Below are 57,671 nucleotides of genomic sequence, written 5' to 3'. Positions count from 1 at the left end.
AATTCTAATCCATTAATATTTATAGATCCACTCAAACTTTTTAGAGAAATATTGTTTTTATAAGTTTTGGATATATAAATATTTAAATGAAAATTTGAATTTCTCAAAGCAGTGTTAGTTAGGATGTTCACATCATTATCAGTAATATCAAATCTACTTAATCCTTTTGTATAATTGTTATTATCATCAAAATGCCCATCAATGTTAACTTTAATTGTTGACCCATCGTATGACTGTATTGATAAATTATGTGAAATTGATTCTATATTTATATTTTGTACAGTAGGAGAAAAATCTTTTTCTACAGTACCTGAGGAGTTGTAGTGATTATTCCAACCAAAATTCCATCTGAAATCTGAGTCCCAATCAGAGAAATAAGAAGAAAGAGAGTAACCGCTGTTGAATAATACTATTGCTGCTGAAAGGTAACTACATAAAGATATAATTGCTAATATAATTAAAGAAATTTTCACTTTAGTGGGCACAAATTTTTTCATCGGTTATCCTCCTTACTAGAAAATTTGTTTATAAGTTTTCGTATTGCTAAAATTATAAGTTTTAAAACATATATAAGTACTATTATAGAAAAAATAGTAAAAGCCAATGAACCTATAGTGACTAATATAACTACGCTCAATGGAAGATCAGCTAAAAAGGCAGGTATACTAACACCTAAGATACCTAATCCAAGTTTCCCAAGTAGTAGACCTATGCACCCTATTAATAATGAAAACGGTAGAATTATAATAGTTAAAAGGATGCCTAGACCAGCACCTGTAGCTCCTAGAATAAATGAGTTGAAGAGAATAAAAGCTAATATTACTATTGCAATTTTTAATATAGTATTAGATGAATTCGAATTGTTGGAAGTATTCTTAGTAGAGTTGGAAGAATTAGATTCATTATAAGTAGATTTTGGAATACCTTGAACATATCCGCTTCTATATTGATTAACTATCACATATGGATCGCCAAGTTCTTTAATTATTTCTTCGTCTGATTTACCATCGGCCTTGGCGTTTGAAAAATGTTCTTCATAGTCATATAAGATGTCTTGAAGTTCTTTTTCAGGAAAATCATTAAGACCTTCTTTCAGAATTTTGAAAAATTCATTTTTATTCACGATCATAACCTCCTAGTATAATGTTATTAACTGAATTTTGAAAACTTAGCCACTCTTTTTCTAGCTTATTTTTTGTTTCGTAGCCTAATTCAGTAAGTCTGTAATATTTTCTTGGAGGGCCTTCCTGGGATTCTTGTAGATAAGTAGTAAAGTACCCTTCAGTAGTAAGTCTTCTAAGTATAGGATAAATTGTTCCATCAGAAATAAGAATATTCTTAGAAATTTCGCTTACTAATTCATAGCCATAGCAGTCTTTTTTTGATAGAACTGATAAAACACACAATTCAAGAACACCTTTTTTTAGTTGTATATTCATGGTATCACCTCTTATCCTTTAGTATGAATTTATTATAATCAAAGGTATTATACAATACAAGGTAGTGAATTATATTTAATATTATATTAAGAAAAATAATAAAATATTAAGAATTTACATAATAGTAGAAGTCACTGGTGTATGTGGATATATAGTAATTATTATCCACAGATGAATGCTAGTAAAATAGGCATTATGTGACTAATGTGCATAAGTTTATAAATAATGTGGATAACTTTTTAAGTTATCCACATTATTATAAAAAAATATTGACACAATATATATAAAAGATATATTTGTCAACAACAATATAAGGAATGTTGCATAAACAATTATTATTCGTTAAAATCAATTATATTAGAACAACAGTTTCTGATAAAAAACACACACATAATTCACAAAACTGTGGATAAAAACTGTGGATAGTGTGTATAAGTGGGGTGGAAAAATGGAATATAATAAGAATATATATGATGCAATTTTTATAAATAGACCAAATAGATTTAATGCAAAAGTAATTTATAATGACGAAGAAATAACAGTTCATGTTCCTAATACCGGAAGATGTAAAGAAATCTTAATCCCTGGTTGTCAGGTGTTTTTGAGAGAAGAGAAGAATCCGACAAGAAAGACGGCTTTTGATCTTATAGGAGCATATAAAGGAGATAAGAATATAAGTATAGATTCTCAAATCCCTAATAAAGTTGTTAAAGAAGCTCTTGAAAACAAAGTTGTGGATAAGTTGAAAAAATATACAAATATATTAAGTGAAAAAACTTTTGGAGCAAGTAGGTTTGATTTTAAATTATTAAAAGATAATGGAGAAGAATATTATTTGGAAGTTAAAGGGGTAACTTTGGAGGAGAATGGCCATTGCAGGTTTCCAGATGCACCTACGGAGAGAGGTAGAAAACATCTGCTTGAATTGATTGATGTAAAGAAAAGTGGAAGAGGCGCAGGGGTTTTGTTTTTAATACAAATTGAAGATGTAAAAAGTTTTTCTCCAAATGACGATACAGATCCTGAGTTTGGGAAAGCACTACGGAAGGCTGCAGAGGAAGGTGTGGATATATTTGCTTATTCATCTAAAGTTACAAGGACTGGAATAACATTAGATAAACCTGTGAAGATACTTTTATAATAATTAATTTATTAGTATAATAAAATAAAGTGTTTGGAATTGTTAGAAATTAAGTTGAATGAGAATCTGTTGAAAGAGGGATAGTATGAAATTTAAGTTTTGCCCTATTTGTGGAAGAAAGCTTGGAGAGATGTTTTGTGGGGATGAAGGACGTATACCTTACTGTGAATATGATAATGAATTATTTTTCGATACTCCGAAACCATGTATAATGGTAGCAGTAATTAAAGATGATGAAATTCTTTTATTAAAACAAAGTTACATATATAAGGATTCTAAAGTTTTAGTATCTGGATATATAGGGATAGATGAAAAAGCTGAAGATACTGTATATAGAGAGGTTTTAGAAGAAACTTCAATAGAAATTCAAAATGTTGAATTTTTAGGTACTGATTATATAGAAGGAAAAGAATTACTTATGCTTACATATTTAGCAAGTTACAAAGCTGGAGTGCTAAGTAAATCAAAAGAAGTTGAGGAAGCGAGTTGGGTTAAAATAAGTGATGCTTTAGAGCATATGAAAGAAAATCTAATAGGACAAAGAGTTATTAAAAAAGTGTTAGATAGAAGAAAAATGTATTGATAGAAATTATTCATTTAAAATTGCTGGAAGTATTACTTTCAGTAATTTTTTATAGAAGCAAGTATTAAAAGTTAATATATTAGGAAAACGTTATGTTATTTATGGAAAATATGTTAAAATATTATAAGAGAAAAGTTCTTTCTAGAATAATTCTTCTTGAAGTAATTAATAAGTCTTAAGTTTAAATAATTTTACAGTAAGATAAAAATAAATTAATCATTTTTGTCTTTATAAAAGATAATAAAAGTGTATAATATTTCATAGTGATAAATTAAGGATAGGAGGATGAAGGATGGCGAAGGAGTCAAAATATGTGCCTGAGATAAAGGGAACACTAAGAAATCATGTTGTAGAGGTTCCATCGGTCATACGAGATTGTAGTGGAATTAAAATATTTGGAAAAAGGATTAAATCTCTACTATTTACAACTGATGTAGCCATAATAAGAAATACAAATGCAGATGCAATAATAGCCGTTTATCCATTTACTCCACAACCTTTAATTACAGAAGCACTAGTAATGGCAGCTGATGTGCCAGTATTTTGCGGAGTTGGAGGAGGTATTACTCAGGGAAAAAGAGTAATCAATTTAGCTCTTGATGCGGAATTTAAGGGTGCTATGGGGATAGTTGTTAATGCTCCTACATCAAATGAAATTGTAAGAAAGATAAGATCTACAATAGATATACCAGTTGTAGTTACTGTGGTTTCTGATCATGAAGATATAGCAGAAAGAATAGAAGCAGGGGCAACTATACTAAATATATCTGGAGGTAAAGATACTGCAAGGATAGTTAGAACTATAAGGAAGAGTTTCCCAGAGTACCCTATAATAGCTACTGGGGGCCCAACGGTAGAGAGCATAAAAGAGACCATAGAAGCAGGAGCCAATGCAATAACTTTTACACCACCACCAACAGCTGAAATCATGGGAGACCTTATGGACAAGTATAGATAAAAATTCGGTATATTAAGATATACTGAATTTTTTTTGTGTAATTTAAGAAATAAGTAATATTATACCTTTTATCAACCATTATAATTTACAATTTTTTGTGGTATGATTAATTTATGTATTTTTTGAAACGTTAGTAAAAATAAAAAGGATGTGGAAAAAGTAGTGTCTGATAATAAGGAAGAAATGATTATTAACGATATTCCAATGAAGGAAATAGATATTGACAAGAAAAAGAAAAAAAGCTTTTTTAGGGAATGGGTTATTCCGGTATTTGTAGCGATTCTTGCGGCGTTATTGATTAAAGAGTTTTTAGTTTATAAAGTAGAAGTGCCAACAGGATCTATGATTCCTACTATAAATGAAGGAGATCAATTTCTTGTTACAAGGATATATAATCTAGGCAATCTAAAAAGGGGAGAGATAGTAGTATTTGATTCAAAAGAATTAAATGATGTTTTGATAAAAAGACTTATAGGGCTTCCAGGAGATAATATTAGTATAGTTAATGGAAAAGTTTCAGTAAATGGGGAAGAGCTTGATGAAAATTACGTTGTAAATCATGATAAGTTTAATGGTGAATATCATGTGCCGGAAGGAAAATATTTCTTTTTAGGAGATAATAGACCGGATTCATTTGATTCGAGGAAGTGGAAGAATCCGTACATAGATGGAAAAGATATAAAAGCAAAAGCTCAGATAAGGGTATATCCTTTTGATAGTTTTGGAAAAATAAAATAATTTATAAAAAATTCAGCATAAAATGAATATGTTGAATTTTTTTATAAATTAAAATAAAGGAATAATAACATTGCAGTTAGCGTTGTTAATTGACAATTATTTATGTTATACTAAGTCTGTATATCTATGAGAAAAGGAGATTTAATTATGGAACAAATATACATTGTTGACAGAATAGAAGGTGATTACTTTGTAATCGAATCTCCAAATGGGGAAATAATAGATGTAAGTAAAGATAAAATTAAAGGATATGCAAAAGATGGGGATTGTTTAATTTTAAAAAACAATTATTTTTTTATAGATAAAGAGGCTACTTTAAAAAGAAAAGAAGAAATAGCAAGGAAAATGGAAGGGATGTGGCAAGATTAATGAATGAAAAAAGTGAATCGGCGATAGAGGAAGAAAATTCAATAGAAGGTGAATCAAACATAGATAATAATAATGAAAAAAAGGGAAAGATAAAAAAGAAGAAAAATTTCTTTTTTGAATGGATTGTTCCTATAATAGTAGCAGTAGCTATAGCTATACTTATAAAACAGTTTCTTATTTTTAAAGTATATATTCCTTCGGGATCAATGATACCGACATTAAATGTAGGTGATCATCTTTTTGTTACAAGAGTATATAATTTAAATAATATAAAAAGAGGCGATATAATAGTATTTGATTCAGAAGAGTTAAATGATGTTTTAATAAAAAGACTTATAGGACTGCCAGGAGATACTGTTAGCATAGTAAATGGTAAAGTATCAGTAAATGGAGAGGAATTAGATGAAAGTTATGTAAAACCTGAGAATAGTGATCAGTTTTATGGAGAATTTCATGTTCCAGATGGAAAATACTTTTTCTTAGGAGACAATAGAAGAGTTTCGTTTGACTCGAGAAAATGGGTTAATCCATATGTAGATGGAAAAGATATAAAAGCAAAAGCACAATTAAAAGTATATCCGTTTAGTGATTTTGGTAGCGTTAAATAATAAGCAAAAACTAAGGAAAGAGGTGGGTATAGCATGAATAATGAGCCTAAAAAGAATGAAAAGAAGAGTAAAAAACCCATAATAATATATTTTATAGTTACAATAGCAATATTGTTAGTTGCCAACTATTCAAGAGATGCATATATGAATAAAGAAATTTCGTATAATGAATTTTTAAACATGATTAACAATAAGGAAATTTCAGAAATAGTGATTTCAAGTGATAATTTAGTTATTACGCCCAAAGATGGGACAGAGTATGAAGGAAAAACTTTATACACAGCCAATATTAAGAATGATAAACTACTAGATGAACTTATTGAAGCGGGAGATATAAGATTTACAGGGAAAAATCCAAAAGAATCTATATTTATGAATGCATTTATGACATATATAATTCCGATAGCATTTTTATATTTCATGTGGAGATTTTTATTCTCTAAGATGATAGGAAAAATGGGCGGAGGAATGGGTAACATTGGTAAAAATAATGCTAAAGTATATGTAGAAGACCAAATAAAAGTTACCTTTAAAGATGTAGCTGGACAAGAAGAAGCAAAAGAATCACTTGAAGAGGTTATTGGATTCTTAAATGCACCAACTAAATATACAGAAATAGGTGCAAAGCTTCCTAAAGGAGTTCTTTTAGTGGGCCCTCCAGGAACAGGTAAAACACTTATAGCAAAGGCAGTGGCAGGAGAAGCAAAAGTTCCATTTTTCTCTTTATCAGGATCAAGCTTTGTAGAGATGTTTGTAGGAGTTGGAGCTTCAAGAGTTAGAGAATTGTTTAAAGATGCTGAAAAACAAGCTCCTTGTATAATATTTATAGATGAAATTGATGCTATTGGTAAGAGTAGAGACAATCAGATGCAAAGTAACGATGAGAGAGAACAAACCCTAAACCAATTATTATCAGAGATGGATGGATTTGATTCTTCAAAAGGTATAGTTATATTAGCAGCTACAAATAGACCAGAGATATTAGATAAAGCTTTACTTAGACCAGGAAGATTTGATAGAAGAGTAATTGTTGATAAACCGGATCTTATTGGAAGGGAAGCAATACTAAATGTTCATGCTAAAGATGTAACATTAGATCCTGAAGTTGATTTAAAAGAAATAGCAAAAATAACCTCAGGTGCTGCAGGAGCAGATCTTGCAAACATGATTAATGAAGGTGCCTTAAGGGCAGTAAAGCATGGTAGAAAAAAAGTGCTTCAAGAAGATTTAAGAGATGCAGTAGAAGTAATTATTGCTGGTAAGGAAAAGAAAGATAGGATATTATCACAAAAGGAAAAGAAAATCGTTGCATTCCATGAAGTGGGACACGCATTGGTTGCTGCATTACTTAAAGGTTCAGATCCAGTACATAAAATTACAATAGTTCCTAGAACTATGGGAGCGCTTGGATATACAATGCAACTTCCAGAAGAAGAAAAACATTTAAATTCAAAAAAAGAATTTATGAATGAAATTGCAATACTCTTAGGTGGTAGGTCAGCAGAAGAAATAGTATTAAATGAGGCTACAAATGGTGCTTCTAATGATATAGAAAGAGCTACTCAAATAGCTAGAAATATGGTAACTATATATGGTATGTCAGATAGATTTGATATGGTAGCATTAGAATCTGTACAAAATAGATATCTAGATGGAAGAGCAGTTAGAAATTGTAGCGATGAAACTTCAACATTAATAGATGAAGAGATACTAAAAATAGTAAAAGAAGCTCATAATAAAGCTAAAGAAATATTAAGAGAAAACAGAGAACTGTTAGATAAAATATCAGGTGTTGTATTAGAAAAAGAAACTATATTCGGAGATGAGTTTATGAATATGGTTTGTGAAAAGTATCCAGAGCTTAAAAAGCAAGATAAAAAAGAGGGATTAGATTTAGAAGATAAAACTATAGAAGTAGAGACAGAAGAAATTGATAAAAAAACAGCTATTGATGTTACTATAGAGTAATATAGAATTTACAATTAATAATAAAGAATATGAATTCCTACGAGGTTTTTTAAATAAATATTTAAAAAATTTTGTAGGAATTTTAAGCCCTAATTGCAAGTGATAGTGAGGAAGAGGTGTTTGTATGAATAAAGATTTAGAATTTTTGATGGAGGAAAATAAACTTCAAGATACCATTAATATTTTAAATAATGAAATTCTGAAGTTTATTGGAAAGAGAAAAAGTATTACTGATTATATAGTTGAGTATAGAAAGAAATATATTGAAGATTATAAGGATGATGAAGATAAAGTAATAGATTACTTCGATCATGAAAAGTACGTTAAGGAAGAAGCTTTTAGGACCATAGATAAACGACTTAAGGAGTTTACTGTACTTAAGGAATCACCTTACTTTGGTAAGATTACTTTTACTGAAGAAAATGAAGGGGCCGAGGATTTATATATTGGTAGATTTGGGTTAACGCCAGAAGAAAGCTATGAACCAGTGATTGTTGATTGGAGAGCACCTATAGCATCATTATTTTACAAAGGAACATTAGGAGAATGTAGCTATATATCACCAATAGGAGAGATAAAAACAAACCTTTTAGGCAGAAGACAACTTATTATAAAAAAAGGTGAACTAAAAGGGTTATTTGATTCAGCGGTTGATGTAAAAGATGAAATACTACAAATGGTATTAACAACAAATTCAAATGAAAAGTTAAAAGATATAGTAATGACTATTCAAGAAGAGCAAGATGAGATAATAAGAGCTCCAAAGGATAAAGTTGTTGTAGTTAATGGGGTAGCTGGATCAGGTAAAACTACAATTGCACTTCATAGAGTTTCATATCTGCTTTATAACAATAGAAAACAATTTGGAGATAAGGTATTAGTACTTGGACCAAATGATATATTTATAGATTATATAGCACAGGTATTGCCTTCATTAGGTGAAGAAGGCGGAATAAGACAAACTACATTTCAACAGTTCGCTATGGAAGAAATAGATCTTCATGAACCTGTAAAAGGATTTTCAGAATATATAGAAGAAGCAATGAGTGGAAATCAGGATGCATTAAAAGAATATAAATATAAAAGTTCTAGAAAGTTTTCTGAGACATTAGATAAACAATTAGAGGATATGAATGATAATTATTTCAATATAAAACCAGTAACTTTCTTTGGAGAAGAGATAGTTGATGTTAATGAAATAAAAGATTTATTCACAAAACATTATGGATATATGCCTTTATTTAGAAGAAGTGCGAAGATAAAGAGGGTTCTCGTATCGAAAATTAAAGATAAAAGAGATGAACTTGTAAGAGAACTTAACGCAGAAATTAAGAAAAAGATAGAAGAATTATCACCAGGAGAGCTTGAAATAGAAAAGAATAATTTAGATTTTAAAAGAAGACTTAGAATAAGAGAAATAGTTAGAGGCGTGATGAATTCAAGGGATGAACTTGATAATTGGATAAACAATGAGGATATTGTTTCATTATATAAGAGAATTACAAATACCGAATCTCTAGGATATATGGATCTTGCTGGAATATTATATTTAATGGTTAAATTAAATGGTAAGAGATGTAAAAGTGAAATAAAGCATGTAGTTATAGATGAGGCGCAAGATTATAATCTAACTCAATTTAAGTTAATTAAAGAACTTACGGATTGTAAGAGTTTTACAATAGTTGGGGATAGCAATCAAAGACTTATAACAACAGATGAAGAACCAGCGATGTTACATTTAGATAAGTTATTTGGAGAAGATGTAGTTAATTTTGAATTAAATAAGAGCTATAGATCTACTCAGCAAATAATGGAATATGCAAGCAAGTTTTTAGATGAAGATAAGGTGATTCCACTAGTTCGTGAAGGGGAAATGGTATTAGAAGAAGAAACTACATCAATTGAAGATACTGTTGAAACATTATCATCTATAATAGAAGATTTTGAGGAAGATGGGCTTGAAAGTATAGCTATTATAACTAAGGACAAAGATAAGCTAAAGGAAGTATCTAATTTAATTAAAGCAAAAACTAAAGTAGTAACCTTTGATAAGGAAGACATGATATACAAAGGAGGTTTAGTATTATTACCAGCATACTATGCAAAAGGGTTAGAGTTTGATGGAGTAATATTATTAGATGACTTTGATGATACACCAAATCTTGTGAAGTATATAATGTGTACTAGGGCTTTACACAGACTTGCAGTAATAAAAAGAGGATAAAATTATAAAAAAATAGGGATTTAAATAATAAAACTATAGGTGTTTTGTAATTAAAACATCTATAGTTTTTTGTATTTTAAGAAAGAAAATATATTTTAAATTTATGAAATTATATGCATAAAGAGAATAAAACATGCACAAATGAATAAATAATGCATAAGTACTAACTTGCAAAGGATTTTATACATTTTTTTATGCATATTAATATATTAATTATAGTAATGTTAGAGAAAAATTATATTTTTGAAAAAAAGTATTGCATAATTATAAGTTTATAAGGTATAATTATACTCAGATAAAGAAGTTAAGCCGAAGTATTAAGGGGGATTAAAATATGAAAAAAGGATTGATAAAAAAGGTTTGTGCCTCAGCTTTAGTAGGGGTGATGGTAATGTCACTTATGGCATGCGGAAAGAAAGAAGAAAAGAATAATCTTACAGCTATAAAAGACAATGGAAAGGTAGTTGTTGGATTAAGTGCAGATTATGCACCATATGAGTTCCATGCAGTAGTTGATGGTGAGGATAAAACTGTAGGATTTGATGTGGAACTTGCAAAAGAAGTAGCAAAGGATCTTGGAGTAGATTTAGAAATAAAAGAAATGGATTTTGAAGCGTTAATTGGTGCTCTTCAAGCAGGGCAAATTGATATGATTATATCAGGTATGAATCCGGATGAAGAGAGAAAGAAACAAATTGATTTCTCAGATATATATTATGAAGCTCAACATGCAGTTTTAGTGAATTCAGCTGACAAGGAAAAATACAAGAAAATTGATGATTTAAATGGAAAGAAGATTGGTGCTCAGCTAGGATCAACTCAACAAAAAATAGCTGAAGATAAAATTCAAGCAGGAAAGATTTCTTTACTAGCGAGTGTTAATGATTTAGTTCTTCAATTAAAGAGTGGTAAAGTTGATGCTATAGTAACAGAAGAACCAGTTGCAAAGATGGCAAATAAAACTAATCCAGAATTAGTTCTTTCAGATATTTCATTTAAAGATGAAAGCGGCGGAAATGCAATTGGAGTTAAAAAGGATTCTAAAGAATTAGTTGAAGCAGTAAATAAAACTATAAAAAGATTAAAGGACTCAGGAGATTTAGATAAATTTATAATAGATGCTAATGATTTAGCAGCAAAAAATCAAAGTAAATAGATAGAGAATTGATAGTAAGATATATTACTATCAGAGGAGGAGAGACGTTGTTTACATTTAGTTTTCTAGGGGATTATATGCCAAAGTTTATAGATGGTGTGAAAATTACTTTAGGTATATCCCTAATTACAGTATTTCTAGGTACATTACTTGGGGCAGTGTTATTTTTTATGAAAAGTTCAAACTTTTCCATATGGAAGATAAAACCGTTAAAGATAATAGCATCGGTTTATGTTGAAATAATAAGAGGAACACCAATGTTATTACAAATATTGATGGTTTACTCAGGATCTAAGATAGTTTTTAATATTGATGTTACTGCTTTTTCAGCAGCTATAATAGCAATAGCGTTGAATTCAGCTGCATATGTATCAGAAATTGTTAGAGCTGGAATTGAGGCAGTCGATGTTGGTCAAACGGAGGCAGCAAGAAGCTTGGGCATGTCAAGAGGTATGACAATGAGATTAATAATTATCCCTCAAGCAGTAAGAAATATTTTACCTGCAATAGGTAATGAATTTGTAGCTGTAATTAAGGAATCTTCAATGGCATCAGTTTTAGGTGTCGGAGAGCTAATGTTTTCAGCTAAGATTGTTCAAGGTGCTACATACCTTTCATTAGAACCATTAATGGTTGCAGCTGTATTTTATTTTATTCTAACATTTTCATTAGGAAGATTAATGGGATATGCCGAAAGGAGAATGAAAGCAAGTGATTCACGTTAATAATTTACACAAGAATTTTGGTAGTAATGAAGTTCTTAAAGGAATAGATGAACACATTAAAAAAGGTGAAGTTGTAGTGGTAATAGGACCATCAGGTTCTGGAAAATCAACCTTTTTGAGATGTTTGAACCTTCTAGAAACACCTACAATGGGAGAAATAGTATTCGAAGGTAATACTATTACAGATAAGAAGGTCAATATAGATAAACTTAGAGAAAAGATGGGAATGGTATTTCAGTCATTTAATCTTTTCCCACATAAAAAAGTTATAGATAACATTACGCTTGCTCCTATCAAGGTTAAGAAGATGGAGCAAGGGGCCGCAATGGCAAAAGCAAAAGACTTACTAGATATGGTTGGATTAATTGATAAAGCAGAGACTTATCCATCTTCCTTATCTGGAGGTCAAAAACAAAGAATAGCTATTGCTAGAGCATTAGCTATGGAACCAGATGTTATGTTATTTGATGAGCCTACATCAGCACTAGATCCAGAGATGGTTGGAGAAGTACTAAGTGTAATGAAGAAGCTTGCAAAAGAGGGAATGACAATGGTTGTTGTAACTCATGAAATGGGATTTGCAAAGGAAGTTGGGGATAGAATACTATTTATGGATGGAGGAAAAATTGTAGAACAAGGAACTCCAGAAGAGCTATTTAATAATCCTAAAAATCCTAGGACAATAGATTTTTTATCAAAAGTACTTTAAGATTAATAAAAATGACTATATCTATAATGAGAAGAACCAAATGAAATTGCAATTAATGCGAAAATAAATATAACAACAAATACAACTATTACAAATATTAATGGAGCCCATGTTGTTCCGCCACTTTTACGTAATCTATTGAAGATTGTATTATTATCAAATCCCATATAAGATGTTGATTTAATAGAACGTATTTTATTAGTAGCATGTTTCATATAGAGTTGATTAGCAAATAAAGAAGAAAGCACACCTACAAGTATATTTAAAATAATTCCAAACCAATTTGTAGTTCTAGATGCGATATTAAAGTTATGACCAGTAAGTGTAGCGCTTGTGCTAGCTATAAATAGTCTTATAATGAAATTAACTCCAAATATTCCAGCTGCAATTCCGTACATTTTTCTATGCCAGAACCAAAGGAAATTTGTAAAGAATGCTGGCCAATTCCAAGAAATAAAGTTTTTATTTTCTTGAGATTTTCCCCATTTATCAATATAATAATCTGAATTCTTATAGCCTATAAATTCCATCATTTCAGCAGATGAAATTCCATTTTGATCCCTAAAGTCATTATTTTCACCAAATTGAGAATTGTTAAAATTTTGTGTGTTTTGATTTGGGTGATATTGGTTGTTTTGATTAAAACCATAATTACCATTAAAGTTTTGATTAACATATTGTTGTTGAGGGTTTTGGTTATACCCCTGAGTATTTTGATTGGTTGATTCATATCCTTGATTTATAGAATTGTTATTATTAATGTGTGAAGGACATGATGGATTCACACAAACATTATTTGTATTTAGCTCTTTTCCACATTTTGGACAGAACATTAAAATTCCCCCTTGTTATATAAAATGTAGTATAAAAGCTTAAATTAAAAATAGTACAGGGATATTATACAACAAAAAAGGATAAATTTATATAAAATTAATAAAATATATTTAAGTTTTTTAAAAGTAAATTATGATTAAATAAAAAATAGACTGAATCCAAAGGTAAAATACGAATTTTACCTTCAGGAGTCAATCTGTTCTTTTATTTAAAAAACTGAATATGGTGATTTTGAATGATTATCTATACTTGAATCATTTGAATAAGGTTCATCAAAAAGTGAGCTATTTGAATCATCATTATAATAATCATCAAAAAGAGAATCGCTGTAATCTGAATCATCATCGTAATATGGATCAGTTATTTTAGGCGATTTATAATTATATGAATCTCTATAGTGATTATGATATCTATAAGAAGGAATATAGTGATTTGCTAAAGCGGAAAAAATCATAATAATTGAAACAATTATCCCTATTACAAGTCCGGCAATAGATACTTTGCCAGCATTCCTCAAACGCCTATAATACATATCCATGTCCATGTTGGAAAACTTAATTTGATTGATTTTTTTTATGCAGTTTTTTAAATAGAAATGGCTGCTAAATAAAGCACATAATGTATTCCCTATAAGCAATATAGGCGGAAAAATTGATGGGAAAAATATTATGGAAACCAGATGAATTACAAAATAAATTGCTCCAAATAGATTTAATTTTCTATAGAATAACCAAATCCAAGAGAAGAAAAAGGCTGGCCAAATCCAAGAAAAATATCTAGGTGTAGAATCGCTACTTGTCCATTTATCAATGTAAAAGGATGGATTTTTATCACCCATAAATTGAATCATCTCAGAAGCGCTTATACCATTTTTGTCAATAAAGTTAGGATCACAATTATAACCTAAATAGCTATTCCTATTATAAGATTGATAAGAGTAATTATTTGTTTTATTATTTTGTCCAGTTGAATAATTAGAATTTATATTTGAAGGACATGAACTGTTATGGCATACGTTATTAGAATTTAGTTCATGACCACAATATGTACAAAACATTTAAAAACCTCCTGTTTATATTAAGTGAAATTGGTAGTGATAAAAATATCACTACCGCTATGTTAAAATCTAAGATGACCTACGTTACTAATTGAAATAGCAGTAGCAAATACAATGAGTATCAATGCTAAAACAAAAAGTCCTATTGCTACAAATAATGGAATCCAAGTTATGCCGCCCATTGATCTTAGTCTTCTAACAAACATAGAATTATCAAATCCCATAGAAGTTGTAAATTTAGCTGATTTTATCTTATTAGTTGCATGATTTATATATAATTGGTTGGCAAGTAATCCAGAGCCAATCATTATCACTAATGATATTAAGTAGCGTAACCATTTAAAGTGACCTAATAAAAGAAGGCTGCCAATATCGACTGCAAATATAATTCCAGCTATGTTATACATCTTTCTGAACCAAAACCAATATAAAGTGAAGAGAAATGAAGGCCAATTCCAAGATACAAAATTAGAATTTTCTTGGAATCTAGTCCATTTATCCATGTAATATTCCGTATTTTTATCACCTAAGAATTCCATCATCTCAGTTGCAGATATTCCATTTGCATCTCTGAATTCATTGTTCATATTCGTTTCATTTGAGTTATTGAAATTATTAGAACCTTGATTAAAGTTTTGGTTATAGTTTTCATTATTGTTTTCATTGTAGTTATTGTTATTATTAAAAATATCATTGTTAGAGTTCAAGTTTGAATTAGAAGTATCTGAGTTTAGTTTTAAATTTTTATCATAATGATTATTAATGTTTGTGATACAATCTGGATTTGTGCAAATGTTATTAGAATCTAACTCATGACCACATTTTGGACAAAACATTAAAATTCCCCCTTTTTCAAAATTTAAGCATATACAACAATTATATAATAGAATTAGAAAAATATACAGAAGTTAAGGAAAATATATAAGAAAAAAACCCTAAGCAATCGATATATTACTTAAGGTTTTTAAACAAAAATACTGATACTATAAAGCTATTTCTTCATTTTTTTCAGATAAAAATGGAGTTGTTAGCTTTTCAAGTCTTGGCATAAAGAACTGAATTGCTGGACCAGTCAAAAATGCAGCTATTAGAGTACCAATTCCTATAACTCCTCCTAGTAGAAAACCAATTACAATCAATGTTACATCCATAGTAATACGGATTTTGCTATATGTAAGTTTTGTTTTATCTGTAATTAAAAGAGGAACTATATCATTAGCAGCTACACCTAAGTTAGTAGATTTTAGTAAAGAAAATCCAATAGCTATTACAATACAGCTTAGAGCTAAAAATAGTGATTTTATTATAATATTTGAATAAGGAATAAATTCGATTACAAAACTATCCATTGGTAGTGGATTAAAAAACGTTGTCATCATGTTGATAAAAGGACCGGCCACCATTGTAGAAAGTATTGTTCCGATATTTAAATAATGCCAATCAACGATTGCGATAATAATTATCAAAGTAGCTGTAATAAACGTACTTGCCATTCCTACTGATACGCCTAATTTCGCAGAAATTCCTTGAGTAAATACTGTAAATGGGTCTGAACCTATATTTGCCTTGATAAACATTGCAACACCAGTTTGAATTATCCAAACCCCTAGAAAAAATAGTACTAATTTCTTTGCTAGTAATTTTACATCGATTTTTTTCATTTAATACACTCCTATTTTATTTGTTATTATACAATAAAAAATAATAACATAATAAAAAGGGTTGTACAAGGGAAATTTAAATTAAGTAATCATTATCTATAGTGATAATACAGTTGTATTCTGGGTGGATTTGACGGATTGAATCGATAATTTGTTCCTTTAATTCTTCTGGAGTCATAACCTTTCTTAGTTTTTCTGAGTTAACAACTACATCAAAGATTAAGTTCTTTTTTTCACCTTCTCCGACAATTCTAAAGTCATGCATTGATTCAATTAAAGGGTTATATTCTACTATTTTTTGAACCTCATCATATGTACCATTTATTTCTTTTGTAGTTACACATATAGGATCCATATGAATAACTAAATATATTTTAAGCTTTTCTGAAATTTCTCTTTCCGCTTTATCGATTATCTCGTGAATAACCATAACATTTATATCAGAAGGTATTTCTGCGTGTATAGATGCCATACATCTTCCAGGTCCATAATTATGAATAATTAAATCGTGAACACCTGTTATATTAGGATAACTCAAGGTCATCTCCTTTATTGATGAAACTAATTCTTTATCAGGTGCTTCACCTAAAAGAGGATTTATTGTTTCTTTTATCAATGAGAACCCAGAGTAAACTATAAATAGAGCAACTAAAATACCGAAGTATCCATCCAAAGGCAAGCTAGTAAACCTAGATGCTAAAAATGAAAGAGCAACAAAAGATGAAGTAAGAACATCACCTAAGGCGTCAACTGAAGCTGCTTTTAATGCAGAGGAATTAATTTTAGTACCTATATATTTATTAAATCTTGATAACCATAACTTAAGTATTACGGAAATTATTAGCAACGTAAAAGGAACTAACTCAAAAACAATTTCACTAGGATTCATAATCTTCTCAAAAGAGGATTTAACAAATTGAATTCCAACTAGCATAACAAGGAAGGACACTATTAATGCTGAAATATATTCCATTCTCCCGTGGCCAAAAGGATGTTCAGCATCAGCTGGTTTTTCAGATAATTTAAAACCTATTATTGTAATAACAGAGGAGGCTGCATCAGATAAATTATTAAATGAATCTGCCATAACAGCGATACTTGAAGTAATTATCCCTACAGATAACTTGATTATAAATAAGATAAAATTAACAATGATTCCAATTATGCCACCAAGCATTACATGGGATCCTCTGATTTTATCATCTTGAGTATTCATATTGTCTTTTATAAAGGTATTAACTAAAAGGTTTGATAACAAAAAAACACCTCATTTCAACTAATAATCTTATTCTAATTATTTAATCTTTATTTTATAGCACAAGTACAAATTAATCAATTATTTCTAAGTCAGATTGTTAAGATATGATAAGTTTGCTAAAATAAAAATTATATAAGTTATCTTATGCAAAAAGTGCATAAGATAATCAAAAGGAGTGAAATAACATGGAAAATCAATTAGCTTTAGAGTTGCTAGATTTTATAAAGGAAAGTCCAACAGCTTATCATGGTGCACATACAGTTAAGAATTTGCTAGATAAGGAAGGGTTTAAGGAAATTAAGGAAAGTGAAAAATGGAACCTTGTAAAGGGTGGGAAATACTATGTGATGAAAAATGAATCTGCAATTATTTCATTCGAGATAGGGCAAGGTGAACTTGAAGAAGATGGCTTTAGACTAATTGGAGCTCATACAGATTCTCCTACTTTTAAAATAAAACCAGCAGCAGAAATAAAGGTTGAAAATACTTATGTGAAATTAAACACAGAAGTATATGGAGGACCAATATTAAGTACATGGTTTGATAGACCACTATCTCTTGCGGGAAGGGTTGCCTTAAAGGGAAAATCTCCTCTAAAACCTGAAATAAGACTTGTTAATATAGATAGACCATTATTAATAATTCCAAACATGGCCATACATATGAATAGAAGTGTTAATGAAGGATATGCATATAATAAGCAAAAGGATACCTTGCCTTTATTAGGGTTTGTAAATGAAAAGTTTGAAAAGGATGGATATCTTTTAACATTATTGAGTGAGGAATTAGGTGTTGAAAAGAAAAGTATACTTGATTTTGATCTGTTTTTATATGAATATGAAAAGGGATGTCTTTTTGGATTAGATAATGAATTTATTTCAGCAGGAAGACTAGATGATCTTTGGATGGTATTTACAGGGATAAAAGCACTTATAAATAGTGAAGCAAATAAGGCAACAAAGGTGATGGTTGCAGTAGATAATGAAGAAATAGGAAGCTTAACTGCTCAAGGAGCAAATTCAGCGCTACTTAAAACTTTATTGGAAAGAATAGCATTGGCACTAGGAAAGGATAAGGAAGGATTCTTTAGAGCATTATCTAATTCGGTAATGATTTCTGCTGACTTAGCTCATGCTGTTCATCCAAATCAAGTTGAAAAGCATGATCCAACAAATAAGCCAGTACTCGGTGGTGGTCCTGTTATAAAAATGGCTGCATCAGGAAGTTACTCAACAGATAGCTATGCTTCAGCAATATTCCAAGCTGTTTGTAAGGAAGGTGGAGTTTCATGCCAAAAGTTTGTTAATAGATCTGATGTTAGAGGTGGTACAACAATAGGCCCAATGTCAGCAGCTGATTTATGCATTCCTGTAGTTGATATGGGAGCACCTCTTTTAGGAATGCACTCTGCTAGAGAATTAGCAGCGGTTAAGGATAATTATCTTACAATACAGGCATTTACAAAGTTTTATAATATTTAGTTAAATTATTCTGTTTAAGCTTATGAAGTGATTTGTTTTCACTTTGTAGGCTTTTTTGCTTTTATTTAGTAGCTAAATAGAAATATTAAACTCTTTATTAAAATAATGTTGGTATTGTATACAAACCTATGTTGCCGGCAAGAATTCAAAGGAGGTGGTTTGTTTTGATACAAAATGATTATGAGTTAGAAAATTTTAAGATACACTTAAATACAATATTAAAAAAAGACTTGTTTAGAACTCGAGAAAAAGTAATGAAATCCTGTCCTAAATGTGGATGTACTAAGTATATGAAATATGGTTTCTACAACGGCATACAAAGGTATAAATGTAAAAATGAGATTTGTGGCAAGACATTTTCTTTGGGAACCAATTCTATTTGGAGTTATTCGAAAAAGTGTGCAGATAAATGGATTGAATTCATTGAATTAATGCTAGAAAGAAGAACTTTAAAATATTGTGCTGAAAAGTTAAATATAAATATAAATACAGCATTTTTTTGGAGGCATAAGGTACTACATGCATTAACTTTTAATAGCATACCTAATTCGCTGTTTGGAGATGTGCATATAACAAAATCAGGCGTGAAAGAAAATTTTAAAGGGGCTCGTAATATAACTAGAACTCAAAGGGAGGATATTATTATAGTGTCAGCCAAAGGGGAGAAAGATAGTTTATTGTCATTACCAGTTAGTAAAAAAATATGGAATGAGAAAGATTTTAATGAAAAGATATATTCCAGAATAAAAAAGGATTCCTATATAATACCTTATGCGGATAGGTATATTTTTGCAATAGCTAAAAGACATAATAATGATTCTAGAAAGTTAATAAAGAATGAAGTTGAAATCATCAAAAATTACAGATTGATTTCTAAAGCATGGTTTAGATGTTTTCGGGGAATCGCTACAAAGTATTTAATAGAATATTTATGCTGGTTTATTATAGAACATAGAGAAAAGACATTTAATAGTTTAGAGTGCTTATATGATTTTATGAATGAATGTAATTTTATAAAAATATCTAAGATTAGGGAAGTATAGTATTCAGAACAACATTTATTTAATAAAGATCTGTATAAGAAGGTTAACATATATGTATGTAGATAGTTTCTTGAGTAAATAAGTGGTAATAAGAAAAGAAAGTTTATAGTTTTAGATTTTTTGGGAAAACTAAGCATAAATTAGTGAACTAAGGAGGCTGGCATAAGTGAGCAAAAGAGATACTATAAACTGTAGAAGGCATGTATTGCAAGAGTTAAAGCTTGGATTTGCCCAAATAAAAGAAAACTATAAGTACATAAAAGAATTATCAAATATGGAAGAAGAGGTTTTAGGATCTGGAGAATGGTTACTTGATAATATATATCTGATAGAAAAAGAGTATAAAAGCATCAAAGAAAATATGCCAATGTCATATTTTGATAATCTTCCTAAGTTTGAAAAGGCGAATATAAACGAAATACCAAGGATTTTAATATATGCAAAGGAATATGTTAAATTAAAAGAAGGAGTAGTTAAAGAAAAAGAAGTAATAGAATTTATAAATCGAAAGGAAGAAAGGTTCACAATAGGAGAGTTATGGGCTTTCCCCCTTATGCTTAGAATTGCAATAATAATAAAACTTTCTAAAACCACAAAGAAACTTGTAGTAACGCAAGAGGAGAAGATTAGGGGGAAGTATGAGGCTTACAGAATTATAGATGGGAAAAACAAAAATAAAATTGACGAAATTCTAGAAGAATTAGATAGAAGTTATGAAAAGATCTCAGGATTGTTTCTTGAATCATTAGAAAGAACATTGAGAGATAATTCCATAGAAGACGATAAAGTTTGGAAATTTATAAAAAATAAAACAGGGGCAAAAGAAAGTGAAGAGGATTTTGTAAAAAACAATTTTGTTGAAGCATCCATAGAGCAATCCATAAGTACTTGCATAAGTTCCTTAAGAGAAATTGAAGGGATAAGTTGGAGAAAGTTCTTTAAGGTAACTTCTAAAGTTGAAGAAATTTTATGTAATGATCCAAACAATATATATGAGAATATGGATTTTGAATCAAAAGATTATTATAGGCATACAATTGAAGTGTTATCAAAGAAACTTGAAGTAGATGAAATTACATTAACAGAAAAGGCATTAGACTTAGCATTAATAGCAAAAGAAGATAAAAGTAACAATTGTAAATGTCATATCGGATATTATTTAATAGATGACGGGGTTGAAGAATTAGTTAAATTATTAAATAAGAATGTAAAAGTAAATAAGAATATTTCACCTATAACGTTCATAGCATTAAATTTTCTAGGAACTGTAGGAATTATAGCAATTGTACTAGGTATAAGCTACTTATTTGGAGTTGATTTTACAACATTTCAGTGGGTGGTATCAATATTGTTAATGATTGTACCAGCTAATGAAATTGTTGTAGCATTAATAAATTGGTCAGTAAGTAAGTTAATTCCTATTAGATTTGTTCCAAAACTTAATTATGTAGAGGGGATTCCGGATGATAAGAAAACTATAATAGCGATACCAGCTATAATACCAACAAAATCAAGGGCGAAAGAACTAATGGAACAACTTGAAGTTGCTTATCATGCGAATAAAGATAAAAATATTTATTTTGTATTACTAGGAGATTTTAAAGATTACAAAGAAGAGAGATCACCTAGTGATGATGAGATAATTGATTCAGCAATGGAGGAGACAGAAAGGCTGAATTCCAAGTATTTCCCAGAAGATAAACATTTCTTTTTTTTAAATAGAAAGAGAGTGTTTAATCCAAAAGAAGGGACATTTATAGGTAAAGAAAGAAAAAGAGGAAAACTCATGGAATTTATGGCTCTTTTAAAGGGATATAGGCATACTTTTAATACAATAAGTAGCGATATATCTTGTTTAAAAGAAGCGAAATATATAATTACATTAGATGCAGATACATTTATTCCAAGAGATGCTGCTAATAGGTTAGTTGGAGCTATGGCTCATATATTAAATAGAGCGGTAGTGAAGAATAGAAAAGTTGAGCGTGGATTTGGAATTATGCAGCCTAAGGTTAGTATAAGCTTGGAAAGTAAGAACAAAACTGCATTTTCAAGAATATTTGCAGGACAGAGTGGGATTGATGGATATTCAATAGCGTATTCTGAAACATATGAGGATTTGTTTGGAGAAGGGAACTTTACAGGAAAAGGGATCATAGATATAGATGTTTTTTATGGAATACTAAAAGATGAGATTCCTGAAAATTCAGTATTAAGTCATGACCTTTTAGAAGGGGCGTTTACTAGGTGCGCACTAGTTACAGATGTAGAAGTTGTAGACAATTATCCCTCTTCTTATGAAGCAAGCTGCAAGAGATTGCATAGGTGGGTTAGGGGGGATTGGCAGCTATTAAGATGGCTTTTTTCCTCTAAGATATCACTTTTATCAAGGTGGAAGATTTATGATAACTTAAGAAGAAGTATGCTTGCTAGAAATTTATTACTTGCGATGATATTAAACTTAACAATCCTTAAAGGCGAAAGTCAAATAGTTTTGCTTTGCTTTTTAGGAGCTATTATTCCTGTTGTTTTTACAGTTACAGATTTTGTGGTAACACCAAGAAACAAAACAATGGGGACATTTAAAAGCTTTGAGCAGGTTATCCTTATAATTAGTTTTATTCCATACCAGGCATATCTGATGATTGATGGAATTTGTAGAACATTATATAGATTGTTCATTTCAAAGAGAAATTTATTGCAATGGCAAACAGCTGAAGAGGTTGAAGAATCAACTAATAATTCACTAAAAGCTTATATTAAGAGAATGTGGATTTCTTACTTGGCAGGAATAATTATATTAGTTTTGGCATTAGGTGCTAGACCTGTGGTTGCATTATTTAGCATACCAGTAGCCTTGCTTTGGATTGCAAGTCCTTATATAGCATATTATATTAGCAAGAGAGAGCCAGAAGAGTTTTATGAAGTTAATAAACAAGATAAAGAGTTCTTAAGAGATAACTCAAGGAGAATATGGGCATATTATGAGGACTTCGTAAATGAAGAAAATAACTATTTAGCTCCTGATAATTATCAAGAAAAACCATATAAAGGGGTAGCCTATAGAACATCCCCAACCAATATAGGAATGGGACTTACTAGTAACTTAGTTGCATATGATCTTGGCTATTTATCTTTTGGTGCTGTAGTTGATAGGATTGAATTGATTTTAAATGGAATGGATAAGCTTGAGAAATACAATGGACATTATTTAAATTGGTATGACACAAGAAATTGCACTCCTCTGTGGCCAAGATATATATCAACTGTGGATAGTGGTAATTTACTAGGGTATTTGTGGATAATTTCAAAAACACTTGTGGAATATAGAAGAAATCCTTTAATAAGAGTAGAAGAGATAGATGCTATAAATGATAGCCTAAAAATTATAGGTTTCGCTGCAGAAAAATTTAATGGAGTAGGTTTTGAGAATTACTCTAATATTTTAGAAAATGTTTTATCTACTATAGAAGAAATAGATTTATCTGAAGAAGATAATGAAAAGATCTATTGGGTTCAAAAGATAAAAAGAGAAATTAAGCTGAAAATAGCTTATTATGAATATCTATTTGAGGGAATCCAAAAATTTATTTTAGAAAAGTATGAGAATAACTGTCCTTCTTTAGATGAATTAATATCCTTTTTAAAAGATTTATATGTTTCTTCTGGAAAAGATATTAAAGTTATTATTCAAGAAAAAATAAATTTACTAAAATCATTTGCAGGAAGAATAGATAATTTAGTTGAAAAGATAGAAAAAATAATGAAAGAAATGGATTTTAAGTTTCTATACAATGAGGAAAGAGGCTTGTTTTCCATAGGGTATAACTTAGAAGAAAAATCCTTAGGTAGTTCATACTATGACTTATTAGCTTCAGAGTCTAGAGCTACTTCATTTATAACAATAGCATTAAATCAAATTCCCAAAGAACATTGGTTTAACTTAAGTAGGGCTATGACAGATGCTTTTAATGAGAAGAGTCTAGTATCTTGGAGTGGTACTATGTTTGAATACTTTATGCCACCACTTATTATTAAAAGCTATAAAGATACTTTATTCAGTATGACTTATTCGTCAGTAATTAATGCTCAAAAGGCATTTGCAAATAAAAAAGGAGTTCCTTGGGGAATTTCAGAATCAGCATATTATCAATTTGATTTAGGAGAGAATTATCAGTATAAAGCATTTGGAATTCCAGGAGTTGGGCTTAAGAGGGGGCTTGAAGATGAGCTCGTTATATCTCCATATTCTACATTAATTACATTACCTTACTCAAAGGATGAAGGTATACAAAATTTAAGAAGCCTAATGGAAAAAGGAACATATGGTAGATATGGATTTATAGAAGCTATAGACTACACTCCGAGCAGAGTAAGTAAAATGGATACAGCAGAAGGTAGGGCTGCAAAGAAAGATGTTAGATGCTATATGGTACATCACTTAGGCATGTCACTAATGGCTTTAGATAATACGCTTAATGATAACATATTTCAAAAAAGGTTCCACAGTATTCCAGAGGTTAAGGCTACAGAACTGCTATTAAAAGAAAGGATTCCAAGTAAGATAACCTTTGAAAGGGAAGAAAACTTAGTAACTAAGAAGAAAACTTTAGAGAAAGAAGATTTTATTCCAAGGATTTATGAAGGAGCAAAAAGAGAAAATCCAGAGGTACTACTATTATCTAATGGAAGTTATTCAACTATGGTAACTTTAAGTGGAAGTGGTTATAGCAAGAAAGACAGTATGTCAGTGTATCGATGGAAGGGAGACACCACTTCAGATAATTTGGGGAATTTTATTTATATTAAAAACTTAAATTCTAATGATTATTGGAGTGCAACTTATGAACCTTGTAGATCTTCTGGAGAAAGTTATACGGCAGAATTTACTGTTGATAAGGGAATTTTTAAGAGGAAAGATGGGTCTATAGAAAGTGAACTTAAAATTGTTGTTGCACCTGAAGATGATGTGGAAATAAGAAAGTTGATACTTAAAAATACAGGAGAAAAAGGCAGAAGTGTAGAGATAACTAGTTATATGGAAGTAACTCTCCAATCATTTCAAGGAGATGCTGTTCACCCTAGTTTTTCTAATCTATTTATCTCAACAGAATATGATGATGAACATTCATGCCTTTTAGGAAGCAGAAGGGCAAGAGTAAAGGATGGAGTAGTTCCTTATATAGTTCATAAGATAATTTCTCCACATGAGTTAGAAGGAGCAGTGACATATGAAACATCTAGGGTTAATTTTATAGGAAGAAATAGAAGTTTGAAATCTCCAAAAGTTCTAGATAATGATGCTCCATTATTAAATACAGTAGGAACAGTATTAGATCCTATTATGAGTTTAAGAGCTAGAATTAGACTTGAAGCTAATGAAGAGAAAGAAGTTTACTATATTACAGGAACTACTAATTCAAAGGAAGAAGCACTAGAAATTGCTAAGAAATATGAGGAGATAAGTAAACTAGAGAAGGCATATAGCTCTTATAGCAGAGCAATTCAACTTGAATTAAAGTCGCTAGGAATAAAATCAGCACAAGCAAATATATATCAGAGGCTAGCTTCATATATATTATTCCTTCATAGTGGAAGAGCTGATAGAGAAGATTATATAAAAAATATAAAGTTTAATCAGCAGGATTTATGGGCATATGGAATTTCTGGAGATTTACCTATAGCCATGGTATTAGTTAAAGATGAAGATGATATGGATTTAGCAAGAGGCATGATTAAGATGCATTATTATTGGAAGAGCAAAGGATTAAAGGTGGATTTGCTTATATACAATGATGAAGAATCATCTTATGAACAACCATTACAAAAAAATATACTAGGTGCAATTAATTTTTCAAAGGAAACAGGAGCATTAAATAAGCCAGGTGGAATATTTCTTCACAATAAAGCTACTATGGGAGAAGATATAAGAGATTTTATAATTGGAATAGCTGCACTTTATGTAGATAGCAGAAAAGGTTCAATAATTACTCAAATAAGAGATTTAGAGGAGGTTGAGTCAGCTCAAGTTTTAAGACATAAAGAACTTATGGATTCTCATCTTATTAAGGTTCATGTAAACAAAGAAAAACCAATGGATAATAACGTAGAGTTACTTGAAGTACATGAAGAGGAAATATTAAATGTACAAGAAGAACATTTTGATACAAGTTCATTAGACTTTTGGAATGGGTATGGTGGATTTGATCCTAAGGATAGCAGCTATGTTATTAAATTAGACAAATTCAATAATACTCCAGCTCCTTGGATAAATGTTATTTCAAATGAGGATTTTGGATTCCATATTTCTGAAGTCGGATCTTCCTATACATGGTGTGGAAATAGTAGAGAAAATAAGATAACACCATGGAGCAATGATTGGGTTATAGATCCACCTGGAGAAGCGCTTCTTATTAGAGATAATGATTGTGGGGAATATTTTTCAATTACCCCTAAACCAGTTCGTGATGTTGGAGAGTATGTTATAAGGCATTCCTTTGGATATTCAACCTTTAGCCATACATGTCATGGCATAAAGGGGGAAGAACAGGTATTTTGCCCTAAAGGTGAAAAATTAAAAATTCAAAGGGTTATTTTAGAAAATATTTGCGATAAAGAGAGAAATCTTTCGATTTATTACTATGCACAACTTGTTCTTGGAGTAATAAATTATGAAAGTGCTAGATATATAACTACATCACTAGGGGATAATTATATAATGGGAGAAAATCCTTATAGTAAGTATTTTGGAAAGTTGAAGGCTTATCTTACAATACTAGGAGGAGAAGAGCTTTCATTTACTGGAGATAGAAAAGAGTTTATAGGAGTAAGTGGAGATGTTTCAAATGCAAAGGCATTAAAATATAAAAAGTTGTCTAATAGAGTTGGAAGTGTATATGATCCATGTTTAGCAGTAGAGAGTAAGCTAAAGTTAGCACCAGGAGAGAGGAAAGAGATAATTGTATTATTTGGTGAAGAAGAACTTACAGAAAGTATAGAAGAAAAAATAAAAAAATATACTAGTGCAGAAGAATGTGTAAATTCATTAGAAAATGTTAAACAATATTGGGCACATTTCCTAGGAAATATACAAGTAAAGACAAAAGATAAATCAATGGATTATCTGTTAAATGGATGGCTATTGTATCAAAACTATAGTTGCAGATACTTAAGTAGAACAGCATTTTATCAATCAGGAGGAGCCTATGGATTTAGAGATCAGCTTCAAGATTCTATGTCTCTTGGCATAATTAATCATGAAATAACAAAAGCGCAGATAATAAGAAGTGCATCAAGGCAATACTTAGAAGGGGATGTACAACATTGGTGGCACCCTGTTATTAATAGCGGTATAAGAACAAGATTTTCAGATGATTTACTATGGTTACCTTATGTTACAACAGAATATATTAAGAGAACAGGAGATTATTCTATATTAGAAGAAAAAGCAAAATATCTAGAAGATGAGCCTTTAAAAGAGGGTGAAGACGAAAGATATACTATAGTAAATACCTCTAATAAAGAAGGCACCATATATGAGCATTGTATAAAAGCAATAGAACAGGGACTAAAATTTGGAGTGCATAACATTCCATTAATGGGCAGTGGTGATTGGAATGATGGAATGAGCGCTGTGGGAAATAAAGGTAAAGGTGAAAGTGTGTGGCTTGGATGGTTTTTATATACCATTTTAGATAACTTTGATGATGTATGTAAGCATATGCAAGATAAAGAAAGACAAGAAAATTTCAAAGATAAGAAAGAGTTTATTAGAGAAAATTTAGAGAAAGAAGCCTGGGATGGTGGATGGTATAGAAGGGCATACTTTGATGATGGTACACCACTTGGCTCAAGAGAAAATGAAGAATGTCAAATTGATTCATTAGCACAAAGTTGGGCATTAATATCAGGTGCTGCTTCAAAGACAAGAGCAATTGAAAGTATGGAGGCTGTAGATAGAAATCTTGTAAAGAAAGATAAGGGGTTAATACTTTTGTTAACTCCACCTTTTGAAAAATCAAAGTTAGAGCCAGGATATATAAAAGGATATGTAGCTGGCGTTAGAGAAAATGGAGGGCAATATACTCATGCTGCAGTTTGGGTTATATTAGCTTTAACCAAGTTAGGTCTTGGAGATAAGGCACTAAGATATTACAATATGATAAATCCTATAAATCACACTAATACAGAACTAGAATGTGAAGTATACAAGGTTGAACCATATGTTATGGCAGCAGATGTATATATAAGAGAGCCTCATGGTGGAAGAGGAGGCTGGAGTTGGTATACTGGAACTGCTGGATGGATGTATAAGGTAGGACTTGAAGATATTTTAGGATTAAAGCAGGTAGAAGGTAAAGGATATAAAATAGAACCATGTATTCCTGAGGATTGGGGAGAATATACAATTAATATAAATAATGAAACAGAAGAATATGAAATTAAAGTTATTAGAGGAGATAAAAATAAAATAATCATTAATGGTGAAGAAATGTCATCGAAGCTAATACCAAGAGATAAAGGAAAGCTTCAAATTACAGCTGTAGTTTCTTAAAATTTATCAGGGTAAAGTTACCATTTAAGATTCAGATGGAAACTTTACCCTGAAACATTATATATAGAGGCCTTGATGGAATTATAATTAGATACTGCATATGCAAAAAATATTTACATGTAGAGAAAAAATGTGTAAAATAAAGTTGATTAAGGCGGTGAATTAGATTGAATAATAGCAAAAAAGGGTTGATAACTATAAGTGCATTAGCACTAATTTTGGTTTTTGTTCTTGCAGCAGGAATTATTAAGGATAGGAAATTAAACAGTATTAATAAAGAGGAATATGTAGCGTCTTTAACTAATTCTTCAAAAGAAGAATCTAAAAATACCAAAGAAGTAAAAGCTCAAGAACCACCAGTAGAAGATAAAAGTACAAAAAGTCTTGATTTCTATGGAAAACTTAAGGAAAAACAACCTGTTAGAGTGTTGATTTTAGGTGATGGACTTGCTATGAGTCAGGGAAGAAATTCAGATAATGGAATTTGGGATCAAGGAGTAGCTAGCTTAATACAAAACACATATGGCAGTAAAGTTGAATTAAAATCATTAGCGCAAAGTGGTGCATCAACTACTGTTGGAGTGAATGTAGCTAAGAATAATGATATAAGTAACTATGATCTTGTCATCACATGTTTTGGACATAATGATAATAGTACATTAGTTAATCCAAGCCAATCAAAGACAAATTATGGCAATATATTGGCAGAGATAAAATCTAAGAGCCCTAAAGCTACTATTATTCCAGTATTGCCAAGTACTTTGGCCTTAGATAATACATATAGATTGACTATTCAAAAGCTAGCAGCTGAAAACAATTTAACTTGTGCTGATATGAAAAAAGCGTTTACTGAATCAGCATCACAAGAATCCACTTTACTTAATGGGTCTTTACCTAATGACAAAGGATATCAAATTTATACACAAACAGTAGGTAATATAATTAAAGCAGGAGTAAAATAAGTAGAAATTTAAAAGATAGACAAAGCTTTAAGCTATGTCTATCTATTTTTTTAGTCTGAATTATCTTCTTCTTCAGTAGGTAGTATATTAGCACCCTCATTTGCTAGACTTTCAGTATAATCAAACTCTTGGCTAGCTATATTGTTAACTACTATTGGATCAACTGCAGGATTGGCCAGTGGTGTTGAATCACCATTAGGTGCAAAACTTCTTATTTCATTTTGTTTTGGATGATAACTTGTTCTTGCATATGGTAAATAAGGTTTTTTCTTGTCAGCCATATTAATACCTCCTTTTAAAATATATAGGTTTAGTTTTCTCAAAATAAAAAAAAATAATACAAGTAGTCTAAAGCTTAGACTAAAAATCTACATCATAGGATATTAATATGCCTAAAAAGCAATGTTTATGGTATAATAATAAATTGTATAATAAAGAGATATTATCTAGAAGGAATGGTGAGGATGGATATTTAAATTTTTGCCATAGACTTTATAATAAAGAAATATATTAGAGGAGGAAATAACTTTGTCAGATTATATAGATGAAATTAAGAAAAGAAGAACTTTTGCTATTATATCCCACCCGGATGCTGGTAAAACTACGTTAACAGAAAAGTTCTTATTATATGGAGGAGCAATAAGACTTGCAGGTTCAGTTAAGGCAAGAAAAGCATCTAAGCATGCAGTTTCAGACTGGATGGAAATAGAAAAGCAAAGAGGTATTTCAGTTACTTCTTCAGTAATGCAGTTTAATTATAATGGTCACTGTATAAATATATTAGATACTCCAGGGCACCAAGATTTCTCAGAAGATACTTATAGAACTCTTATGGCAGCAGATTCAGCAGTAATGGTTGTTGATGCAGCTAAAGGTGTGGAAGATCAAACTAGAAAGTTATTCCATGTTTGTGCATTAAGAGAAATGCCTATATTTACCCTTGTAAATAAGATGGATAGAGAAGCACAGGATCCATTTAAATTATTAGATGATATAGAAAATGAACTTGGAATAAAGACTTATCCAATGAACTGGCCGATTGGTTCAGGTAAGGATTTTAAGGGAATCTATGAAAGAGATAATAATAGAATCATAGTATTTAATGGTGGAAATCATGGCCAAAATGAAGTTGAAACTGTTGAAGGAAATGTTGAAGATGAAAAGTTTAGAGAAATCCTAGGTGAAGCACTTCATGATAAATTAATGGAAGATATCGAACTTTTAGATATAGCTGGAGATGAGTTTGATGTAGAAAAAGTTAGAAGCGGAGAACTTACACCAGTATTCTTTGGTTCTGCATTAACTAACTTTGGTGTTCAGCCATTTTTGGAACATTTCTTAGAGATGACAACATCACCTCTATCAAGAAATTCAAGCATTGGAGAGATAGATCCATTTGATAAAGATTTTTCAGCTTTTGTATTTAAGATTCAAGCTAACATGAATAAAGCTCATAGAGATAGAATTGCTTTTATGAGAATATGCTCAGGAAAGTTTGATAAAGGTATGGAAGTTATGCATATGCAAGGTGGAAAGAAGCTTAAGCTAGCACAACCGCAACAATTTATGGCACAAGATAGAGAAATAGTTGAAGAAGCTTATGCTGGAGATATAATAGGTGTATTTGATCCAGGAATATTCTCTATAGGTGATACATTATGTTCTCCATCAAATAAATTCAAGTTTGAAGGAATACCAGCCTTTGCACCAGAACACTTTGCAAGAGTTAGACCGGTTGATACAATGAAGAGAAAACAATTTATCAAAGGTGTTACTCAAATAGCACAAGAAGGTGCAATCCAAGTATTTAAAGAGCTTCATATAGGAATGGAAGAAATAATAGTTGGAGTTGTAGGTGTTCTTCAATTTGAAGTTTTAGAATATAGACTTAACAGCGAATACAATGTTGAGATTAAGATGGAAAGACTTCCTTATAGATATGTAAGATGGATTGAAAATAAGGAACTAGATCCAGATACATTAAATCTTACATCTGATACTAGAAAGGTTAAGGATCTTAAAGATAGAAATCTTTTAATATTCCAAAATGACTGGGGTATTAGCTGGGCTTTAGAGCATAATAAGGGAATTGTTTTATCTGGTGTTGGAAAGACAGAATAATAATTCAATAGTTTATGATATTTGAGAGGGTACATTTTATTGAGAATGTATTCTCTCTTTTTATTTTGTAGACAATATATGAAAAAGTTGCAGAATATATTTACAAAATAGAATAAAATGGCTAAAATGGGAAATAGGTGTGGGAAACCTTAAATTTACAATTAAGCAAACGATAGAATAAAATTTAATGAATGGATGGAGATTTAGAATGCTTAATGTAAATAAGAAAGAATTAACTGAAAAGTTATTAGCTGAATGGTTACAAACACTAGAATATTTAGATAATAATAAAAGAAAGCAACTTTATGAAATAGGTTGTGTTTATTCTGGTAGAAATATTAGTTTTTTATATGAAATTAATAGAACTATCTGTGAAAAAGAGAATACATGTAGAGATAATATAAATGATCTCGTATATATAAATGAAAAGGACAAACATCTTTTAATTTTTAAAGAAAGTAAAATGGAATTTACTTATGCACAAATGAGAGAAGTCTTATTTGGGTTAATTGATATTGTAGAAAAGATTTATCCTTTAGGTACTGCAGTTGAGCTAAAAAAGGAGTACCTAGAGAAAATCATAGGGAAAAAAGATATCAAGAGTGCACAAGTAATCATAGTTAACCGTTTTATTTTCCATAATGATGTTAAGTCCTTTTTTCATTATGCAGGAATTGTATATCCACTAGGATTTTTAGATGAATCAAGGGTAATTAATTTTACTTCAGCGTTAGTAGATAAAGTACTAAAGAAAGGATATTCAGATGAGAAGGAAGATGCATATGTCTATTTTATGAAGAAAGAATTAATAATAGATAAAAAGATGCATTCATTTGGCTTCTCTACTGAAGAAGAAAGAGAAAATTTTGAGAAAAAATTAGAAGTGGAGGGTGCATAGATGATAAAAGTACAAGTAGATGAATTAACAAATGATTTAGCTACATTAAATTCAGCTATAGGAGATTTTGAGCCATATTCAGATAATTTTGCTCAAAGTGCTAAAGATAGTTTAAGTGGGATGAATTCAGATTTTATTAGTAAAGTAAAAGATACTCTAGAAGCTATGGCTGATACGAAAGCACCTGAATTATTGAAAAAGATACAGGAGTTTCATGAATATGGACTAGCACTTGTAGAAACCTTTAGAGAAACAGATGCTAAAATAGCAGAAAATGAACAATTAAAGAAGTAGGTGATAGATATATGGGTAGATATAAAAAAGCATATGCAGAGAGATTAGTTTCAAAGTATGTAGACGAAATAGAAAGAGAAAAAAAGCAAATTATTAAAAATTTTCAAGACATGGATTTAGATAATGCAGATGTTAAGAATGATTTTGCCTTGATTGTAAACAGTATGGTGCAAAAATGCGATAGTTTGATTAGTGAAATCAGTAGTTATAGCTTTGATTAAAACCTTAGCGGAAAGGGGAGATAGGGTTTGATAAGTGATATCAAAGTTAATTACGCCATAATAGGAGACTTAAGAGATAAGATAGCTACATATAAATCAGCAATTGAAACCATGGAAGAATCATTAAATAATATAAATAGTAGGCTTGAAACTGAAAACAGCGGAGAAGCGGTATCAGCATTAATAAGTAAGTATGAAGACTTAAAAGGAGACATAAGTGCCTGCAAGGGAGAATTAGAGGATTTACATAAACTTTTTAGTGGATTTCACGATGAAATGACAGGAATAATACACCCAATGAGTTATGGGGCTATTATGAGAGTAGACAGAGATGATATATGGTGGAATATGCAGTCAATAATAGGTGCTTGTACTGCAATAGGAATCATGAGATACAATGTTTCAACTTATAGAAGTTTTCCAAGTTTCTCGGACAGTAAAGAAGAAAAAGAAAATCAAGAAAGAAATTATAGAAAAATAGAGGAAATTTGGGATATAATAAATTCATATAAAAGTGGATTTGATTCTGACATAGATTATATGAATAATCTATTTAACAGCAAGGTAGTTCCTTATGAAGAGATGGACAATAATTATGCCAGTAGGGCCCATGAAACCTATACGAGGTATGTAACTACATGGGAAAGAATAGTTGATGGAATTACAGACTTTTACCAAGGTGTAGCAAACTTCGTAGACGGAGTGATTAAATCAGTAGAAGATTTAATTAAAGGGCTAGTTGGCCTAGTTAAAGGTGTTTTTGTATATGCTGTAGGTGCCGTAGCCGTTGTAATATCTAAGGTAACTGGAGATACTCCAGACTGGCTTAAGGGAGCAGAAGAAGACTTTTATAAGGATAATGAAATGATAAAGGCTGTCCTTGATGATCCTTCCACTATAGTTGAAGGAATAGCTCAGCAAATATCTGATGCAAAGGATGAAAAGGGATTAGCTTATTGCACTGGATATACAACTGGACTTATAGCACAGATGGTACTTCTTAAGAGGGTTAAGGGTGGTACTGGTGCTGAGGTTGTTGAGAAAGGTCCTTATTCTGGGGAAGAGTGGTACAATTATTTAAAAAAAGCCTATGGAGAGGATAATGTTGATTGGGCTTCAGGAAAATATAAAGCCAATGATATTTCAACAGAATTTGACTATTATGTTTCTCAAAGATACATAGACAGTCATATTGAATTATATGAAAAGTATTTTGGATTAAAAGACTCTGGATTAAGCCATAAAGAAATAAATAATAAGTTATTGGATAACTATTTAGATAGTAGGATTAGTGATTCAGGCGGTTGGTTTACTGATAAGAATGCTAATGAAGTAAAAAGTGCCATGGAACAAGCTTATAATAATTCAAATAATATAGATACTACAATTTCTAAAGAATTATTTTATGATATTAAGAATGAACTAATACCATATGAACCGGAAAAACAGTTCCCTAATGCATACAAAATATACAAAGAAAAATTTTTTAATAGCAATTCTTTAGGTGCTATTATTAATAATGGGATTCGTAAAAAAATTGAATTTGAATGGAATGCATGGGGCAGAGAAGGTTTAAATGGTAAAAAATCTGCATTATATGTATTAAATTATGATGATGCAAAAGCAATAAGCGAAACATGTTTAAATTCAAAAGAAATTGCTATCAAACTGGGCTTGGCTGAAGATACTTATAGCGATGGAGTATGGTTAGGAAAAATTGATCCTACGGCAGTAGAAAATATAAGAATTTCTACTGCAAATGAATTAGGTGCAAACGAATGGTGGGTACCAGGATTGAGAACTTCTGGTGGTCAGTATGAAACTGTTATTAGTAGGATTGAAAATATTGATGAAGCTATAGATAAGAAAATAGTATATTTTGAAAAAATAAAGAAATAGGAGGAATAATTATGTATTATTCAGCATATGAGATTTTAAAAAATTCAATTAATAAAAATGAATTCAAAGATTGTATAATGGGAAAAGGGAAATATAGATATGAGGATAAGGATAATTCTGGACCAGTTGATGAGAATTTAATTCTAAAAGGAATTTATGAGTTGCATATTAAGGAACCTAAATTAGCTATTAATGCAGTATTTGAAAGGACTATTCTTGAAATGCTTGAAGGTAATGTTGAGGAAATATATTTAGCAATATACTATATATTTGAGCAAGTTGGAAATGAATATGAAAAATTAGCACCATTTACAATTGATATAGACAGAATATTTAAAAAAACAACTGAATCATTAAGAGCAAAAAGGTTAGAACTTGAGAATATTAATGCTTTAGAACGATTAAATATTAAAGGAAATATAATGAAAAAAGTTATAAGAATAAATGATTTTTCATTTGCGGAATATGGTAGGAAAATATTTGATTTATAGATTATGACTACATAGAGAAAAGTATATAGTATGATGGGTAAGATTAAATAGAGTTTTAAGAGAATTATATACTATATAATAAAGTGTAGGTTAATTGAATAATAGTAATAATGTAGTGAAAAGATGAAATGAATCAGCCGAAATTTAAGTAAGCTGATTCATTATTCTTTAATAGATAATTACAGTTGATGATCCTTCTATTATAGTTGAAGGAATAGCTCAGCAAGTATCTGATGCAAAGGATGAAAAGGGATTAGCTTATTGTACTGGGTATACAGCTGGACTTATAGCACAAATGGTACTTCTTAAGAAAGTTAAAGGTGGTTCGGGTGCTGAGGGAGCAGTTAAAACACTAAATAGTAATCTTAAAGTAATAATTAATATTATTAATAAAAATGGCTTAACTGTTGATGAATTTAATAAATTACGGTTAGCTAATGTTAACGAACTATCATCAGAACAAGTGAAAATAATGAAAGCAATTAGAGACGCAATACCAAAGATTAACAACGATACAGTTCTTCAAAAAACAATTCCGCAAGGATATGCAAGGTAATATTTTAATTATAACAAAGGATAAATCAAAAATTGATTCGTCTTTTGTAGATAAATATAGGAGTGGAGTTTATTCGAAGGTAGTGAATAAAGAACAAATTAAAGAAATATATAAGATTCATAGCATTGGAAAAGTAGGGGATTTAATAGTTAATATAGAAAAGGAATTAGAAGATTCATATTTAGTAGGTACTAGTAATTTGCAAATTGCAGAGAAATTAGGATTAGAAAGATGTGATAAATATTATCATCAAGGTAAAGTTTTCAAGAAAGATATAATTGTTAGTGAAGAAAGAACTCAAATTAAATAAACAATAATATATAGAATTTGTGACATAAATTTTTTTATAATTAATATGTAAAATAATAATTTTGTAGTGAAAAGATGAACAAAGCTTAAATCGGTGTTAAAATGTTATTAATAGTAAAAAATCCTGTTGTTAACATTCAATTTTAGAACTGCAGACTTAGTCATAAGAAAGCAAGTAATTATAATATAGTTAATAATAAATTTGTTGTATTTACAATGTCAGAAAGATGTTTAACTATTGAAGATTCAATAAAAGAATTTTTAAATGAATCAGCCGAAATTTAAGTAGGCTGATTCATTATTTTTAATAGTTAAGCAAAGGTAATAATACTAAAGTCTTTAGAAAGCAGCAGAGCCCATGAAACCTATACAAGATACGTGACTACATGGGAAAGAATAGTTGATGGAATTACAGACTTTTACCAAGGTGTAGCAAACTTCGTAGACGGAGTGATTAAGTCAGTAGAAGATCTAATTAAAGGGTTAGTTGGCCTAGTTAAAGGTGTTTTTGTATATGCTGTAGGGGCCGTAGCTGTTGTAATATCTAAGGTAACAGGGGACACTCCAGACTGGATTAAGGGAGCAGAAGAAGACTTTTATAAGGATAATGAAATGATAAAGGCTGTTCTTGATGATCCTTTCACTATAGTTGAAGGAATAGCTCAGCAAGTATCTGATGCAAAGGATGAAAAGGGATTAGCTTATTGCACTGGATATACAGCTGGACTTATAGCGCAGATGGTACTGCTTAAGAAGGTTAAAGGTGGTAGTGGTGCTGAGGGAGCTAGTAAAGCTGGAAAGATTAAGATTGAAGAAGTAACACCTGCAGGAGCAAAAAATCCTGTTAAAGTATATACAGATGGTTATGCTCAAGTAAATAAAGGAAAAATTGATACTTATATAAGAGGTAAAATTAAGGAACCACCAAATTACTCAGAATTAAAGAGTAGAATTGGAGAATTAGAAAAATTAAAGAAAATAAAGTCGGCAGATTTTACTAAAGAAATGAAGCAAGAATTAAAGGATATTACAAAAAAAGTTCATAACTATGAACGTTCTAAGGGAATGGGTGAATTGCTAAATGATGCAGGAATAGCAGATACAGTTGAGAATAATGAAATGATAGCCAATACTGTTTTAGATGCGGCAAAAGAAGTGCAAGTTGGAAATACTAAGATTGTACGATACATTAAAGGAGCTAATAAAGATGTGCTTGTAGAAAGTTGGTGGATAATAGATAGTAATGGAACACCATACTGTAGTACTATTATATTAAAAGAAGTAAAATAGTAAAGGAGAATTAATAAATGGAAGAAGACTATGAATACTTAAAATCTAAAAATTTAGAAGAATTGTTAAAAGTAATAGATGATTTCAATGATATGGATGAGACTGTTGAAGTGATAGATATATTATCTGATATAAATAGTGAAAAAGCATTAGAAAAAGGAATAAATTTTTTGTGGAACAATGCTGGAGATGAATATTTTCAAGCAATGATAATCGATATAATAGATGATATTGATTTCCATAAGGTATTAGATTGTTTAACACATAGAAAAGATGATATTCAAGCATATCTATTAGGAGAACTTATGAATGAGATGGTAATTCATAGTTCGGATAAATGTGTAATTAAATATATAGATTTAATTAATAATCAGTATACATTGATTAATGAAAAAGAAAAGAAAAGAATAGATGAAAAATACAGGAAATTTGTAAAAGAGTTTAAAATTAAGAATAAGTAATTTGTTTCAGTAATTTTTATTAAGTTAGAAAATAAATATCTGTTAAAAATTTACGTCAAAACTATTCTTTTAATCACAATTAAATGTAATAAAAGAGATTAAGGAATAAAATTATTAATAAAAAGGATGTATCAAGAATAATAATTAAAATTCTGATATATCCCTTTATTTTTTATGGTAGCGATAGCTGAGTTACCGATTAAGCGTATTAATATTTATTTAAACTTTTGCCAAATGGCATTAATAGATTATATAGAACCAATTGAAGAAAGCGAAAGATTTATACATTAATTTATTAGTTAGGAGAATAAATATGGAAAAATATGATTTGAAAATTGATAATGAAAATAACAGAATTAGTTGGAACTATAGCGGAAAAAACATTCTATTGAAATTGATGGATTAAAAATAGCAACTATACAAGATGAAGAAAATATATTTGTTAAAACTAGAAACAAAAATAACGAAGTGGAAATACAATATTATAAAATGAATGGAGAATTCTTATTTTCATTTATTAAGAAAAGCGGATTGGTAAGTTGGATGAATGGGAGTAAAAAAATAAATTTATCAATTGATAAATTGCAGGATGCTAGATTATATAAAGATTATGATATTGTAGTAATTCTTAAAGGGGAATATCACTTACAAAGTCAGTTGGATATTTATTCCATTAATGGGAATTTATTATATGAAAAAAGTGAACCTGAAAATTATTACTTTTCTTATTTAACTTCTGACGGGAAGAAGACGGCAGTTGTATGTGATGGGAATGAAAAAACTAAAGATAAATATGGAAGAACAACATGGAAATTTGCAATACATCAGCAGACAGGTAATTTAACTAGGATATCATTGGCGTATTAGTTTTTTAATATAAAGGATGATGTATATGAAAGCAAATGTTAATAGAAAAAGTTTATTACTTGCAATAAAGAGAAATGAGCTTGATGATTTTCTAGTAGGAAGAGGAGTATATCCTTTTGGAGTTAAGGAAAAATGCTCTTACATACGAAGGTAAATTGAAAAATCGCAAGGAGTATGAAGGAGAAAATTTAACAGAAGGATTATGGGAGGTTATGCAACTTGAAAATGAAAGGAATATTAAGGATTATAGAATAGAAATCTTATAATTCTCCAAGGGATTCTATAAAGCCTTCAATAAATAGAAAGAATTGTTTATTGAAGGCTTTTACAATTCATAGAAGACTGAGTAGCTGTTTTTGTTTTAATATCCAAAGTAAGAGGAGATACTCCAGACTGGCTTAAAGGAGCAGAAGAAGATTTTTATAAGGATAACGAAATGATAAAGGCTATCCTTGATGATCCTTCTATTATAGTTGAAGGAATAGTTCAGCAAGTATCTGATGCAAAGGATGAAAAGGGATTAGCTTATTGTACTGGGTATACAGCTGGACTTATAGCACAGATGGTGCTGCTTAAGAAGGTTAAAGGTGGTAGTGGTGCTGAGGGAGGTATAGATTCAGGGTTAACACAGTCTAAAATAGATGAAATATTATCAATAGATAAAGGGAAAAGACCTGATCCATCAACGTATTTAAGTTCAGAGTACATAGAACAGCATTTAAAGCAGTTTGACAATGGAGGATCCTTTGTAATGACTAAAAAACAATATATGAGATTTGTTGAGGGGAATCCTTACATAGGTTGCCCTGATAATACTCAATTTATAGCACCTAAAGATTTTATGGATAAAATAGATAATATAGCAAATGGGGATATATCTATATATGAGAAAAAGTTAGGTTTTGATGATGGGCATTTCTCAGCAGATGGAGGATTAGTAAGATTTGATATTAAAGATGCTAAAAGTCTAAATGTTAGAATACCTTCTGGTAATGAATTCGGAGCTAATGAACACTGGATTCCAGGAGGGTATACTGATGGAGGAACAGCAGAAGCTATAATTGATAATATACCTAATAATGATGATTTTGTAGATATTATATTTTTAAGGTGAGGAGTAATTGAATATGGACATTAAAGAGAAGGTAATAAATGCAATAAATAGTAATGAATTAATTAGTCTATTAGAAGGAAAAGATATATATAAAGTAGAGTTGCATCAATGGGTTGGTGCACATGTTCCGACAGATGTTGGAAGTATTTTAACAAAAGGAATATATGAAGTATATAAAGAAAGACCTAATATAAAGGTTGATAAATTATTGGAAGGAATATTGTTAAAGATGATGGATGGAAAGGTATTTGATGTATATTGTGCGTTATCAACCATTTATAGTCAATTAATAGAAGAATCATTTGACTCATCACCATTTAGGATTGATAGAGAAAAAATACTTAATAAACTTAAAAATTCTTTAAGAGATAACGAAGTTAATTTTAAGAATTATTTTGAATGGGAAGGTATGGGAAAACCAGAAGGAATGTGGTCTGAGGTCTTAAGAATAAATAGTCTTTGTGAAAAACATTGGGGAATATCAATAATATAATAAAAAGTTCATTTCATTTTTAATCAGTTACTAGATCCAGCTCCATGTACGCAAAATGGATTTTTGGGAGGAAGGAATGGTACGATTGTTCCTGAGTGGAAAGTAACAGATTATAATAAGGCAATCATTCAAGAGGGAGCAGAGATGTATGAAGTTATTAATGGAAAAGAAGAGCTGGTTGCCATATTTAAAAGTGGAAGATTCAGAGGAATAGGTAATTAAAATATTTTGGAGGAGTTATGGATAGGACAATTGCAGTGTTTGAAAATAAAAAATATAAAGCTTATGTATGTGGAGTCGATGATAAAATAAATAAAGTTGAATTGTTTTCTCAGAAAAAAGGTGAAGGATTCTTACGTTTAGAATCAGCTTATGATAAATATATATATGTAAAATAAGTAAAAGAAAAAGACGTTAATGAACTTTATAGAGAGTATTTTATGGTAAGTTACAGAAATTATGAATTTTTTGTAGTTAATAGTAATGGGGGTGATAGAAAAATTTAAATTATAACGGCTGATTCAAATGCTTATAAAATTTGCGAAATGGAATGGAAAGATAGAGATTTATTCACGAAGTGGTTAGACGAAAATGAGGAATATAAGTTATTTTATGTGAGGGAAGATTATTTTGAGGAAAAAACCACCAGAAAAGAAGTTACATTGAATCAATGTTTCAACATATGTAATGAAGAATTTGAATAGAGGAGAAATTTTTAATATATTCTTCAGAATATCACCATAAATATTCTGAAGAATATCAGAATACGAGAATATTAGAATATATATTCTGAAGAATATCAGAATACGAGAATATTAGAATATATATTCTTAAGAATATAAGAATATATTGAAAACATCAGGGCTCTGGAGAAATTAATAAAAAAAACCACAAAAAAAGAGCCTATATTCATAATAAATTTTAAATTAATATGAATAAGGCTCCAATATCCTGTGTTCTTAAAAAATTCTAAAAAGAATTACTTAGCATATCCTTGAGGATGATTTTTATGCCAGTTCCAAGCTGTACTTATTATTGTTTCAACATCATTAAATTCTGGCTTCCATCCAAGTTCTTTAATAGCTCTTTCAGATGAAGCTATAAGTGTTGCAGGATCTCCAGCTCTTCTTGGAGCAACTTCTGCAGGGATAGCATGTCCTGTTACTTTTCTAGCTACCTCAACCATTTCCTTAACTGAGAAACCAGTTCCATTACCTAAGTTGTAAGCAGTACTTTCTCCTCCGTTTTGTAATCTCTTAAGAGCTAAAGAGTGAGCTTTAGCTAAATCAGTTACATGGATATAATCTCTTATGCAAGTACCATCTTTAGTATCATAGTCATCACCAAACATCATAATCTTGTCCCTATTACCTAGAGCAACGTCTAAGATAAGAGGAATTAAATGAGTTTCAGGGGAGTGATCTTCTCCAATCTTACCATTAACATGAGCACCAGCAGCGTTAAAATATCTTAGGGCTGTGTATTTAATTCCATAAGAATGATCGCACCAACGTAAAATTTTCTCAACTAATAGCTTTGATTCTCCATATGCATTGGTTGGTGTAGTTTCACTGTCTTCAGTTATTGGAATAAATTTAGGTTCTCCATAGGTAGCAGCTGTTGAAGAGAACACTATATATTTGACATTATGTTCTTTCATAGCTTCAAGTAGATTAATTGTTCCGTATACATTGTTGTTAAAATACTTTAATGGTTCACCCATACTTTCACCAACAAGTGAATATGCAGCAAAATCTATGACAGCGTCAATTTTATTCTCAGAAAAAACTCTATTTAATATTTCTTTGTCTCTTAAATCACCAACATAAAGTTTGCCACCTAAAAGTGCATCCTTATGACCCTTTTCTAAATTATCAAGAATTACTACATCTTCGTTATTTTCTAAAAGTTCAGCTATCATATGACTTCCGATGTAGCCTGCACCTCCACAAACAAGAATAGACATAAAATCAACCTCCTCAATATTAAAGTGTATATTATCTTAACTTTACCACTTGTTATAGCATTTTTAAATAAAAAAAATATAACAATTATATTACAATACAAAACATAAACTTCCAAGAATAGTGTTAATATGCGATTATTCATATTAAAAACAGTGTATAATTTCTTAACAAAGTATTAAAACAATGTTATAATGATACGGGAAAACGTAAAGTATTTAAATTTCAATAACTAGTATGGAGGAAAAAGAATGAACGAAGAAAACATTAAAGTAGAAGATATAATTGATGCCTTAAAAAGCAGATGGCAGCTTATAGTAGGTATCACATTAGTTGCAACTATACTAGCTACTGTTGTAAGTTTCTTTTTAATAAAGCCTAAATATGAAGCAAGTACAAAATTATTTATTGGTAAGGAAAGTGGCGAGAGTTCAAGCCAAAATTATAATAGTAATGATGTTCAAATGTATCAAAATCTGATAAAGACATATGCAGATATAGTTACTACAAATGATTTAGTTAATAGAGCAATTGAAAATAAAGGATTAAACTTAAAATCACAAAGTGTAGTTGAAGGATTAAAGGTTGAACCAATAACTAGTACACAAATTCTAAAAATTACATATAAGAGTGGAAGTAAGCAGGAAGCTAGAGATGTTGTAGCGGCTATAACTGACGAGTTTGTAAAGACATCAAATGAATTAATTGCTAATGCAAATGTAAAAGTTGTAGAGAGTGTTACATTACCTGAAAGTCCAGTAAGTCCTAATAAAAAACTTAATATAGCTATAGCTTTAGTGTTAGGATTTATGGCAGGTGTAGGATTGGCTTTATTACTTGAGTTTTTAGATAATACTTTTAAGGATAAAGAACAAATAGAAAACATAGTAGGTGTACCAGTTCTTGGGACTATACCTAATTTAGAAAGTTCGAAATAAAGGAGTACAGGATGTTTATAGTAGAAAAAAAACCAAAGTCGATTTCAGCAGAAGCGTATAGAACATTAAGGACAAATATACAATATTCATCATTTGACAAAGAGATAAGAACTATAGTTGTTACAAGTTCAGAACCTGGTGAAGGTAAATCTACTACTTCAGGAAATTTAGCAATGTCATTTGCACAAGCAGAGAAAAGAACTATTATCATAGATTGTGATTTGAGAAAACCATCTTTACATAAAAAGTTTAAGATTTCGAACCTAATAGGGCTTTCGGATGTGTTAATAGGTAAGGAAAAAATTAATTCAGCAATACATGAATATAATGATAACTTAAGCATATTAACATCAGGAAAGTTACCCCCAAACCCATCAGAGATGTTAGGATCTAAATCAATGAGTAAATTATTACAAGAGCTAAGAAATTATTTCGATATTATAGTTTTAGATTCAGCTCCGCTTCAAGCTGTTACAGATGCTCAAATTCTTTCGACTAAGGCTGATGGTACAGTTTTAGTAGTAAGGGCAGAAAAGACAAAGAGAGATTCTGTAATTCAGGCAAAGGCACTTTTAGACAAGGTTGGAGCTAACATCTTAGGAGTCGTATTAAATGGTATAGAAAATACAAGAAGAAAATATTATTACTATTATGGAAATGAGGGCAAGGAGTAATTATGATAGATATTCATTCACATATTTTGCCTGGCATAGATGATGGATCTAAGAATATAAAGATGACATTGGATATGCTTAGGATAGCAGAAAAGGATGGAATTACTGAAATAGTTGCAACACCTCATTTTTGTAGAGGATATGGTGAGACCCCTTACGAAGAAGTTAGAGAACTGGTAAAAGAGTTCAATAAAGTAATACTTAGTGAGGGGATTAATTTAACTATAAATTATGGACAAGAAGTTTATTATTCCGAAAATATGATTGATGACTATAAAAAAGGTCTTATTGGAACAATAAATGATTCTAAATATATGTTATTTGAACTTCCTATGAGAAAGATGGAAAGTGAAGCCTTTGACATAATATATGAACTACAAGTCCTTGGAATAATTCCTGTTTTAGCTCATCCAGAAAGGTATAAATTTATAATGGACAAGCCTTCTTATATAAATAAATTTATTGAGGAAGGTGTTCTCTTTCAAATGAATGCAGGAAGTATAAGAGGAGATTTTGGAGCAACTGTTAAGAAGACTGCAGGTATCCTATTGGAACATGGAATATACAATTTTATAGGATCAGATGGACATAATGACACTACAAGAAAAACTGAAATATCAGATGGGATAGATTTATCTATTCAAAAAAATAAAATGTATAAAGATTTTTTTGAAAATAGTGCTAAAAACTTACTTTTAAATAAAGATATTGAGTTTTGTGGACGCAAAATAAAGGAGAAAAAGTCTTTTTTGTCATTTTTTAAATAAAGGTAATTATAAATAGGGGAGGTTAAAAGTGCAAAACACGGAACTGGTAGAAGAAGAAGTACTGTATGAGTATAAATATAAAAAAATAGATATACGTTATGCATTTTTTAAAAGGTTAATAGATATAGTATGCTCTTTTTTAGGGATAATAGTATTAAGCCCTATTTTACTTATAGTTGCTATTGCAATAAAGCTTGAAAGTAAAGGCGCGGCAATTTTTGTACAAGATAGAGTAGGGTTTAGAGGAAAAGAGTTTAGAATGTATAAGTTCAGATCCATGGTGGTGGATGCTGAGGAGCTTAAAGACAAGCTTAAAGACAAAAATGAAATGAATGGACCTATGTTCAAGATAAAGAAAGATCCTAGAGTTACTAAGGTAGGTAGTTTTATAAGGAGAACAAGTATAGATGAATTACCTCAACTTATTAATGTTTTAAAGGGAGAAATGAGTTTAGTAGGTCCAAGGCCATCACTTCCAGGGGAAGTTAAGGAGTTTGAATTGTGGATGATGGAGCGATTTAGTGTTAAGCCAGGATTAACATGTTACTGGCAGGTATCTGGAAGAAATGATATAGGGTTTTATGAATGGATGGAACTTGATGTAAAGTACGCTAGAGAAAAAAGTATTTTAGGTGACATAAAGTTGATTATAAGGACATTTTTATTGCTTTTTGGAGACAAACATGCAAGTTAAAAGAATTAGCAAAATACAGAACGGAGGAGTAAAATGGGAGTTTTAAATGTTATAGGACTAGGGTATATAGGGTTGCCAACTGCATTAATGTTTGCAGCGCATGGAGTAAAAGTTGTAGGAAGTGATATGAATTGTAAGCTGATTGATACTCTTAATTCAGGTGATCTAACATTTGAAGAAGCCGGTTTAAAAGAAATATTTAAGGATGCCATGAATAATGGAATAAGATTTAGTGAAAAATATGAAACTACAAATAGATATTTGATTACAGTACCAACTCCATATATGAAGGAAAGTAAAAAAATTGATGCTTCATATGTAGTAGCAGCTGTAAAACAAGTTATGGAGGTTTGTGATAGTGGAAGTATTATAGTAATAGAGTCTACTATTTCACCAGGAACAATAGATAGATTTATAAGACCTATAATAAAAGAAAAAGGTTTTGTAATTGGGCAAGATATTCATTTGGTACATGCACCTGAAAGAATAATACCTGGAAATATGATAAATGAATTGAAAAAGAATTCTAGAACAATAGGTGCGGATTCTGAAGTTGTTGGAAATGAAGTTAAGAAGTGGTATGAAGCTTTTTGTGATGGAGATATTGTAGTTACTGACATAAAAACAGCAGAAATGAGTAAAGTTGTTGAAAATACATTTAGAGATATTAATATAGCTTTCGCTAATGAATTAGCTAAGATATGTCATAAAGAGGGTATGGATGTACATGAGTTGATCAGAATTGCGAACAAACATCCAAGGGTAAATATATTACAACCTGGGCCAGGGGTAGGGGGACATTGCATTTCTGTAGATCCTTGGTTTTTAGTTGGTGATTATCCTGATATAGTTAATATAATTAAAAGTGCTAGAGAAGTAAATGATGGAGCACCTTATTATGTTTTCGAAAGAATTAAAGAAATAATGTCTGAGAATAATATAGAAGATTATTCACAAGTTGGACTATATGGAATGACTTATAAAGAAAATGTAGATGATATGAGAGAAAGCCCAACATTACAATTGTTAACTATTTTGAATGACAATAATGTTCAAAATTTAAAAGTGTATGATCCAATGATCAAAGAGAAAAAAATAGAAAATCAATGTATGAATTTAGATGAATTTCTAAGTGGCATAAAATTAATAGTGGTTTTAGTAGGACATAATGAAATTAGAGAGAATCAATCATTACTAGAAAGTAAGATTGTTTATGACACTAGAAATATAATTGAAAAAGGTACAAAAATATACAAGATATAGTTTGAAGTTGAAACAGTTAATGCGTCAATTAAGATGATAGGTGAGTAGCGAAATGAGAAACATATTTATAATAGGGTCAAAAGGTATACCAGCTAATTATGGCGGTTTTGAAACTTTTGTTGAAAAACTTACAGAAAAACGAGTAAGTAAAGATATTAGATATCATGTAGCATGTTTGTCTGACGAGAATAATGAATTTGAATATAATAATTCAAGGTGTTTTAATGTTAAAGTTCCTAACATTGGGTCAGCAAAAGCTATATATTATGATTTAATTGCTTTAAGGCAATGTTTAAAATATATTTTAGAAAATAAACTTGATAATTCTATAGTCTACATATTAGCATGTAGGATAGGTCCGTTTATAGGATATTACAAACATAAGTTAAGGAAATTGGGGTGCAGTGTATATGTAAACCCAGATGGGCATGAGTGGAAAAGGAGTAAATGGAATTTTTTTATAAGGAAGTATTGGAAAATATCTGAACGTTTAATGATTAAACATTGTGATTTAGTAATTTGTGATTCGTTAAATATAGAAAAATATATAAAGAAAGAATATTATAATTATAAACCTAAAACAATGTATATTTCTTATGGTGCAGATATTAGGAAATATACAGATATGCAAGAAGGTTTAGAAGAAAAAATTAATTTATGGTATAAGGAACACAACATAAAGGAAAAAGAATATTATCTAATGGTAGGAAGGTTTGTTCCAGAAAATAATTTCGAGATTATTATTAATGAATTTATGAAGTCAGATTCTAGTAAAGAATTAGTTATTATAACTAATTATAATGGAACTAAATTATATAAAGAAATAGAAGATAGAATTAAGTTTAATAATGATAGTAGGATAAAGTTTGTAGGAACTGTATATGATCAGCAACTTTTGACAGTTATAAGAGAAAAGGCATATGGATATATACATGGACATGAGGTGGGAGGAACTAACCCATCCCTATTAGAAGCTTTGGCAACAACTGATTTAAATATTTTATTGAATGTTGGGTTTAATGAAGAAGTTGGAAAAGATGGTGCAGTATATTTTACAAAAGAGAAGGAAAATCTTTCGAAACTAATTAATGATGCTGATAACTATGATAAAGAGAAGGTTAAGGATTTATCGATTAAAGCAAAGGGAAGGATCGAAGAGAGTTTTACATGGGAATATATTGTAAATAAGTATGAAAAATTATTTGCAGAATAAAGGAGTAGATATGAAAATTTTGCACTATTCACTTGGGTTACCACCATATAGAAGTGGTGGCTTAACTAAGTATAGCCTCGATATTATGAAAGAACAAGAGAAGCAAGGGGATGAAGTATATCTACTATTTCCAGGAAAATTGTTAATGACAAATAAAAAAACAGAAATAAAGTTTTTTGGAATCAAGGAAAGTATAAGGATATACGAAATTATAAATCCATTACCGGTGCCATTGTTGGATGGGACTTTAGAGCCAATGCGATTTATGACAAGTTGTGATGAAGATATTTTTATGTATTTCCTAGAAAAAATGCAGTTTGATGTGGTTCATATTCATACATTAATGGGGTTACATAAAGAAATGTTATTAGCGTGTAAAAAGTTAGGCATAAAAGTTGTTTTTACTACTCATGATTATTATGGGTTATGTACTAAAGTCAATTTTGTTGATAATAGTGGGTGTGTTTGTAAAAAAAGAGATGTTATAAAGTGTTTAAAATGCAATGCTACTGGATTTAATAAGAAAAAGTTATATATATTGCAAAGTCCAATGTATAGAATATTAAAAAGTAATAAAGTTTTCAGTTTATTAAAAAAAATTAAAAAATTTAAGAATTCTATTCAAGTACCAAAAGCAGATATTGTGATAGATAAAGATAAATATGAAAAATTGCTAAAATATTATGAAGATATGTTCTTATTGGTTGATGTATTCTTATTTAATAGTGATGTAACTAAAAACATATATGAAAAATATTTAAAAGTCAAAGGTGAAGTTGTATATATAACTCATGGAGATATAAAAGATAGAAGAAAGAAAAAAAAATTTAAAAAAGATAATTTAAATATAACTTTTTTAGGACCTACTGAGGGATATAAAGGATTTAACTTATTAGTACTAACAATGGAAGAATTAAAAAAAAGAAATATTAATAACATAAATCTTAATGTATATGGGAAAATAAATGTAACAAGTAATATATTACCAAATAATATATATTTAAATGGTACTTATAATCAAGATGATCTTGAGAATATATTTTCTTCAACAGATTTAGTAATAGTTCCAAGTATATGGTATGAAACATTTGGATTTAATACAATAGAAGCTTTGAGTTATGGAGTTCCTGTAATAGTGAGTAGTAGAGTTGGGAGTAGGGTATTAATAGAAAGTAACTTTAAAGAAAACATATTTAATCCTAATGTAGAGGAAATATTAAGAATAATTATAAGAATGTTTGATGATAAGGGAATATTACAAGAACAGAACGAAAAAATATGTGAAAGTTCATTTAAATATTATATAGAAGATCATGTAAAAAGGATTAAAGAGTTTTATTAACAATAATGGAGATGTAAAATGAAAATTTTAATAATTGCAACATATTTGCCCCCATATGGCGGATCGGGGAATATTAGGCTGCTTAATTACATTAATTATTTAAATGAATTAGGAAATGATATAGATGTTATTGGAGTAGATTATCCTAAAGATTCAATTGCATATGATAAGTCATTAGAAGATGCTTTTAATAGTAGTGTGAATATAGTTAGGGTGAATGCAGGCTACTTGTACAATCTTTTTAATAGAAAGAAAAAGGTTGTGAAAAGTGATGATGATGTAAAAAAAGAAACTAGTAATACTAAATTGAATAAGATTAAGGTGAAAGTAAATAATTTTATAAAAACTAATCTATTGATACCAGATTCATTTATATTTTGGATTAGGCCAGCATATAAGGAAGCATGTAAACTTATTAATAGTACCGAATATGATTTGATGCTTTCTATTCATGAAACACCATCGAGCCACCTAGTTGCGAGTAAACTAAAAAACAAGTATCCAAAAATAAAGTGGGTAGGATATTGGAGTGACCCTTGGAATGGGGATAGTGCTTTAAGAGAAAATGGGTTATGGGTAAAGAAGAAAATTGAAGAAAGATTGGAAAGAAAAGTTGTTGAAAAAGTAGATAAATTATTATTTACGACTAAGTCAACATTAAACTTTTATATTAAGAAATATAGCTTGAATGAAGAAAATGCAGATGTGGTTTATAGAGGATTTAATTCTGAATTGTATAAAGAATATAGTAGATCTGAGGAAGTACCGGAACACATAAAAGAGGATAAGATTAATATAGTTCATACAGGTACTATATATAGCAAGTTGAGAGATATTACACCTTTATGTTTAGCTTTAAATAAGTTAAAAGAAGAAAACTATAAAGTATATAAGAAATTAAATATACTTTTTATAGGTCAATTTGATAGTTCAGATGATGAAAAAAAACTAAGAGAATTTGAATGCGTAAAAATAGTTGATTTTCTTCCATTTAAAGAAGCAATAAAGTATGTAATTAAAGCAGACGTACTATTGTTGTATGGCAATAAAAATAGTTCTCAAGTACCTGGAAAATTATATGAATATATTGGGAGTGAAGCAGTTGTTGTTTCTATATTAGGTTCAAAGGAAGATGAACTAGGATATATAATGAGAGAAGTGGATAAAGGACCAATTATCTATAATGAAGAAACAGATATATTTGATTTGCTAAATAACATAGAGAATTCGTATAAAGATTACGATAGTAATTGGAAAAAACCATGTTTTCTTTTTACATGGGAAAAAGTTGTATTAGATTTATTTAATAAATTAACGTAAGAGGTTAAAGATAGATGTTGAGTTTATTATGGATTTGTTTAATTGCAGTAGTTTCATTAAAAAATACAGATAATATTTATAAGTTATATTTGATATTGATTTTATCAGTTCCTTTTAATGAAAAAATATATGAGAAAATTGGATTAAGTTTATTTGGGATTTCTTTGACAAATATTTTACTGATTTTATTGCTTTTATTATCTTTAAGACAGATAGTAAAAAATAAAGCGGTTCCATTTGCGAAGTATGATTTTTTAACGATTTTTTTTGTTATATTAATTATAATATATATGTATATAGGATATAAAAATCAAAATATTTTTCTAAAAAGTGATATTAAAACATTTATGCTAATAATAATCACATACTTTGTTTTTAGAGTTGATATTTATTTTAAAAATAACGGTGGGGGATATGTAAGGATAGTGATATATTCTATTATTATATATTCTATAACTACAATTATTATATACATATTTAGAGACAAGATTTTACCGTTAATTTATAATGATAATTTATTGTTATGGTGGGAGAGTAGTAGAGTGGCTTTTTCAAATGGGTGTCTTTCATTACTGTTACCACTAATATTTTCTGCGAAAAAAAGTATAGTAAAAAATAGAATTAAGATAATTGCAGTAATATCTAGTATCGCTAGCGCTATTATATCTCAAAGTAGAGCTTTAATATTAATGTATTTAACTTTATTAATTTTAGCATTTATAATAAATAGTGCAAGAAAGAATGTAATAGTGATTTTTAGTCTTGCTTTAAGTTGTTTTATGATTATTTCTACAGCTATAATGTTTAATGGTGAAGTGATGTCATATGCTAGTAGCTCTAATAATGTGATAGTAAATAGATTTGTACAATTATTAAATAAAGAATATAAAGAAAATAATGTTAGGTCAAGAACTAATTATGAATGCTTAAATGAAATAAGAGAGAGTGGATATTTGGGTTTTGGTTTAGGCAAAGAGATGGTTCTCTATAATGTAGATTCATCAATTGCTTCTACTAGTATGTTTATAGATAATGGGATTTATACAATTATGGGCAAAATGGGAATTTTTGCCATTATACCTATTGTAGTGTTTATTATAACTATAATAGTAAGCCTGATAAAAAGTGGTAATATAAATAACTATACAAAATTATTATTATTATCAACAATTATATCTTTTGTATTTACGACTGGAATTATTAATGCACAGATAATTTATTCAACACCGATATCAACAATTACAATAATTTCAATTGTATTGTTTCAAAGGAAGGTTTAATAAAAATGAATATACATATTTTTCCGCATGAAAAGTTTACTGCTTCTTTTATAGAGATGATTAATAAAAATTTCGAAAGTAACGATCATATTTTTTTAGTATTTAAAAAAGCAGAGTATTTAACTAAAGATAAAAGTTTCGATTATGATAATGTATTTTTTTACAATAGTGAAAAAGATGTAATTTTACATTTAAATAAAATCCCTGGTAAGAAAAAATTGATATTACACAGTTTGTTTTGGGGAAAAGATTTATTTTTATATTTTATAAGTAACATGCGCTTATTAAAAAATTCTTATTGGGTATTATGGGGAGCAGATCTATATAATTATTTAATGAATTCAAGATATAATAAATGGGAAATTCTTAGAAGAATGATTATAAAAAGGATTGGAAATATAATTACATATGTAGAGGGCGATTACATTTTAGCGAAAAAGTGGTATAAAACTAAAGCAATATATTATAGTGGATTTTATCCATATTTAATAGATACAGAATTAATAAATAGTAAGCATAAAGTTAAGTTAAGTAGAGAAAAAATCGCAATACAGATAGGGAATTCTGCTGATCCGTCAAATAATCATATAGAGATTATAGATTATTTAAGTAAATATAAAGATAAAAATATTGAAGTGATTTGCCCATTAGCTTATGGAGATAAGGAGTATACCAAAGATGTTATACAACATGGTAAAAAAGTGTTAGGTAATAAATTTAATGAACAAGTTAAGTTTTTATCGTATGAAGAGTATGTGAATTCTTTAAATGATATAGATATTGCAATATTCAACCATAAGCGACAACAAGCCATGGGAAACATTCTTACTTTACTATATATGGGGAAAAAGGTGTATATAAGAGATGATATATCAACTTGGAGTTTTTTGAAATCTATAAATATTAATGTATTTGAGATAAGTGGAATTAAGAAAGAAGATGAATTTTTTTCTTTGATAGATGAATGCAAGACAAATGAGAACAGAAATATATTAGAAGTAGAATTTTCAAATAAAAAGTTTATTAGCGATTGGTCGAAGGTTTTTTTCTCAGATAAATATTAGAATTTTATATGTATTTGAGAAACTTTAAAGATAGTTTAAGAAAAGTTATATAGCTAATTGTTATATTAAGATGAGGAGTTTTAGATGAAAAAAGGTTCGTTAATAAGAAGTTTCATGTCATATGCGTTAGGAAGTGGTATAACGCTTATAATTGGTTTTTTTAGCTCACCAGTAATAACTAGATTAATAAATCCAGAAGAATATGGGAAGTTTTCTATGTTTACTTTAGTGGCAAACATTGCTATGCTAGCTATTATTTGTGGTTTAGATCAATCATTTGTACGTTTTTTTTATGAGGAAAAAGAGAAATTAAGGCCGAAATTATTACAACAATCTTTAATTATTCCATTTATACTCAATGTAGTAATAGCTGTAGGAATGTTGGTTTTTTACAAAAAATTAGCACTTGTTTTTTTTCAAAGCGAAAGTTTTTTTATTATGATATTTATAATTATAAATAACACAATAATGTTAATTAATAGATTTGCTTTTTTGATAATTAGAATGGAACAAAAATCAAGAAGTTATTCGATTTTGCAAGTTATACAAAAGTTGTCTTATATAATAGGCGTGATTGTATTAGCAACACCTTTGAATAAAAGTTATTTAACATTGGTTATCGCTACAGTATTCTCTAATCTTTTATCTACAATAATAGCAATATTATTAGATATGAAATATTGGAGAGTAAGTTCTTATAAGAAAGAAATGCTGAAAAATGATCAAAAAGTATTGATTGCCTATGGGATTCCATTAGTATTTAGTGGAGCAGTGACATGGATATTTCAATATGTTGATAGAATTGCAATTAAACAATTTTCAGGGTATGAGGAGTTGGGGGTATATGGTGCGGCATTTAGTATAGTTGCATTATTAAACGCTGTACAATCAACATTTACAACATTTTGGACTCCTGTAGCGTTGGAAAAGTATATAGAGAACCGTGAAAATAAACAGTTTTTTAGCAATATGTGTCAATATATATCAGTTGCTATGCTGTATATGGGAATAGGGTTAATTTTATTTAAAGACATTGTAGTATATTTATTGGGAGCGGAATATAGAAGTGCTAGTTTTATAATGCCTTTTCTTATATTTATGCCAATAATGTACACAGTATCAGAAACAACAGTAATAGGAATAAATTTTAGTAAAAAGCCAAACTATCATATACTAATATCGGTTGCTAGTTGTTTACTGAATGTTATAGGAAACTTAATCTTAGTTCCAATGTTAGGAGCTAAAGGAGCAGCAATTTCTACGGGAATTTCATATATATTATTTTATGTATTAAGAACTCATATTTCACTAAAATTTTATTATGTTAATTATAAATTAAGAGAATTCTATATATGTATATTTATAATAGCATCATATGCATTATATTCTACGTTTAATAAAGCTAACTTTTTTACAATACTATTTGGAATATTAAGTATAGTAATTGTTACGGTTTTATATAAAGAAATATTGAGAAAAGTTTATGATATTTTAAAGAAAAAATTCGATAAGCAATAATTGATGAAAAGGTGGTATGAAAATGATTAATTTTAATATCCCTCCTTTTGTAGGGAAAGAATTAAATTATATTCGTGAAGCAGTAGAGAATAAAAAAATTTGTGGAGATGGAAAATTTACGAAGTTGTGTAGTTCTTTTATGGAAGACAAATTTAATTGTAAAAAGATATTATTAACAACTTCTTGTACACATGCATTGGAAATGGCTGCGATTTTGGCAGATATAAAAGAAGGGGATGAAGTTATTATGCCTTCATTTACATTTGTTTCTACTGCAGATGCATTTGTAATGAGGGGCGCTAAAATAGTGTTTGTTGATATTAGACCTGATACTATGAATATAGATGAAAATAAAATTGAAGATGCAATAACAAGTAGGACAAGGGCGATAGTTCCTGTTCATTATGCTGGAGTTGCTTGTGAAATGGATAAAATTATGGATATTGCTAAAAGACATAACCTTTTAGTTATTGAAGATGCAGCGCAAGGTGTAATGTCTAAATATAAGGGAAAAGCACTTGGAACTATTGGAGATTTTGGATGTTTTAGTTTTCATGAAACTAAAAATTATTCTATGGGTGAAGGTGGAGCAATATTAATTAATGATTTGAAATATATCGATAGAGCAGAAATTATTAGAGAAAAGGGGACAAATAGAAGTAAGTTTTTTAAGGGGCAAGTTGATAAGTATACGTGGGTTGAATATGGATCGTCATATTTACCAAGTGATATTAATGCTGCATATTTATATGCTCAATTAGAGGTAGTGGATGAAATAAACAATTCTAGATTAAATGCTTGGCAAATGTATTATGATGGATTGAAAGAATTAGAAATAGATAAAATATTAGAGTTACCAACAATTCCTGATGGATGTGAGCATAATGCACATATGTTTTATATTAAATGCAAAGATATGAATACTAGAGATGAGCTAATAGATTATTTAAAGGAGAATCAAATATTATCTGTGTTTCATTATATACCTTTACATAATTCACCAGCAGGAAAGAAATTTGGTAAGTTCTTTGGAAAAGATTTTTATACAACAAAGGAAAGTGAAAGATTGCTAAGATTACCAATGTATTATGGAATAGAGGGTAACACTATTCAGTATATAATAAAAAATATAAGAGACTTTTTGGGATCAAAATAGTATCTATAAAGTCCCATTTTAAGAGGGAGGGATAAAATGAAAATAGCTATAATTGGTGCTAATGAATATCAAAATAAGCTTATATTGAAATGTAAAGAAAAAAATATAGAGACTCATGTTTTTGCTTGGGAAGATGGTGCTATAGGAAAAGAAAATGCAGATTTCTTTTATCCTGTTAGCATAATTGAAAAAGATATAATATTGGAAAAGTGTAAAGAAATAGGGATTGACGGAGTTTTATCAGTTGGATCAGATTTAGCGATGCTAACAGTAAATTATATATCAGATAAGATGAATTTAGTTGGTAATACTATGTTATGTACAGTGTTATCAACTAATAAATATAGAATGAGAGAAGCTTTTTTAAAAAATAGAGTAAAATCTCCAAAGTACTGTAAAGTGTCAGGTGATAAGCAATATGAAGATATTTTGTTACAATTATCTTTACCTGTAATAGTGAAACCAACTGATAGATCAGGAAGTAGGGGTGTAACTAAAGTTGAAAAAGAAGATGATTTAAAATTTGCAATAGAATTAGCATTAAATGAATCATTTAACAAAGAAATTATAGTGGAAGAATATATAGGTGGAATTGAATATAGTATGGAGTTTTTCACAGATAAGGGCAAACATTCTTTTTTAGCAATAACAGAAAAATTTACTACAGGTTCACCTCATTTTATTGAAAGAGCTCATTTACAACCAGGAACAATAGGGAAAGAAGTTCTTATTTCTGCAATTGATACAGCTATAAAAGGATTAAATGCTTTGGAAATTCAGGATGGGGCATCGCACGTGGAAATAAAAGTTCAAGATAAAGTTCCATATATAATCGAAATTGGAGCTAGAATGGGTGGGGACTTTATTGGAAGTGATCTTGTAAAGTTATCTACAGGTATAGATTTTACAGAATTAGTGATGGACAAAGCATTAGGAAATTATACAGAAATAAAAAGAAGATGGAATAAATATTCTTTTGTATTTTTTATATTCAATTTAGATGATATGATCACAATTAAGGAAAATTATTCAGTATTAGAACCTTTTATAGTAGAAAAGGAACTTAAGGAATCTGATGGATTTGCCAATGTTACAGATAGTTCTAATAGACATGGTTATATTATTTTTCAATTTGAAAGTTATGAAGAATTTAAAAATATTGAAAAAATATTGCTGGGAGTTGAAGAGAATGAAAGATAAAATAATAATATTTGGAGTAGGAGATTTTGCAAAACAAATTTATTATTATTTATCAGAAAGTGATAATTATTCGGTTGAATGTTTTACTGTTGACAAATGTTATATAGATAGGAATGAATTATTAGGAAAAAAGGTAGTGGCTTTTGAAGAGATTGAACAAGAATATCCACCTGAATCATATAAATTTATTACTGCTATAGGGTATAAGAGTATGAGAAAAAGGAAAGAGTTGTATGAGAGGATAAAATATAAGAAATATGAATTTGTAAATTATATACATAAAAGTGTAGTTATTAATAAACCATTTTATATAGGAACTAACAATATTATATTAAGTGATGTTGTTATAGAGCCTAATGTTAAAGTAGGTAGTAATAATATTGTATATAGTGGGACTGTGATAGGACACGATAGTCACTTAGATGATCATTCATTTATCTCAATTGGAAATAAGTTTTCAGGATTTACACACATTGAGGATTTATGTTTTATCGGGGTAGGGTCTATTGTATCAGATAATGTGAAAATTTCTAGAGAGACTTTGGTAGGAGCAGGAAGTCTTGTGTTGAAAGATACATTTTCTTTAGGAATTTATTATGGAGTGCCGGCCAAAAGACAAAAGGAAATTGATAATGCATTAGGTATAAGAATAGAATAATAAAATAGGATATCATATTTTTAAATATGATATCCTATTTTTTATGTGTGCCCAGCATGGACACGTACTAGTCGGTGAAAGTCCGATATGGGGGTTGATAGTGCCAACCATTAGCTTAAGACAAGGGTGTCCATTGTG

Annotated in this window: 56 protein-coding genes (1 of these 56 running past the window's edge); 46 read left to right on the top strand and 10 right to left on the bottom strand. The window is 29.5% G+C overall.

Annotated elements, in window-relative coordinates; genetic code table 11:
* The 3 genes in view from H9661_RS10670 to H9661_RS10660 are tightly spaced (each overlapping or abutting the next) and all read right to left on the bottom strand, a layout consistent with a single transcriptional unit that may run on beyond the window.
* A protein-coding gene (locus H9661_RS10670) for a DUF4097 family beta strand repeat-containing protein (RefSeq protein WP_191768735.1) crosses the window boundary here: on the bottom strand, positions 1–497 show its 5' portion. It extends 445 nt beyond the left edge of the window; only the first 497 of its 942 coding nucleotides appear in the window; the start codon lies at positions 495–497; the stop codon falls past the left edge of the window.
* Positions 494–1,123, bottom strand: coding sequence for an HAAS signaling domain-containing protein (locus H9661_RS10665; protein ID WP_191768733.1), 630 nt, complete (start codon positions 1,121–1,123; stop codon positions 494–496). Before H9661_RS10665 ends, H9661_RS10670 begins: the two co-directional genes overlap by 4 nt.
* Complete coding sequence (locus tag H9661_RS10660; protein ID WP_143315843.1) at positions 1,116–1,439, bottom strand: PadR family transcriptional regulator; 324 nt, start codon at positions 1,437–1,439, stop codon at positions 1,116–1,118. Before H9661_RS10660 ends, H9661_RS10665 begins: the two co-directional genes overlap by 8 nt.
* Before the next feature lie 448 nt (positions 1,440–1,887).
* Here H9661_RS10660 and sfsA point away from each other — a divergent pair, with 448 nt between their 5' ends.
* The 11 genes from sfsA to H9661_RS10605 all read left to right on the top strand — a co-directional run bounded on the left by sfsA (position 1,888) and on the right by H9661_RS10605 (position 12,618).
* Entirely contained in the window at positions 1,888–2,580 is a 693-nt protein-coding gene (sfsA, locus tag H9661_RS10655) for a DNA/RNA nuclease SfsA (RefSeq protein WP_143315841.1), read from the top strand.
* Between the two features lie 85 nt (positions 2,581–2,665).
* Positions 2,666–3,163, top strand: coding sequence for an NAD(+) diphosphatase (locus H9661_RS10650; RefSeq protein ID WP_143315839.1), 498 nt, complete (start codon positions 2,666–2,668; stop codon positions 3,161–3,163).
* Positions 3,164–3,455: 292 nt separating this feature from the next.
* A complete protein-coding gene (locus H9661_RS10645) occupies positions 3,456–4,121 on the top strand; it encodes a beta/alpha barrel domain-containing protein (protein ID WP_143315837.1) in 666 nt (221 codons plus the stop codon).
* Between the two features lie 204 nt (positions 4,122–4,325).
* Complete coding sequence (gene lepB / locus H9661_RS10640; RefSeq protein ID WP_143316000.1) at positions 4,326–4,859, top strand: signal peptidase I; 534 nt, start codon at positions 4,326–4,328, stop codon at positions 4,857–4,859.
* Positions 4,860–5,006: 147 nt separating this feature from the next.
* The gene (locus tag H9661_RS10635; protein ID WP_143315835.1) at positions 5,007–5,228 is read left to right on the top strand and encodes a DUF3006 domain-containing protein; all 222 of its coding nucleotides are present in this window, start codon (positions 5,007–5,009) and stop codon (positions 5,226–5,228) included.
* Complete coding sequence (lepB, locus tag H9661_RS10630) at positions 5,228–5,836, top strand: signal peptidase I (RefSeq protein WP_191768731.1); 609 nt, start codon at positions 5,228–5,230, stop codon at positions 5,834–5,836. The genes H9661_RS10635 and lepB (H9661_RS10630) overlap by 1 nt, the downstream gene beginning before the upstream one ends.
* A 33-nt stretch (positions 5,837–5,869) precedes the next feature.
* Positions 5,870–7,804 (top strand): ATP-dependent zinc metalloprotease FtsH, encoded by a 1,935-nt coding sequence (gene ftsH / locus H9661_RS10625; protein ID WP_191768729.1) that lies wholly within the window; start codon positions 5,870–5,872, stop codon positions 7,802–7,804.
* 124 nt (positions 7,805–7,928) lie between these two features.
* Positions 7,929–10,028, top strand: a complete 2,100-nt coding sequence (locus H9661_RS10620) for a HelD family protein (RefSeq protein WP_143315831.1) — start codon at positions 7,929–7,931, stop codon at positions 10,026–10,028.
* Between the two features lie 334 nt (positions 10,029–10,362).
* A complete protein-coding gene (locus H9661_RS10615) occupies positions 10,363–11,184 on the top strand; it encodes a transporter substrate-binding domain-containing protein (protein WP_143315829.1) in 822 nt (273 codons plus the stop codon).
* 77 nt (positions 11,185–11,261) lie between these two features.
* Complete coding sequence (locus H9661_RS10610) at positions 11,262–11,909, top strand: amino acid ABC transporter permease (RefSeq protein WP_143315998.1); 648 nt, start codon at positions 11,262–11,264, stop codon at positions 11,907–11,909.
* Positions 11,896–12,618 carry an amino acid ABC transporter ATP-binding protein gene (locus H9661_RS10605; protein WP_143315827.1) on the top strand — a complete coding sequence of 241 codons (723 nt, stop codon included), beginning with the start codon at positions 11,896–11,898 and terminating at the stop codon, positions 12,616–12,618. The genes H9661_RS10610 and H9661_RS10605 overlap by 14 nt, the downstream gene beginning before the upstream one ends.
* Positions 12,619–12,620: 2 nt before the next feature.
* Here H9661_RS10605 and H9661_RS10600 read toward each other — a convergent pair whose 3' ends face one another.
* From H9661_RS10600 to H9661_RS10580, 5 genes are all read right to left on the bottom strand, one after another.
* Positions 12,621–13,451, bottom strand: a complete 831-nt coding sequence (locus tag H9661_RS10600) for a DUF2628 domain-containing protein (RefSeq protein WP_143315825.1) — start codon at positions 13,449–13,451, stop codon at positions 12,621–12,623.
* Positions 13,452–13,660: 209 nt separating this feature from the next.
* Positions 13,661–14,509 carry a DUF2628 domain-containing protein gene (locus H9661_RS10595; RefSeq protein WP_191768727.1) on the bottom strand — a complete coding sequence of 283 codons (849 nt, stop codon included), beginning with the start codon at positions 14,507–14,509 and terminating at the stop codon, positions 13,661–13,663.
* A gap of 62 nt (positions 14,510–14,571) precedes the next feature.
* The gene (locus H9661_RS10590; RefSeq protein WP_143315821.1) at positions 14,572–15,345 is read right to left on the bottom strand and encodes a DUF2628 domain-containing protein; all 774 of its coding nucleotides are present in this window, start codon (positions 15,343–15,345) and stop codon (positions 14,572–14,574) included.
* Positions 15,346–15,492: 147 nt separating this feature from the next.
* A complete protein-coding gene (locus tag H9661_RS10585; RefSeq protein ID WP_143315819.1) occupies positions 15,493–16,170 on the bottom strand; it encodes a YczE/YyaS/YitT family protein in 678 nt (225 codons plus the stop codon).
* A gap of 76 nt (positions 16,171–16,246) precedes the next feature.
* Positions 16,247–17,428, bottom strand: coding sequence for a cation diffusion facilitator family transporter (locus H9661_RS10580; protein ID WP_191768725.1), 1,182 nt, complete (start codon positions 17,426–17,428; stop codon positions 16,247–16,249).
* A gap of 185 nt (positions 17,429–17,613) precedes the next feature.
* Between H9661_RS10580 and H9661_RS10575 the strand changes: the two genes are divergently transcribed.
* The 4 genes from H9661_RS10575 to H9661_RS10560 all read left to right on the top strand — a co-directional run bounded on the left by H9661_RS10575 (position 17,614) and on the right by H9661_RS10560 (position 29,468).
* Positions 17,614–18,909, top strand: coding sequence for a M18 family aminopeptidase (locus tag H9661_RS10575; protein ID WP_143315815.1), 1,296 nt, complete (start codon positions 17,614–17,616; stop codon positions 18,907–18,909).
* A 164-nt stretch (positions 18,910–19,073) separates the two neighbouring features.
* Entirely contained in the window at positions 19,074–19,952 is an 879-nt protein-coding gene (locus tag H9661_RS10570; RefSeq protein WP_191768723.1) for an IS1/IS1595 family N-terminal zinc-binding domain-containing protein, read from the top strand.
* A gap of 166 nt (positions 19,953–20,118) precedes the next feature.
* Positions 20,119–28,506 (top strand): glycoside hydrolase family 94 protein, encoded by an 8,388-nt coding sequence (locus tag H9661_RS10565; protein ID WP_341480421.1) that lies wholly within the window; start codon positions 20,119–20,121, stop codon positions 28,504–28,506.
* 167 nt (positions 28,507–28,673) lie between these two features.
* Positions 28,674–29,468 carry an SGNH/GDSL hydrolase family protein gene (locus H9661_RS10560; protein WP_191768720.1) on the top strand — a complete coding sequence of 265 codons (795 nt, stop codon included), beginning with the start codon at positions 28,674–28,676 and terminating at the stop codon, positions 29,466–29,468.
* Positions 29,469–29,518: 50 nt separating this feature from the next.
* Here H9661_RS10560 and H9661_RS10555 read toward each other — a convergent pair whose 3' ends face one another.
* The gene (locus H9661_RS10555; protein ID WP_143315809.1) at positions 29,519–29,749 is read right to left on the bottom strand and encodes a hypothetical protein; all 231 of its coding nucleotides are present in this window, start codon (positions 29,747–29,749) and stop codon (positions 29,519–29,521) included.
* A 247-nt stretch (positions 29,750–29,996) separates the two neighbouring features.
* Between H9661_RS10555 and H9661_RS10550 the strand changes: the two genes are divergently transcribed.
* The 17 genes from H9661_RS10550 to H9661_RS10475 all read left to right on the top strand — a co-directional run bounded on the left by H9661_RS10550 (position 29,997) and on the right by H9661_RS10475 (position 40,880).
* A complete protein-coding gene (locus tag H9661_RS10550; RefSeq protein ID WP_191768718.1) occupies positions 29,997–31,589 on the top strand; it encodes a peptide chain release factor 3 in 1,593 nt (530 codons plus the stop codon).
* A gap of 208 nt (positions 31,590–31,797) precedes the next feature.
* The gene (locus tag H9661_RS10545; RefSeq protein ID WP_191768717.1) at positions 31,798–32,487 is read left to right on the top strand and encodes a DUF4176 domain-containing protein; all 690 of its coding nucleotides are present in this window, start codon (positions 31,798–31,800) and stop codon (positions 32,485–32,487) included.
* The gene (locus H9661_RS10540; RefSeq protein WP_143315804.1) at positions 32,488–32,781 is read left to right on the top strand and encodes a hypothetical protein; all 294 of its coding nucleotides are present in this window, start codon (positions 32,488–32,490) and stop codon (positions 32,779–32,781) included.
* An 11-nt stretch (positions 32,782–32,792) separates the two neighbouring features.
* Positions 32,793–33,002 carry a hypothetical protein gene (locus H9661_RS10535; protein ID WP_143315802.1) on the top strand — a complete coding sequence of 70 codons (210 nt, stop codon included), beginning with the start codon at positions 32,793–32,795 and terminating at the stop codon, positions 33,000–33,002.
* Between the two features lie 27 nt (positions 33,003–33,029).
* A complete protein-coding gene (locus tag H9661_RS10530; protein WP_191768716.1) occupies positions 33,030–34,901 on the top strand; it encodes a hypothetical protein in 1,872 nt (623 codons plus the stop codon).
* Positions 34,902–34,912: 11 nt separating this feature from the next.
* A complete protein-coding gene (locus H9661_RS10525) occupies positions 34,913–35,392 on the top strand; it encodes a hypothetical protein (protein WP_191768715.1) in 480 nt (159 codons plus the stop codon).
* A gap of 295 nt (positions 35,393–35,687) precedes the next feature.
* Positions 35,688–35,948: a hypothetical protein gene (locus H9661_RS10520; protein WP_191768713.1), complete on the top strand. Its 261-nt coding sequence runs from the start codon at positions 35,688–35,690 to the stop codon at positions 35,946–35,948.
* Positions 35,949–36,030: 82 nt separating this feature from the next.
* Positions 36,031–36,258 (top strand): hypothetical protein, encoded by a 228-nt coding sequence (locus H9661_RS10515; RefSeq protein ID WP_243240395.1) that lies wholly within the window; start codon positions 36,031–36,033, stop codon positions 36,256–36,258.
* A gap of 377 nt (positions 36,259–36,635) precedes the next feature.
* Complete coding sequence (locus tag H9661_RS10510; protein ID WP_191768709.1) at positions 36,636–37,547, top strand: hypothetical protein; 912 nt, start codon at positions 36,636–36,638, stop codon at positions 37,545–37,547.
* A gap of 17 nt (positions 37,548–37,564) precedes the next feature.
* A complete protein-coding gene (locus H9661_RS10505; protein WP_191768707.1) occupies positions 37,565–38,008 on the top strand; it encodes a hypothetical protein in 444 nt (147 codons plus the stop codon).
* 489 nt (positions 38,009–38,497) lie between these two features.
* The gene (locus tag H9661_RS10500; RefSeq protein WP_191768705.1) at positions 38,498–38,875 is read left to right on the top strand and encodes a hypothetical protein; all 378 of its coding nucleotides are present in this window, start codon (positions 38,498–38,500) and stop codon (positions 38,873–38,875) included.
* Between the two features lie 25 nt (positions 38,876–38,900).
* Positions 38,901–39,029 (top strand): hypothetical protein, encoded by a 129-nt coding sequence (locus tag H9661_RS19875; RefSeq protein WP_279290161.1) that lies wholly within the window; start codon positions 38,901–38,903, stop codon positions 39,027–39,029.
* Positions 38,992–39,141, top strand: a complete 150-nt coding sequence (locus H9661_RS19615) for a hypothetical protein (protein ID WP_243240393.1) — start codon at positions 38,992–38,994, stop codon at positions 39,139–39,141. Before H9661_RS19875 ends, H9661_RS19615 begins: the two co-directional genes overlap by 38 nt.
* Before the next feature lie 170 nt (positions 39,142–39,311).
* A complete protein-coding gene (locus H9661_RS10490) occupies positions 39,312–39,989 on the top strand; it encodes a hypothetical protein (RefSeq protein ID WP_191768703.1) in 678 nt (225 codons plus the stop codon).
* 13 nt (positions 39,990–40,002) lie between these two features.
* Positions 40,003–40,482 (top strand): hypothetical protein, encoded by a 480-nt coding sequence (locus H9661_RS10485; RefSeq protein WP_243240391.1) that lies wholly within the window; start codon positions 40,003–40,005, stop codon positions 40,480–40,482.
* Positions 40,483–40,545: 63 nt separating this feature from the next.
* Positions 40,546–40,704, top strand: a complete 159-nt coding sequence (locus tag H9661_RS10480; protein ID WP_191768701.1) for a hypothetical protein — start codon at positions 40,546–40,548, stop codon at positions 40,702–40,704.
* 17 nt (positions 40,705–40,721) lie between these two features.
* Positions 40,722–40,880, top strand: coding sequence for a hypothetical protein (locus H9661_RS10475; RefSeq protein ID WP_191768699.1), 159 nt, complete (start codon positions 40,722–40,724; stop codon positions 40,878–40,880).
* Between the two features lie 581 nt (positions 40,881–41,461).
* On the opposite strand, the gene galE is transcribed toward H9661_RS10475, so the two are convergent.
* Positions 41,462–42,448: a UDP-glucose 4-epimerase GalE gene (gene galE / locus H9661_RS10470; RefSeq protein ID WP_191768697.1), complete on the bottom strand. Its 987-nt coding sequence runs from the start codon at positions 42,446–42,448 to the stop codon at positions 41,462–41,464.
* A 249-nt stretch (positions 42,449–42,697) separates the two neighbouring features.
* Between galE and H9661_RS10465 the strand changes: the two genes are divergently transcribed.
* The 14 genes from H9661_RS10465 to H9661_RS10400 all read left to right on the top strand — a co-directional run bounded on the left by H9661_RS10465 (position 42,698) and on the right by H9661_RS10400 (position 57,533).
* Complete coding sequence (locus tag H9661_RS10465; protein WP_191768695.1) at positions 42,698–43,384, top strand: YveK family protein; 687 nt, start codon at positions 42,698–42,700, stop codon at positions 43,382–43,384.
* Between the two features lie 11 nt (positions 43,385–43,395).
* On the top strand, positions 43,396–44,058 hold the full coding sequence (locus tag H9661_RS10460; protein WP_191768693.1) for a CpsD/CapB family tyrosine-protein kinase: 663 nt from the start codon (positions 43,396–43,398) through the stop codon (positions 44,056–44,058).
* A gap of 2 nt (positions 44,059–44,060) precedes the next feature.
* Positions 44,061–44,825 carry a tyrosine-protein phosphatase gene (locus H9661_RS10455; protein ID WP_191768691.1) on the top strand — a complete coding sequence of 255 codons (765 nt, stop codon included), beginning with the start codon at positions 44,061–44,063 and terminating at the stop codon, positions 44,823–44,825.
* Between the two features lie 61 nt (positions 44,826–44,886).
* Entirely contained in the window at positions 44,887–45,519 is a 633-nt protein-coding gene (locus tag H9661_RS10450) for a sugar transferase (protein WP_243240398.1), read from the top strand.
* A 33-nt stretch (positions 45,520–45,552) separates the two neighbouring features.
* Entirely contained in the window at positions 45,553–46,782 is a 1,230-nt protein-coding gene (locus H9661_RS10445; RefSeq protein ID WP_191768687.1) for a nucleotide sugar dehydrogenase, read from the top strand.
* 52 nt (positions 46,783–46,834) lie between these two features.
* Positions 46,835–47,995, top strand: a complete 1,161-nt coding sequence (gene cps2T / locus H9661_RS10440; RefSeq protein WP_191768685.1) for a beta 1-4 rhamnosyltransferase Cps2T — start codon at positions 46,835–46,837, stop codon at positions 47,993–47,995.
* A gap of 10 nt (positions 47,996–48,005) precedes the next feature.
* A complete protein-coding gene (locus H9661_RS10435; protein WP_191768683.1) occupies positions 48,006–49,337 on the top strand; it encodes a glycosyltransferase in 1,332 nt (443 codons plus the stop codon).
* An 18-nt stretch (positions 49,338–49,355) separates the two neighbouring features.
* Positions 49,356–50,657, top strand: coding sequence for a glycosyltransferase family protein (locus H9661_RS10430; RefSeq protein WP_191768681.1), 1,302 nt, complete (start codon positions 49,356–49,358; stop codon positions 50,655–50,657).
* 14 nt (positions 50,658–50,671) lie between these two features.
* Positions 50,672–51,937, top strand: a complete 1,266-nt coding sequence (locus tag H9661_RS10425; RefSeq protein ID WP_191768678.1) for a hypothetical protein — start codon at positions 50,672–50,674, stop codon at positions 51,935–51,937.
* 5 nt (positions 51,938–51,942) lie between these two features.
* A complete protein-coding gene (locus H9661_RS10420; RefSeq protein WP_191768676.1) occupies positions 51,943–53,001 on the top strand; it encodes a TDP-N-acetylfucosamine:lipid II N-acetylfucosaminyltransferase family protein in 1,059 nt (352 codons plus the stop codon).
* 84 nt (positions 53,002–53,085) lie between these two features.
* Positions 53,086–54,519: a lipopolysaccharide biosynthesis protein gene (locus H9661_RS10415; RefSeq protein WP_191768674.1), complete on the top strand. Its 1,434-nt coding sequence runs from the start codon at positions 53,086–53,088 to the stop codon at positions 54,517–54,519.
* A 22-nt stretch (positions 54,520–54,541) separates the two neighbouring features.
* The gene (gene rffA, locus H9661_RS10410; protein ID WP_191768671.1) at positions 54,542–55,675 is read left to right on the top strand and encodes a dTDP-4-amino-4,6-dideoxygalactose transaminase; all 1,134 of its coding nucleotides are present in this window, start codon (positions 54,542–54,544) and stop codon (positions 55,673–55,675) included.
* Between the two features lie 36 nt (positions 55,676–55,711).
* Positions 55,712–56,875: an ATP-grasp domain-containing protein gene (locus H9661_RS10405; protein ID WP_191768669.1), complete on the top strand. Its 1,164-nt coding sequence runs from the start codon at positions 55,712–55,714 to the stop codon at positions 56,873–56,875.
* The gene (locus H9661_RS10400; protein ID WP_191768667.1) at positions 56,865–57,533 is read left to right on the top strand and encodes an acetyltransferase; all 669 of its coding nucleotides are present in this window, start codon (positions 56,865–56,867) and stop codon (positions 57,531–57,533) included. Before H9661_RS10405 ends, H9661_RS10400 begins: the two co-directional genes overlap by 11 nt.
* The last annotated feature ends 138 nt before the right edge of the window (positions 57,534–57,671 follow it).

It is taken from the genome of Clostridium cibarium, from assembly GCF_014836335.1.
Classification (GTDB): Bacteria; Bacillota; Clostridia; order Clostridiales; family Clostridiaceae; genus Clostridium; species Clostridium cibarium.
This window is presented reverse-complemented; position numbering and strand designations above follow the sequence as displayed.

Bases quoted from the DNA above. Each gene is read 5' to 3' on its own strand.
- H9661_RS10660 (WP_143315843.1), bottom strand. From the start codon at position 1,439: ATGAATATACAACTAAAAAAAGGTGTTCTTGAATTGTGTGTTTTATCA.
- H9661_RS10535 (WP_143315802.1), top strand. From the start codon at position 32,793: ATGGGTAGATATAAAAAAGCATATGCAGAGAGATTAGTTTCAAAGTAT.
- H9661_RS10425 (WP_191768678.1), top strand. From the start codon at position 50,672: ATGTTGAGTTTATTATGGATTTGTTTAATTGCAGTAGTTTCATTAAAA.
- H9661_RS10500 (WP_191768705.1), top strand. From the start codon at position 38,498: ATGAATGGAGAATTCTTATTTTCATTTATTAAGAAAAGCGGATTGGTA.
- H9661_RS19875 (WP_279290161.1), top strand. From the start codon at position 38,901: ATGAAAGCAAATGTTAATAGAAAAAGTTTATTACTTGCAATAAAGAGA.
- H9661_RS10490 (WP_191768703.1), top strand. From the start codon at position 39,312: ATGATAAAGGCTATCCTTGATGATCCTTCTATTATAGTTGAAGGAATA.
- H9661_RS10405 (WP_191768669.1), top strand. From the start codon at position 55,712: ATGAAAATAGCTATAATTGGTGCTAATGAATATCAAAATAAGCTTATA.
- H9661_RS10420 (WP_191768676.1), top strand. From the start codon at position 51,943: ATGAATATACATATTTTTCCGCATGAAAAGTTTACTGCTTCTTTTATA.
- lepB (WP_143316000.1), top strand. From the start codon at position 4,326: ATGAAGGAAATAGATATTGACAAGAAAAAGAAAAAAAGCTTTTTTAGG.
- H9661_RS10445 (WP_191768687.1), top strand. From the start codon at position 45,553: ATGGGAGTTTTAAATGTTATAGGACTAGGGTATATAGGGTTGCCAACT.
- H9661_RS10650 (WP_143315839.1), top strand. From the start codon at position 2,666: ATGAAATTTAAGTTTTGCCCTATTTGTGGAAGAAAGCTTGGAGAGATG.
- H9661_RS10620 (WP_143315831.1), top strand. From the start codon at position 7,929: ATGAATAAAGATTTAGAATTTTTGATGGAGGAAAATAAACTTCAAGAT.
- H9661_RS10545 (WP_191768717.1), top strand. From the start codon at position 31,798: ATGCTTAATGTAAATAAGAAAGAATTAACTGAAAAGTTATTAGCTGAA.
- H9661_RS10400 (WP_191768667.1), top strand. From the start codon at position 56,865: ATGAAAGATAAAATAATAATATTTGGAGTAGGAGATTTTGCAAAACAA.
- H9661_RS10455 (WP_191768691.1), top strand. From the start codon at position 44,061: ATGATAGATATTCATTCACATATTTTGCCTGGCATAGATGATGGATCT.
- sfsA (WP_143315841.1), top strand. From the start codon at position 1,888: ATGGAATATAATAAGAATATATATGATGCAATTTTTATAAATAGACCA.
- H9661_RS10485 (WP_243240391.1), top strand. From the start codon at position 40,003: ATGGACATTAAAGAGAAGGTAATAAATGCAATAAATAGTAATGAATTA.
- H9661_RS10595 (WP_191768727.1), bottom strand. From the start codon at position 14,509: ATGTTTTGTACATATTGTGGTCATGAACTAAATTCTAATAACGTATGC.
- galE (WP_191768697.1), bottom strand. From the start codon at position 42,448: ATGTCTATTCTTGTTTGTGGAGGTGCAGGCTACATCGGAAGTCATATG.
- H9661_RS10610 (WP_143315998.1), top strand. From the start codon at position 11,262: ATGCCAAAGTTTATAGATGGTGTGAAAATTACTTTAGGTATATCCCTA.
- H9661_RS10600 (WP_143315825.1), bottom strand. From the start codon at position 13,451: ATGTTCTGTCCAAAATGTGGAAAAGAGCTAAATACAAATAATGTTTGT.
- H9661_RS10585 (WP_143315819.1), bottom strand. From the start codon at position 16,170: ATGAAAAAAATCGATGTAAAATTACTAGCAAAGAAATTAGTACTATTT.
- H9661_RS10460 (WP_191768693.1), top strand. From the start codon at position 43,396: ATGTTTATAGTAGAAAAAAAACCAAAGTCGATTTCAGCAGAAGCGTAT.
- H9661_RS10505 (WP_191768707.1), top strand. From the start codon at position 37,565: ATGGAAGAAGACTATGAATACTTAAAATCTAAAAATTTAGAAGAATTG.
- H9661_RS10615 (WP_143315829.1), top strand. From the start codon at position 10,363: ATGAAAAAAGGATTGATAAAAAAGGTTTGTGCCTCAGCTTTAGTAGGG.
- H9661_RS10590 (WP_143315821.1), bottom strand. From the start codon at position 15,345: ATGTTTTGTCCAAAATGTGGTCATGAGTTAGATTCTAATAACATTTGC.
- cps2T (WP_191768685.1), top strand. From the start codon at position 46,835: ATGAGAAACATATTTATAATAGGGTCAAAAGGTATACCAGCTAATTAT.
- rffA (WP_191768671.1), top strand. From the start codon at position 54,542: ATGATTAATTTTAATATCCCTCCTTTTGTAGGGAAAGAATTAAATTAT.
- H9661_RS10645 (WP_143315837.1), top strand. From the start codon at position 3,456: ATGGCGAAGGAGTCAAAATATGTGCCTGAGATAAAGGGAACACTAAGA.
- H9661_RS10465 (WP_191768695.1), top strand. From the start codon at position 42,698: ATGAACGAAGAAAACATTAAAGTAGAAGATATAATTGATGCCTTAAAA.
- H9661_RS10555 (WP_143315809.1), bottom strand. From the start codon at position 29,749: ATGGCTGACAAGAAAAAACCTTATTTACCATATGCAAGAACAAGTTAT.
- H9661_RS10540 (WP_143315804.1), top strand. From the start codon at position 32,488: ATGATAAAAGTACAAGTAGATGAATTAACAAATGATTTAGCTACATTA.
- H9661_RS10430 (WP_191768681.1), top strand. From the start codon at position 49,356: ATGAAAATTTTAATAATTGCAACATATTTGCCCCCATATGGCGGATCG.
- ftsH (WP_191768729.1), top strand. From the start codon at position 5,870: ATGAATAATGAGCCTAAAAAGAATGAAAAGAAGAGTAAAAAACCCATA.
- H9661_RS10520 (WP_191768713.1), top strand. From the start codon at position 35,688: ATGGTACTTCTTAAGAAAGTTAAAGGTGGTTCGGGTGCTGAGGGAGCA.
- H9661_RS10525 (WP_191768715.1), top strand. From the start codon at position 34,913: ATGTATTATTCAGCATATGAGATTTTAAAAAATTCAATTAATAAAAAT.
- lepB (WP_191768731.1), top strand. From the start codon at position 5,228: ATGAATGAAAAAAGTGAATCGGCGATAGAGGAAGAAAATTCAATAGAA.
- H9661_RS10475 (WP_191768699.1), top strand. From the start codon at position 40,722: ATGGATAGGACAATTGCAGTGTTTGAAAATAAAAAATATAAAGCTTAT.
- H9661_RS10435 (WP_191768683.1), top strand. From the start codon at position 48,006: ATGAAAATTTTGCACTATTCACTTGGGTTACCACCATATAGAAGTGGT.
- H9661_RS10635 (WP_143315835.1), top strand. From the start codon at position 5,007: ATGGAACAAATATACATTGTTGACAGAATAGAAGGTGATTACTTTGTA.
- H9661_RS10415 (WP_191768674.1), top strand. From the start codon at position 53,086: ATGAAAAAAGGTTCGTTAATAAGAAGTTTCATGTCATATGCGTTAGGA.
- H9661_RS10575 (WP_143315815.1), top strand. From the start codon at position 17,614: ATGGAAAATCAATTAGCTTTAGAGTTGCTAGATTTTATAAAGGAAAGT.